The organism is Rhodococcus koreensis (assembly GCF_900105905.1).
Lineage (GTDB): Bacteria > Actinomycetota > Actinomycetes > Mycobacteriales > Mycobacteriaceae > Rhodococcus_F > Rhodococcus_F koreensis.
This window is the reverse complement of sequence record NZ_FNSV01000005.1, coordinates 7,383,718-7,440,653: the sequence shown is the minus strand read 5'-3', so window position 1 is coordinate 7,440,653 and position 56,936 is coordinate 7,383,718. Positions and strand designations below refer to the sequence as shown.

53 protein-coding genes (2 of these 53 only partly in view) are annotated in these 56,936 nt (G+C 67.6%); 26 read left to right on the top strand and 27 right to left on the bottom strand.

Features of this window, described 5'->3' with window-relative positions:
• The 3 genes from BLV94_RS38430 to BLV94_RS38420 form a co-directional block, all read right to left on the bottom strand.
• Positions 1-14 carry the 5' end (the start) of a tellurite resistance TerB family protein gene (locus BLV94_RS38430; RefSeq protein WP_072944086.1) on the bottom strand. Its footprint begins 442 nt before the window's first position, so 14 of the gene's 456 nt are visible here — the first part of the coding sequence; its start codon is at positions 12-14; its stop codon lies off the left edge, out of view.
• Positions 15-120: 106 nt separating this feature from the next.
• Positions 121-765, bottom strand: a complete 645-nt coding sequence (locus tag BLV94_RS38425; protein WP_244163867.1) for a DNA alkylation repair protein — start codon at positions 763-765, stop codon at positions 121-123.
• A gap of 107 nt (positions 766-872) precedes the next feature.
• A complete protein-coding gene (locus BLV94_RS38420) occupies positions 873-1,616 on the bottom strand; it encodes a DUF429 domain-containing protein (protein ID WP_072944082.1) in 744 nt (247 codons plus the stop codon).
• Between the two features lie 277 nt (positions 1,617-1,893).
• Between BLV94_RS38420 and BLV94_RS38415 the strand changes: the two genes are divergently transcribed.
• Positions 1,894-2,307, top strand: a complete 414-nt coding sequence (locus BLV94_RS38415; protein ID WP_072944081.1) for a VOC family protein — start codon at positions 1,894-1,896, stop codon at positions 2,305-2,307.
• On the opposite strand, the gene BLV94_RS38410 is transcribed toward BLV94_RS38415, so the two are convergent.
• From BLV94_RS38410 to BLV94_RS38390, 5 genes are read right to left on the bottom strand one after another with little or no spacing between them, the layout of a single operon-like run.
• Positions 2,304-3,461 (bottom strand): M20 family metallopeptidase, encoded by a 1,158-nt coding sequence (locus BLV94_RS38410; RefSeq protein ID WP_072944079.1) that lies wholly within the window; start codon positions 3,459-3,461, stop codon positions 2,304-2,306. The two genes, BLV94_RS38415 and BLV94_RS38410, sit on opposite strands and share 4 nt — an antisense overlap.
• The gene (locus BLV94_RS38405; RefSeq protein ID WP_072944078.1) at positions 3,458-4,129 is read right to left on the bottom strand and encodes a DUF1028 domain-containing protein; all 672 of its coding nucleotides are present in this window, start codon (positions 4,127-4,129) and stop codon (positions 3,458-3,460) included. The genes BLV94_RS38410 and BLV94_RS38405 overlap by 4 nt, the downstream gene beginning before the upstream one ends.
• Complete coding sequence (locus BLV94_RS38400) at positions 4,126-4,539, bottom strand: RidA family protein (RefSeq protein ID WP_072944076.1); 414 nt, start codon at positions 4,537-4,539, stop codon at positions 4,126-4,128. The genes BLV94_RS38405 and BLV94_RS38400 overlap by 4 nt, the downstream gene beginning before the upstream one ends.
• Positions 4,536-5,996 (bottom strand): 4-hydroxyphenylacetate 3-hydroxylase family protein, encoded by a 1,461-nt coding sequence (locus BLV94_RS38395; protein WP_072944075.1) that lies wholly within the window; start codon positions 5,994-5,996, stop codon positions 4,536-4,538. Before BLV94_RS38395 ends, BLV94_RS38400 begins: the two co-directional genes overlap by 4 nt.
• Positions 5,993-6,613, bottom strand: coding sequence for a flavin reductase family protein (locus BLV94_RS38390; protein ID WP_072944074.1), 621 nt, complete (start codon positions 6,611-6,613; stop codon positions 5,993-5,995). The genes BLV94_RS38395 and BLV94_RS38390 overlap by 4 nt, the downstream gene beginning before the upstream one ends.
• Before the next feature lie 192 nt (positions 6,614-6,805).
• Here BLV94_RS38390 and BLV94_RS38385 point away from each other — a divergent pair, with 192 nt between their 5' ends.
• Positions 6,806-7,714: a dienelactone hydrolase family protein gene (locus BLV94_RS38385; RefSeq protein ID WP_072944072.1), complete on the top strand. Its 909-nt coding sequence runs from the start codon at positions 6,806-6,808 to the stop codon at positions 7,712-7,714.
• Here BLV94_RS38385 and BLV94_RS38380 read toward each other — a convergent pair.
• Positions 7,672-8,349 carry a hypothetical protein gene (locus BLV94_RS38380; RefSeq protein ID WP_072944070.1) on the bottom strand — a complete coding sequence of 226 codons (678 nt, stop codon included), beginning with the start codon at positions 8,347-8,349 and terminating at the stop codon, positions 7,672-7,674. The two genes, BLV94_RS38385 and BLV94_RS38380, sit on opposite strands and share 43 nt — an antisense overlap.
• A gap of 119 nt (positions 8,350-8,468) precedes the next feature.
• Between BLV94_RS38380 and BLV94_RS38375 the strand changes: the two genes are divergently transcribed.
• On the top strand, positions 8,469-9,674 hold the full coding sequence (locus tag BLV94_RS38375; protein WP_072944068.1) for an enhanced intracellular survival protein Eis: 1,206 nt from the start codon (positions 8,469-8,471) through the stop codon (positions 9,672-9,674).
• On the opposite strand, the gene BLV94_RS38370 is transcribed toward BLV94_RS38375, so the two are convergent.
• The 3 genes from BLV94_RS38370 to BLV94_RS38360 form a co-directional block, all read right to left on the bottom strand.
• Positions 9,671-10,597 (bottom strand): LysR family transcriptional regulator, encoded by a 927-nt coding sequence (locus BLV94_RS38370; protein WP_072944066.1) that lies wholly within the window; start codon positions 10,595-10,597, stop codon positions 9,671-9,673. The two genes, BLV94_RS38375 and BLV94_RS38370, sit on opposite strands and share 4 nt — an antisense overlap.
• 86 nt (positions 10,598-10,683) lie before the next feature.
• Positions 10,684-12,225, bottom strand: coding sequence for an APC family permease (locus BLV94_RS38365; RefSeq protein ID WP_072944065.1), 1,542 nt, complete (start codon positions 12,223-12,225; stop codon positions 10,684-10,686).
• 200 nt (positions 12,226-12,425) lie between these two features.
• On the bottom strand, positions 12,426-13,043 hold the full coding sequence (locus tag BLV94_RS38360) for a TetR/AcrR family transcriptional regulator (protein ID WP_072944279.1): 618 nt from the start codon (positions 13,041-13,043) through the stop codon (positions 12,426-12,428).
• A gap of 209 nt (positions 13,044-13,252) precedes the next feature.
• On the opposite strand from BLV94_RS38360, the gene BLV94_RS38355 reads away from it, so the two are divergent.
• The 10 genes from BLV94_RS38355 to BLV94_RS38310 all read left to right on the top strand — a co-directional run bounded on the left by BLV94_RS38355 (position 13,253) and on the right by BLV94_RS38310 (position 29,117).
• Complete coding sequence (locus BLV94_RS38355) at positions 13,253-15,370, top strand: oxidoreductase (protein ID WP_072944277.1); 2,118 nt, start codon at positions 13,253-13,255, stop codon at positions 15,368-15,370.
• A gap of 11 nt (positions 15,371-15,381) precedes the next feature.
• The gene (locus BLV94_RS38350) at positions 15,382-15,747 is read left to right on the top strand and encodes a cupin domain-containing protein (protein ID WP_072944063.1); all 366 of its coding nucleotides are present in this window, start codon (positions 15,382-15,384) and stop codon (positions 15,745-15,747) included.
• 27 nt (positions 15,748-15,774) lie between these two features.
• Positions 15,775-17,268, top strand: coding sequence for an aldehyde dehydrogenase (locus tag BLV94_RS38345; RefSeq protein ID WP_174705519.1), 1,494 nt, complete (start codon positions 15,775-15,777; stop codon positions 17,266-17,268).
• Between the two features lie 179 nt (positions 17,269-17,447).
• Positions 17,448-17,936 (top strand): GNAT family N-acetyltransferase, encoded by a 489-nt coding sequence (locus BLV94_RS38340; RefSeq protein ID WP_072944059.1) that lies wholly within the window; start codon positions 17,448-17,450, stop codon positions 17,934-17,936.
• 31 nt (positions 17,937-17,967) lie between these two features.
• Positions 17,968-18,954 carry an isopenicillin N synthase family dioxygenase gene (locus BLV94_RS38335; RefSeq protein WP_072944057.1) on the top strand — a complete coding sequence of 329 codons (987 nt, stop codon included), beginning with the start codon at positions 17,968-17,970 and terminating at the stop codon, positions 18,952-18,954.
• Positions 18,955-19,145: 191 nt separating this feature from the next.
• Positions 19,146-20,528: a dicarboxylate/amino acid:cation symporter gene (locus BLV94_RS38330; protein ID WP_072944056.1), complete on the top strand. Its 1,383-nt coding sequence runs from the start codon at positions 19,146-19,148 to the stop codon at positions 20,526-20,528.
• A gap of 42 nt (positions 20,529-20,570) precedes the next feature.
• Entirely contained in the window at positions 20,571-20,966 is a 396-nt protein-coding gene (locus tag BLV94_RS38325; protein WP_072944054.1) for a nitroreductase/quinone reductase family protein, read from the top strand.
• A gap of 408 nt (positions 20,967-21,374) precedes the next feature.
• Positions 21,375-26,867 carry a glutamate synthase-related protein gene (locus BLV94_RS38320; protein WP_072944052.1) on the top strand — a complete coding sequence of 1,831 codons (5,493 nt, stop codon included), beginning with the start codon at positions 21,375-21,377 and terminating at the stop codon, positions 26,865-26,867.
• A complete protein-coding gene (locus BLV94_RS38315; RefSeq protein WP_072944050.1) occupies positions 26,864-28,633 on the top strand; it encodes a sulfite reductase subunit alpha in 1,770 nt (589 codons plus the stop codon). Before BLV94_RS38320 ends, BLV94_RS38315 begins: the two co-directional genes overlap by 4 nt.
• 34 nt (positions 28,634-28,667) lie before the next feature.
• Entirely contained in the window at positions 28,668-29,117 is a 450-nt protein-coding gene (locus tag BLV94_RS38310) for a flavodoxin domain-containing protein (protein WP_072944048.1), read from the top strand.
• Positions 29,118-29,122: 5 nt separating this feature from the next.
• Here BLV94_RS38310 and BLV94_RS38305 read toward each other — a convergent pair whose 3' ends face one another.
• From BLV94_RS38305 to BLV94_RS38265, 9 genes are all read right to left on the bottom strand, one after another.
• Positions 29,123-29,986, bottom strand: a complete 864-nt coding sequence (locus BLV94_RS38305; protein WP_072944047.1) for a PaaX family transcriptional regulator — start codon at positions 29,984-29,986, stop codon at positions 29,123-29,125.
• Entirely contained in the window at positions 29,970-31,205 is a 1,236-nt protein-coding gene (locus tag BLV94_RS38300) for a kynureninase (protein ID WP_072944045.1), read from the bottom strand. Before BLV94_RS38300 ends, BLV94_RS38305 begins: the two co-directional genes overlap by 17 nt.
• Entirely contained in the window at positions 31,202-32,056 is an 855-nt protein-coding gene (locus BLV94_RS38295; RefSeq protein WP_072944043.1) for a tryptophan 2,3-dioxygenase, read from the bottom strand. Before BLV94_RS38295 ends, BLV94_RS38300 begins: the two co-directional genes overlap by 4 nt.
• Before the next feature lie 106 nt (positions 32,057-32,162).
• On the bottom strand, positions 32,163-33,002 hold the full coding sequence (locus BLV94_RS38290; RefSeq protein ID WP_072944041.1) for an NmrA/HSCARG family protein: 840 nt from the start codon (positions 33,000-33,002) through the stop codon (positions 32,163-32,165).
• 55 nt (positions 33,003-33,057) lie between these two features.
• Positions 33,058-34,278, bottom strand: coding sequence for an MFS transporter (locus BLV94_RS38285; RefSeq protein ID WP_072944039.1), 1,221 nt, complete (start codon positions 34,276-34,278; stop codon positions 33,058-33,060).
• Positions 34,279-34,316: 38 nt separating this feature from the next.
• Positions 34,317-35,270 (bottom strand): NADP-dependent oxidoreductase, encoded by a 954-nt coding sequence (locus BLV94_RS38280; protein ID WP_072944037.1) that lies wholly within the window; start codon positions 35,268-35,270, stop codon positions 34,317-34,319.
• 53 nt (positions 35,271-35,323) lie between these two features.
• Complete coding sequence (locus tag BLV94_RS38275; RefSeq protein ID WP_072944035.1) at positions 35,324-35,734, bottom strand: cupin domain-containing protein; 411 nt, start codon at positions 35,732-35,734, stop codon at positions 35,324-35,326.
• A 65-nt stretch (positions 35,735-35,799) separates the two neighbouring features.
• On the bottom strand, positions 35,800-37,224 hold the full coding sequence (gene pdxR, locus BLV94_RS38270; RefSeq protein ID WP_072944275.1) for a MocR-like pyridoxine biosynthesis transcription factor PdxR: 1,425 nt from the start codon (positions 37,222-37,224) through the stop codon (positions 35,800-35,802).
• A 91-nt stretch (positions 37,225-37,315) separates the two neighbouring features.
• Positions 37,316-38,227, bottom strand: coding sequence for an AraC family transcriptional regulator (locus BLV94_RS38265; RefSeq protein WP_072944273.1), 912 nt, complete (start codon positions 38,225-38,227; stop codon positions 37,316-37,318).
• Between the two features lie 278 nt (positions 38,228-38,505).
• Here BLV94_RS38265 and BLV94_RS38260 point away from each other — a divergent pair, with 278 nt between their 5' ends.
• The 10 genes from BLV94_RS38260 to BLV94_RS38215 all read left to right on the top strand — a co-directional run bounded on the left by BLV94_RS38260 (position 38,506) and on the right by BLV94_RS38215 (position 48,291).
• Entirely contained in the window at positions 38,506-40,827 is a 2,322-nt protein-coding gene (locus tag BLV94_RS38260; RefSeq protein ID WP_072944033.1) for an ATP-binding protein, read from the top strand.
• Positions 40,828-41,121: 294 nt separating this feature from the next.
• Positions 41,122-42,138 carry a PDR/VanB family oxidoreductase gene (locus tag BLV94_RS38255; protein WP_095865893.1) on the top strand — a complete coding sequence of 339 codons (1,017 nt, stop codon included), beginning with the start codon at positions 41,122-41,124 and terminating at the stop codon, positions 42,136-42,138.
• A 24-nt stretch (positions 42,139-42,162) separates the two neighbouring features.
• On the top strand, positions 42,163-43,425 hold the full coding sequence (locus tag BLV94_RS38250) for a cytochrome P450 (RefSeq protein ID WP_072944031.1): 1,263 nt from the start codon (positions 42,163-42,165) through the stop codon (positions 43,423-43,425).
• 63 nt (positions 43,426-43,488) lie between these two features.
• The gene (locus BLV94_RS38245) at positions 43,489-44,310 is read left to right on the top strand and encodes a MoaF C-terminal domain-containing protein (RefSeq protein WP_072944029.1); all 822 of its coding nucleotides are present in this window, start codon (positions 43,489-43,491) and stop codon (positions 44,308-44,310) included.
• Positions 44,311-44,322: 12 nt separating this feature from the next.
• Entirely contained in the window at positions 44,323-44,733 is a 411-nt protein-coding gene (locus BLV94_RS38240) for a cupin domain-containing protein (protein ID WP_072944027.1), read from the top strand.
• Positions 44,734-44,780: 47 nt separating this feature from the next.
• Complete coding sequence (locus BLV94_RS38235) at positions 44,781-45,689, top strand: alpha/beta hydrolase (protein WP_072944025.1); 909 nt, start codon at positions 44,781-44,783, stop codon at positions 45,687-45,689.
• Between the two features lie 47 nt (positions 45,690-45,736).
• Positions 45,737-46,174, top strand: a complete 438-nt coding sequence (locus BLV94_RS38230; RefSeq protein WP_072944023.1) for a carboxymuconolactone decarboxylase family protein — start codon at positions 45,737-45,739, stop codon at positions 46,172-46,174.
• A 32-nt stretch (positions 46,175-46,206) separates the two neighbouring features.
• Positions 46,207-46,740: a DUF5134 domain-containing protein gene (locus BLV94_RS38225; protein WP_072944269.1), complete on the top strand. Its 534-nt coding sequence runs from the start codon at positions 46,207-46,209 to the stop codon at positions 46,738-46,740.
• Positions 46,741-46,807: 67 nt separating this feature from the next.
• Positions 46,808-48,007, top strand: a complete 1,200-nt coding sequence (locus tag BLV94_RS38220) for an NAD(P)-dependent malic enzyme (protein ID WP_072944021.1) — start codon at positions 46,808-46,810, stop codon at positions 48,005-48,007.
• Complete coding sequence (locus BLV94_RS38215; protein ID WP_072944020.1) at positions 47,998-48,291, top strand: WhiB family transcriptional regulator; 294 nt, start codon at positions 47,998-48,000, stop codon at positions 48,289-48,291. Before BLV94_RS38220 ends, BLV94_RS38215 begins: the two co-directional genes overlap by 10 nt.
• Positions 48,292-48,368: 77 nt before the next feature.
• Here the strand turns inward: BLV94_RS38215 and BLV94_RS38210 are convergent, their stop codons facing one another.
• Entirely contained in the window at positions 48,369-49,331 is a 963-nt protein-coding gene (locus BLV94_RS38210) for an LLM class F420-dependent oxidoreductase (RefSeq protein ID WP_072944018.1), read from the bottom strand.
• 95 nt (positions 49,332-49,426) lie between these two features.
• Here BLV94_RS38210 and BLV94_RS38205 point away from each other — a divergent pair, with 95 nt between their 5' ends.
• Positions 49,427-50,275, top strand: coding sequence for a helix-turn-helix transcriptional regulator (locus BLV94_RS38205; protein ID WP_072944016.1), 849 nt, complete (start codon positions 49,427-49,429; stop codon positions 50,273-50,275).
• Between the two features lie 135 nt (positions 50,276-50,410).
• Here the strand turns inward: BLV94_RS38205 and BLV94_RS38200 are convergent, their stop codons facing one another.
• Positions 50,411-51,553: an RNA-guided endonuclease InsQ/TnpB family protein gene (locus tag BLV94_RS38200; protein WP_072944015.1), complete on the bottom strand. Its 1,143-nt coding sequence runs from the start codon at positions 51,551-51,553 to the stop codon at positions 50,411-50,413.
• Between the two features lie 122 nt (positions 51,554-51,675).
• On the opposite strand from BLV94_RS38200, the gene BLV94_RS38195 reads away from it, so the two are divergent.
• Entirely contained in the window at positions 51,676-52,170 is a 495-nt protein-coding gene (locus tag BLV94_RS38195) for a dihydrofolate reductase family protein (protein WP_143051455.1), read from the top strand.
• An 8-nt stretch (positions 52,171-52,178) separates the two neighbouring features.
• Here the strand turns inward: BLV94_RS38195 and BLV94_RS38190 are convergent, their stop codons facing one another.
• From BLV94_RS38190 to BLV94_RS38180, 3 genes are all read right to left on the bottom strand, one after another.
• The gene (locus tag BLV94_RS38190; protein WP_072944011.1) at positions 52,179-52,706 is read right to left on the bottom strand and encodes a hypothetical protein; all 528 of its coding nucleotides are present in this window, start codon (positions 52,704-52,706) and stop codon (positions 52,179-52,181) included.
• Between the two features lie 18 nt (positions 52,707-52,724).
• Complete coding sequence (locus tag BLV94_RS38185; protein ID WP_072944010.1) at positions 52,725-53,813, bottom strand: DUF2207 family protein; 1,089 nt, start codon at positions 53,811-53,813, stop codon at positions 52,725-52,727.
• 191 nt (positions 53,814-54,004) lie between these two features.
• Complete coding sequence (locus BLV94_RS38180) at positions 54,005-54,877, bottom strand: LLM class F420-dependent oxidoreductase (RefSeq protein ID WP_072944008.1); 873 nt, start codon at positions 54,875-54,877, stop codon at positions 54,005-54,007.
• A 102-nt stretch (positions 54,878-54,979) separates the two neighbouring features.
• Between BLV94_RS38180 and BLV94_RS38175 the strand changes: the two genes are divergently transcribed.
• On the top strand, positions 54,980-56,083 hold the full coding sequence (locus tag BLV94_RS38175) for an alpha/beta hydrolase family protein (RefSeq protein ID WP_072944006.1): 1,104 nt from the start codon (positions 54,980-54,982) through the stop codon (positions 56,081-56,083).
• Here BLV94_RS38175 and BLV94_RS38170 read toward each other — a convergent pair.
• A protein-coding gene (locus BLV94_RS38170; RefSeq protein WP_072944004.1) for a GMC family oxidoreductase crosses the window boundary here: on the bottom strand, positions 56,064-56,936 show its 3' portion. It continues 750 nt past the right edge of the window; the window shows 873 of its 1,623 coding nt (coding positions 751-1,623); the start codon falls outside the window, past its right edge; the stop codon is at positions 56,064-56,066. The genes BLV94_RS38175 and BLV94_RS38170 overlap by 20 nt on opposite strands.

The following is a 56,936-nucleotide window of genomic DNA, read 5'->3' as shown; positions in this document are numbered from 1 at the left end:
TCCCAGAAAGCCATTGGACTCCTTCTTCGTGTGCCCACGCACGGTGCGTGTGGTGTCCAATTTGCCAGGTTTCGTGGGCGGACGTCGCCGCGGTCGGTCTACCAGCGCAGTCGCACGCGGCTAGCTCTGGGTCTGGCGGCGGACGATCTCGTTGATCCAGATCGGCGCGTACGGGGACGTGCAGTTGGGCGGGGTCGGGTAGTCCTTCAGGACTTCGAGGCGTTCGCCGATGCCGACCGCGCGGGCACGAAGCTCGGGGTGATGGATGCCGATGTTGGCGAGGCATTCGTTCATCGCCCACTGCAGGCGGTCCGGCGCATCCTTCATGTGCGCCTCGATCAGGTCGAGGAGTTCGGGCAGATCGAGGTCGCCGGAGTCCTTCGCCACGCGGTCGCTGGTCAGCGCCCACCCCGCGCTGGCGACGACAGGGTCGGCGTCGGCGAACCACGCGACGCGCAGTTCTTCGACGTGCGGGCTCTTCTTGACGACGTAGCTGACGAGCCAGCCGTGCACCTTGGGGACGCGTGCTTCGCGGAGCATGGCGTCCAACTCGGACGCGGAGTACGCCTTGGGGCGGCAGATCAGGATCGCAACGAGACGGGCCGCGGTGTCACCCGTCCCCCACAGCTCACCGGAGAGGTCGTGCTGGGTCTTCAGACTCTTCGCGACTGCGCGCAGCTTGGTGAGGTTGACACCGTGATCGTCGCCGTGGCGTTCGTTCACGGCGCGGATCTTCGGATCTTCCAGGGCCGCCAGTTCCGCCATCACGTCGCCGACACTGGCCTGCGGTACCGCACGAGTCGCCACAACGATCTCCTCTACTTCTCCGCCCGACATCGCGCCCAGCTTACGTCGACCGTCTTCCGTGACCTCTAAGGACGCAGCGACTGCAGGCCTGCAGTCGGCACGTGAATCCACCCCTCCCGCTCGGCGACGTCGCGGTCGCCACCTTCGGGTAGTGCCGTGCAGCCGAGGGCCGCGGCCCGCGCGATGACGGCGGCCAGCACGGCGTCGAGGGCGTCGTCCGATTCACGGCAGATCGTCTGGAATGCACCGAGTTCCATCCAATCCGCGGCAACGAGGAACGCGTCGACCAACTCTCCCAACGTCACCCGGTTCTGCACACTCTTGTACCCGCGTGACACCAGCCCCCAGGTGCGCAGCGCTGCCGCCGGATACGCCTCCACCACCCGCCCGTCGACGCGGCCGACGTCGACGCCCAGGTCGCCGAGTTCGGCGAGGATGCCGGCGCAACGCAAAGCGACGTGTGCGATGAGGTCCGCCGACACGCTGAGCGGCGCTATTCCCGTCGCGGCCTGCACCACGAGGTCGGTGCGCCGCTTGGTCAGCGGACGACGTCCCTCGCGGTTCGCGAGACCGACGGTCGCGGGAAGCCGGCCGGCGTGGTGTTCGGACACCATCCGGACGAACGCGTCGGGCCAGCCGAACGGTGCGTCGATACCGGCCCTGTCGCACGCCAGGACAGCCTCGGCGATGGCATCGTTCCCGACTCCCAGCCTGATCGACTCGACGCGGGCCACGCCGTCGGACCAGTCGACAACGGCCAGGGCCGTCTTCTTCGGCTCGGCCGCCAGGTCGACTCCCACGGTGCGCACCGGACCAGGTTAGACCGCGGCCCGGGAATCGGTGCTGACCTGGCATTACGGTTACATTCGCGTTACTGCTCGCGGCGGTTTCCGCTCCGACCTGCTGAATCTGCGGAAGTGATGCAACGCGAGGCCGGCCTGGTGGTGCCCGGGCCCGTCTACCTGCTCCTGGCGCATCGCGGTCCCGGCCGCTCGGGCAGGGTTTCGCCGTTGTCCACCGCGGGATCGCGGCGGCCCTTTAGGGTCGGAGGACACCCGCGTTCACCGGAGCAGAGAGTAGTCGCAGATGTCCAGTTTCCCGGGCCTCACCCACGTCGCGATCACCGTGTCCGACCTGGCGGCCAGCACCGCCTGGTACACAGCATTGTTCGGTTCGGCACCCGTCCTGGACGAGGACGAGGAATCGGGCACGTTCCACCACACGGTGTTCGCCCTCGACGGGGGCATGCTCTTCGGCCTGCACACCCATCCCGACAGCGGCGCCCCGGCGAGGTTCGACGAACGGCAGGTCGGGCTCGACCACATCGCATTCCAGTGTTCCCCCGACGCACTGCCCGGGTGGGTGGAGCGGCTCGACGCACTCGGAATCGAGCACGGGGGCATCAAGACGGCGCACTACGGGTCCGGAATCTCGTTCCGCGACCCCGACAACATTGCGCTGGAGTTCTTTGCGCCTCCGGCGCCCGTGAGTACTTCTTAACGTCGGGCGGTTAATAAGTACTCACGGGTGGCGGAGCCGCAGGCGGCGTCGTGCAGGGTCAGGGCCAGCGCGAGGGCGCCGTCGACGGCGGCCCGGTCGGCGGCGGGTGCGGCGCTGGCCGCAGCGAACTCGGCCTGATGGTTGACGGCGGGTGCCGAGTCGATGCCGATGTAGGGGTGGATCGCGGGAATCACCTGCGAGACGTTGCCCATGTCGGTGGAGGCCCGGTTCATCAGCGAGTCCGGGCCGGTGCGGAACACCCGGCCCAGTCCCTGCGCGTGCCGGATGTACGACGTGAGCAGCGCTTCGTCGGTGCGGAACTCCGAGTACGGTTCGCTTTCCGGGGCGATGGTCAGTTCGCAGCCGGTGGCGACGGCGCCGGCCTCGAAGCAGCGGGCGACCCGGGGTTCGATGCGGGCCAGCTCGTCCAGGGTCTCGGCGCGTACGTACCAGCGGCCTTCGGTGCGCTGGGGAATGGCGTTGGGCGCTTCTCCCCCGCGGGTCATCATCCCGTGGACGCGGGTGCTCGGCGGAAGCTGCTGCCGGAGCAGCCCGATGGCGACCTGCGCGACGGTGAACGCGTCGGCCGCGTTGACGCCGCGCTCCGGGTACGCGGCCGCGTGCGCGGCCTTACCGTCGTATCGGATGTGGCTGTGGGACACCGCGTACGGCTCGGCGCGGGCGACGTCGACGGGTCCGGGGTGGGCCATGACGGCGGCGTGGACGCCCTCGAACGCCCCGCGTTTCAGCATCTCGATCTTGCCGCCCCCGCCTTCCTCGGCGGGGGTGCCGAGCACCGACAGGGTGATGCCGAGGTCGTCGACGAGCGGCGCGAGGGCCAGCGCCGTCCCCACCGAGATGGCGGAGATGACGTTGTGCCCGCACGCGTGGCCGAGGCCGGGGAGCGCGTCGTATTCTGCGCAGACCGCGAGGTGCAGCGGCCCGGTGCCGACGTGCGCGCGGAACGCGGTGGGCAGCCCGACGTACTGCTGCTCCACCGCGAAGCCGGCGTCCGAGAGCACCCCGGCGACCCGGACGCACGAGCGTGCCTCCTCCCATGCGACCTCCGGGTGGGCGTGCAGGTCGTGTGACAGCGCCAAAATCCGGTCTTCGGCGCGCCTGGCCCCGTCGCGAATCGCGGTGTCGGCGTTCATAGGTCACCCGGCACGCCGTAGGACGGGGCGGCCGTGGGGTCGACGCCCCGCACCCGGTAGTCCCGCTTCTGCGGCTCCCACACCGTCCACAGCCGGCGCAGTTCGCCGACCGGGTCGTCGTGCCAGTCGACACGCAGATCGGTGACGGCCCACGGCACGTCCTCGACCACCTGCATTCCCGCGGAGTGCACGGGTCCGGCCTCGCCGCCCGCGGTGACCGCGGCGGTGAGACCGTCGAGCAACCGGCCCTCGAACGTCGGGGCCGTGCTCGACACGTAGCCGAACAGCAGCGACCGGATGACGCCTTCGTCGCGGAGCATGTTGCCTGCGACGGCGGCCCCGCCGCCCTGCGCGCTGCTGTGGATGCCCAGCGTCCGCGCGCCCGAGTGCACCGCGGTGCCGCCGTCCGCATCCACGACGACGATCTGCCGGTAGTCCGGGAACTTCTCTTGCGCGAGTACGGATTTCAGCGCGACTTCCGCGTTATCGCCAGACGCGAGCGCGTCCAGGCCGATCGGTCCCAGCTGCGGATTGGTGACGTTCTGGGAGGCGACGACGCCGACGCCGGACCGCACGTGCAGGCAGCGCGACGCCACGGCGGGGCTGGAGGAGCACACGACCATCCCGAACGCGCCCCCGGGATCACGGGCGACGAGTGAGAACGTCATGAGCTGATCACTGCCGTCGCGTCGATCTCGACGAGCCATTCGGGCCGGGCCAGGGCGTCGACGACGATGCCGGTGGACACCGGATGCACACCCTTAAGCCAGCGCCCGACCACCCGGTAGACGGTCTCCCGGTACCGGACGTCGACCAGGTAGATGGTGACCTTGACGACGTCCTCGAGGCAGCTGCCCGATTCCTTCAGCAGCATCGCGATGTTCGCCATCGCCTTCTCGGCCTGGGCCTCGACGTCGCCGATTCCGACGGACTCCCTCGTGTCGAGGTCCTGGCCGATCTGCCCGCGCAGGTACACGACGCCGCCGGCGACGACGGCCTGGGCGAGATCGTTGTCGAGGTTCTGTTCCGGGTATGTCTCGCGGGTGTTGAACGGGCGGATGCGGGTGTGGGTGGTCATGCGGCATCTCCGTCGACGTTGTCGGACAGTCCCGCCGCGGCCTTGACGAGGCCGAGCGGCCCGTCGAAGTCGAAGTTGCGGTACACGGCGGCGAGCTGCGCGAAGGGCGGCGACTGGGCGAAGAGCTGGAACGTCAGCCGGTGTCCGGCGTAGTCGCTGTTGAGCAGGTCGCGGGCGAACGCGAGGAGCTTGCGACGGTCGTCGGCCACCCAGTTGTCGTTGATGGAGTAGAACTTCTCCAGCCACGGCGCGACGTCCGGGTCGGCGAACGTGGCGGCGTCCGGGGTGATGCAGATCTGGCCGCCGCACAGTTCGCGGGCGATGTGCATCATCGCGGGCAGCTGGCTGAGCGCCATCACCCGGCCGGTGTAGAGCAGGGACTGGTTGGGCATGAGCAGGCCGCCGGGGCTGGGCTCGGCCAGCGAGATCGCGGCGGTGAGGTGGGCGTTGATCGTCTCCCGGTAGCAGGCGAGCTGGGCGAGCTTCTCCTGCACGGCCTGCTGCTTCTCGAGCCCGCTCTGCTTGACGTTCCACAGCGCCGATCCGATCATGAGGTCGGCGAGGTGCAGGGTGCGCTGCACGAACGGGAAGGCGCTGTAGCGGTGCAGGGTGGAGCGGATGAATGTCGCGGCCCGGGTGTGCCGGTAGAACAGCACATCTTCCCAGGGAATCTCGACGTCGTCGAACACGACGAGGGACTCGACCTCGTCGACCCGGTTGGCGAGCGGGTAGTCGGCGGCGGGTGCGCGGCCGGCGAACCCGTTGCGGGAGATGTACTTCAGCCCCGGCGCACCCATGTCGAGCACGAATCCGACGGCGTAGTCGGACAGTTCGCTGTTGCCCCAGTTCGCGATGGTCGGCTTGGTGAATGCCTGGTTGGAATACGCGGCGGCGGTCTCGTACTTGGCGCCGCGCACGACGATGCCGTTGTCGGTCTCCTTCACGACGTGCAGCAGCATGTCGGGGTCCTGATCCTGCGGGGCCTTGGACCGGTCGCCCTTGGGGTCGGTGTTCGCCGACACGTGGAACGGATCCTCTCGAATCGACCGCTCGAGATGGCGGCGGATGTTCTCCGAGAAGCGCGGGTCCACCTCGTTGAGGACGTCCTGCCCGTCGAACAGCGACCACATCTCGCCGATGGTCTCGTCGCCGACGCGGGTGACCACACCCCGGGTGTCGTCGAGCACCAGGTCGACGGCGGCGCGCTTGTCGAGCCAGTCCTGCTGGGTGCGGGGCAGCTTGTTGGCGACGGCGTTGCGTTCACCGGAGTCGGGGTCGACGTAGGTCATCGCGTCCTGCGTGGCCTCCGCGTGCGCGAGGTCGTAGATGCGGGCCCGGACGTCGACGATCGGCTTGAACATGGGATGGTCGGCGACGTCCTTGACGCGTTCCCCGTCGACCCAGACCTCACGACCGTCCCTGATGGACTCCCTGTATTCGTCACCGGTGCGGATCATTTCGTGCTCCTGGTCCTGGGCGCGGGGTGTGCGTCCGGGTAGTCGGGAAAGGTGGAAGGTTCGAATGCTGCGGGCTTGCTGTAGGTGCGGGACGCATAGACGAGCGGTTCCCCGGAGTGCGACTCCACGGCGGCGACACGCCCGATGTAGACGCGGTGGGTGCCGGCGTCGATGACCTCGTGGACGGCGCAGTCGAACGACGCGATCGCGTCGTGCACGCGGGGTGAACCGGATGCGGCCACGGTCCAGTGCCCGCAGGTGAAGTCCCACCGCTGCTTACCGGGCCACGGACGGCCCGCGAACGTGTCGGCGACGTGATCGTGCTGGGTGGCAAGCACATTGACGCAGAAGACGCCGTTCTCGGAGATCGCGTCGTTGACGGGGCTCCGTCCGTGGAGGCAGACCAGCACCAGCGCCGGGTCTGCCGACACGGAGCACATCGCGCTCACGGTCTGCGCGGCGCGCCCGCCGGGACCGTCGGTCGCGACGACGGTGACCCCGGTCGCGACGGCGCCCATGGCCGTGACGAAGTTCGCGGTCGAGTTGTCCGGCACCGGTGGGGCCACCGATGTTCGGGCCGTCGTTTCGACGGCTGAGTGAGGGTCGGCGATCGGCATGACGGGCTCCTTTCTGTGTGCGGTGAGCGAGGAGTTCGTGCCGTGGAACCAATCTTGAAGTCCACGGCGAAATCTGTACAACACAGATAAGTGGAGCACTGCATAATGAAAATCGATGCAGCGCGAACGGGTGACCCGCGGCGCCCGGACCAGCGATAATTCCTACATCAGCCGATGCGGACGGGGACGATCATGACGCCACTGCAGCGCTACATAGCCGAAGAGATCGCGATCGACCACGCCGACGGGCTGTTGACGCGCCGGGAGGCGCTGCGCAGGCTCGGACTCATCGGCCTCGGCGTGGCGGCGGCGACCTCCCTGCTCGCCGCGTGCTCGAGCGGCAGCGACGAGCAGTCGTCGACGTCGGCGCCGGTGACACCCGGTGGAGCGACACCCCCGCCACCCGGAACGGCCGACGCCGTGGGCACCGAGGCCGTGACGTTCGCAGGCCCGGACGGACGGGTCCTGCAGGGCGCCTGGGCCGAAGCGGCCACGCCTCGCGGAACGGTGCTCGTGATCCACGAGAACAAGGGCCTCACCGACCACATCCGTTCGGTGGCGGGCCGATTCGCCGGTGCCGGCTACTCGGCGCTCGCCGTCGACCTGCTGTCGGAGGAGGGCGGGACCGCGACGTTCACCGACCAGGCCCAGGCCACCGCCGCGCTGGCCACTGTGCCGCCGGAACGCTTCGTCGCCGACATGAAGTCCGGGGTCGACGAACTCGGCCGCCGGGTACCGGACAAGAAGGCGGCGGCGGTCGGGTTCTGTTTCGGCGGTGGGATGGTGTGGCAACTCCTCGCATCCGGCGAACCGCGACTGGCCGCGGCCGTCCCCTTCTACGGTCCCCTACCCGAGGGCGCGGACTTCTCCGGGTCGAAGGCCGCGGTCCTCGCCATCTACGCGGAGCTGGACGCGAGGGTGAACGCCTCCCGCGACGCCGCCGCCGCGGCACTCGCGAAGGCGGGGCTGCCGCACGAGATCGTCACCGTTCCGGGCGCCGATCACGCGTTCTTCAACGACACCGGGCCCCGGTACAACGCGACCGCGGCGGCGGAGGCCTACGAGCGCGTCCTCGCCTGGTTCGGCGAATACCTGGGGTGAGGCGGGCGCATCAGCAGCGCCGCCACGAGGAAGCAGACGGCGCCCACGAACGTGCCCAGGTCCGCGACCGTCGCGTTCTTCAACACGTCCGTGCCCGGGACGATGTACGCGCCGACCGCGGACACCCCGAACGCCACCGACCCGATCATGTTCAGCCAGGTGCTGCGCCAGTTGCGGGCGTGCGGATCCCACAGCTTGTCGGTTTCGGTGGTGGCCACCACCGCCAGACCGCTGGCGACCAGGAACGCCGTCGACCCGAAGAGGTCGGGCCGCCACCCCCACACCCGGTCCTGTTCGACGGTGAGCCCCTGGATCAGAGCGACCGCGGTACTCACGTTGAACAGGAGCGTGCCGACGAACTGGATCAGTGCGGCCCACCAGTCGTAGCGTTCCACCCGGTGCGATTCCGCCCCGGGTACCGGTCGGCCGCTGAGCGACAACTGGATGAATCCGGCGGCGGTGAAGAACAACGATCCGACGAAGTAGGTGATGTTGTCGAGTTCCGGGCCGACCGCGTCGCCGTACACCCGCGTGGCCGCGAGTCCGAACAGGACGGAGCCGATGACGAATCCCCAGGACTCCCGGCGCAGGCGCAGCACCCGGCGCGGCGAAGACGAGGTGCGGTCCTTCGACATCGTGACGTCCCCCTCACCCGTCGGCCCGGGTTCTCAGACTCTCCGAAGACCCGGGCCCGGTCAAGGCCGGGCGCGGAAATTCGGCTGCGAGTCCACGCGGGGTGTGCCAGTGTCGAACCATGACGAGCATCGGCGGAATCACGATCAGAACTGCGACCGAGCAGGACTGGCCGAAGATCGTCGTGCTCAACGAGATCTGCTTCGTGACACCGCAGACGGAGGAATTCACCGCCCACTGGAGGCAGCTCGTCAGCGGCGAACCACCGGTGATCGCGCTGGACGGGGACGAGGTCGTCGGCGCGACGATGGACATTCCCATGACCGTCACCGTTCCCGGCGGCGGCAGCGTCGCGGCGGCGGGCGTCACCGCGGTCACGGTCGCGCCCACCCATCGTCGGCGCGGCGTTCTCCGCGCGCTGTACACCGAACACCACGCACGGATCCGGGCGTCGGGCGTGCCGCTGTCGATTCTCACCGCCAGCGAGGGCGGCATCTACGGGCGGTTCGGGTACGGACCCGCGACCGTCGAGTCGACGGTGAGCATCGACCGCCGGTTCGCCGTCCCGCACCCGAAGGCGCCGGACCCCGGCGGTGTGCGGATGGTCCATCCCGCGGAGGCCCGGCCTGCATTCACGGACGTCTACCACCGCTGGCAGCAGGTGACGCCCGGTGCGCAGGTGCGGCCGGAGATCGTGTGGAACCGGATCTTCGCCGACCGCGAGAGCGAGCGCGGTGGCGGCACAGCCTTGTTCGGGCTGGTCCACGACGACGGCTACGTGCTGTACCGCCGCGCCTCCGGCGACAACGGATCATTCGCCCGGGTGGAGGAGATCCGCACGGTCACCGGCGACGCCCACGCTGCGCTGTGGCGGGCGATGCTCGGCCTCGACCTCGTACGCCGCATCGAAGCAAACCTCACCCCCGAGGATCCGCTGCCCTATCTGCTCACCGACGGCCGGCTCGTGCGCACCTCCTCGCGTCACGACGAGTTGTGGGTGCGGATCATGGACGTCCCCGCCGCGCTGGAGGCCCGCACGTTCCGCGGCGACCTCGACGTCGTGGTCCAGGTCGACGACGGGTTCCTGGACGCCGGTGGCACATTCGCCCTCACCGTCCGGGACAGCAAGGCCGTGTGTACACGGACCGACGCCGCACCGCAGGTGGTCCTCGACCTCGACGTGCTCGGCAGCCTGTACCTCGGGGCGCACCGGGCGCGGACATTGGCGGCCGCGAACCGGCTGTGGGCCGCCGATGCCGACGTCCTCGACCGGTTCGAGCACGCGTTCGGCTCCGACCGCGACGCCCAGATGGGCTGGGGGTTCTAGCCCGCCGTCCGTGCCTGTTTCGCGAACACGGCCCGCGCCCGCTCGGCGACGGCCCGGGCCCTCGCCGTACTCCGGACCCCTTTGAGCCGGGCGAGGACGACGGGGAGTCCGGGAACGTCGTCGGCGATCGGCAGTGTCGCGACCCTCCCGCCGTCGTACGTCCGGCCCTCGGCGGGCCGCTGGTTCAGGATCGAGAAGCCGTGGCCGCGGGCGACGAGCCCACGCACCGTTTCGTAGCTCGCCGACCGGTAGCGGACCATCGGGGTGACCCCCGACCCCGACAGCATGGCGAGGAAGTAGTCGCGGCTGCTCGGCAGGTCCAGCAGCACCATCGGTTCGCCCTCGAGGTCGGCGAGCGCGATCGCGTCGTGGCCGGCCAGCCGGTGGTCCGGCGGCAGCACGACGTGCGGCCTGGCGACGCCCAGCGTCTCCGTCTCCATGTCTTCGCCCAGCGCGAGGTCGTAGGTGAGGGCCAGTTCCGCGGTGCCGTTCCGCAACGCCGCCCGCACCGCCTCCGCCTGGGTCTCGACGACCTCCACCTCCAGGTCGGGGTGCTGATCGCGCAGGTCCGAGATGAGCGTCGGGAGGATGAACGGGGTGAGGGTGACGAAACAGGCCAGGCGCACCGTTCCCCGGACGTTGTCCTCGTGGCCGCGCGCCGCGTCGAGGACCTCCCCGAGATGGGCGAGGACGCTGCGGGTGTCGCGGAGCATCTCCTCCCCCGCCGCCGTGAGAACGAGTCCGCGGGACCGTTGCCGGATGAACAGCTGGGTGCCGATCTGGTGCTCGAGTTGGGAGATCGCCGACGAGACCGCCGACTGCGCGACCATCAGTTCGTCGGCGGCCTTCGTCATGCTGGAGAAGTTCGCGGCCTCGACGAAATACCTGAGCTGGGTGAACGTCACGTCAGGTCGTCGTTGCATGCGCTCTCCTCGGGATCTGAGGCCACCAGGATCGCAGGTCTCCGACCGGGGAGCCACCCACGGCACCCGCTGTGGCCGCGACGCCGTCAGCGGACGTCGGCCTTCACGAGGCCGGGGTCCGGCTCCGACCCGGGGCCGTCCTCTCGCGCGGTGCGCGGGCCGGTCGCGGACCGCACCGACGCGCCCCGCACGTAGCCGACCGCGCCGAGGAGCGCGAGCACGGCCAGCGTCCCGAGGGTGAACAGTTCGAACGTCCCCTGGCTCACGCCCCAGATCTCCGCGAAGTCGTAGTCCAGGCCGAACACCGATTCCAGCGTGCCGGGGAACACCGCCACCCAGGAACCGAGCAGCACCCAGGCGAAGCAGAGGGAGCCGAGGACGCGGAAGCCGACGTTCCCGGTAGGCACCCGGAAGGGCCGCGCGACGTCCGGGAACCGCGTGCGCAGCCGGACCGCGGACGGGATGACGATCAGGTAGCTGAGCAGGAACGTCGAGATCGAGATCGTCAGCACCACCGCGAAGATGGAACCGCCGGACCCGGTGATCTGCATCGCCGCGATCATGAAGACGGTGGCGACGACTCCGGACAGGAAGTTGACGCGCACCGGCGTTCCGAGGCGGGGATGGAATCGGCCGAAGAACCCGCCGAAGAAGGCGCCGTCGGCCGCGGCCATCGCCTGCATGCGGTCGCTGATGATCATCCACGCCGCACCCTGGGTCATCAGGATCACGGCGAAGATCACCCCGGTCACGGTCAGCATGGCGGGTGCGGCGGGTCCGTACACGCTGTACACGGTCGCGACCGCCTCGAGGAGGCCGCCGACACCGGTGATGTCGTCCGCGGGCACCACCAGGAGAATCGCGAAGATCGGCAGCAGGTAGGACGCGGCGGCGATGCCGCAGGCGCGGGCGATCGAGATCGGGACGTCGCGGGCGGGGTTCTTCATCTCACCGGCGGCACTGTTCCCGGATTCGAAACCGAGGTAGGAGAACAGCAGCAGCGGCGTCACCCCGAGGAGCCCGGTGAGGGTGGGGCTGAAGTCGCCCGCCGAGATGCCGGCGAAACCGTTCTTCGCGGCATAGATCCCGGTGGTGACGAGGAAGAACAACAGGAAGACGATCTTCAGGAACGCGCCGACCGTCGGAATCCATTTGCCACGTGCCAGGCTCACCACGGCCGCGAGCACCGTCAGCCAGATGAAGACGAGCTTGAACAGGTAGTCCGTCACCGACCCCTCCTCGAACGCGGTGACGTAGTGGTTCCAGGTCTCGGCGGCGATGAACGCCATCGACCCTCCGACCCACACCGGCTGCGTCACCCACGTCAGCAGCGACGCGAGGGCCGCGAGCGGCCGGCCGAACGCCCGCCGGACCCACACGTAGACGCCGCCCTCACCCGTGAACGTGCTGCCGATCTCGGCGAAGATCAGACCGTACGGCAGCAGGAAGAACACCGCGAGAACCAGTGCCCAGGTGAAGGTCTCCGCGCCGAACGTGGAGACCTGACCGAGAACCTCGACCGACACCACCGCCGCGACGATGAGGAAGACGATGTCGAAACGGCCGAGGGACTTCTTCAGGTGTCGTGTCTGTTCGTCCGCCAGGGCGGTCGGGGTGTTGTCGCTCATCGGTGCACCTCGTTGCTGGAGTCGATAGGAAAGTGCTTGCGCGCTAGCGCGTTTCGGCCGGCGCGGCGTCGGCCTTCGGCGGCAACATCGCAGTGATGCCGGTCACTACTCTCGTCCGCGCCCGGCAAATCTGTACAACACAAAGATCCGGGGTAGTGCATCAGTTCTGCAGATGCCAAGACTCGGGTGAATCCCTGCGGCTAGTCCGCGGTGAACTCGGCGATCGAGCACGACAGCACGGTGTCGAGGTAGCGGAGGACGCTGTTCCGCGCGGTCCACGGCTCGATGCGCCGGTTCCGCGCGATGATGTGCAGGCCGTAGGCGTCCTCGAGGCTCACCGCGGTGCGGGCGATCTCCTCGGTGGGCATCGACGGCGTGAACACGCCCTGGGACCGGCCGATCTCGAGCACCGTGCTGTACAGCGACACCTCCAGGTCGAACAGCGTCGACAGCAGCGCGGAGTGCGTCGCGTTGCGGCTCGCGTGGAGATGCAGTTCGTAGAGGACCGTGCACAGCGGATCGTCGGCGGCATCGGGGATGCCCAGCCGCACCGTGGTGCGCAGCCGCTCGACCGGATCGGCGAGATCCTGCACGGCGTCGTGCCTGCGCCGGTAGAACCGGTCGACCGCGTGCTCGTGCACCTCGACGAGCAGATCCTCGAGTGACGGGTAGTAGTAGCTGACCAGACCCGCCGACAGGCCCGCCTCCTCCGCGACGTCCTTGATGCGCAGCCCGGTCATGCCCCGCTTGGTGATCGCGGTGGTGGCCGCCGAGACCATCTCACTGCGCCGGACTCCCTGCCTCTTCGGACGTGCCATGACCACCATTATTGATGAACTTCATCAATAAACAAGTCGCGATCGGGGCGGTATTTCTCCCACCGAGCCTGGACTTTCACTACTCGATCGGCAATTATTTGAGACAGATCGCAAAGAATCGCCGTCTCGGCGACAGTGGAACGGCCGGCCAGCCGAGTGCGCAGGCCACCACAGCGAGCCCACTCTCCGTCTCCAGTCAGGAACCCACCGTGCGTGATCCGCGATACGACATCCTGTTCGAACCGGTCAAGATCGGACCGGTCACCGCCCGCAACCGGTTCTTCCAGGTCCCCCACTGCAACGGCATGGGCTACCGCGACCCCTCCGGCGAGGCCTACATGCGGCGAGTCAAGGCCGAGGGCGGCTGGGCGGTCGTCTGCACCGAGCAGGTCGAGATCCACCCCACCTCGGACATCGGCCCGTTCATCGAACTGCGCCTCTGGGACGATCAGGACCTGCCCGCCCTCACCAGGATCTCCGAGAAGATCCACGAAGGCGGTTCTCTCGCCGGCATCGAACTCGCCCACAACGGCCTGAACAGCCCCAATCTGATCAGCCGCGAAACCCCGCTCGGCCCGCAGAATCTGCCCGTCGTCTCCTGGAACTACGACCCCGTCCAGGCCAGGGAGATGACCAAGTCGGACATCGCCGACCTCCGGCACTGGCACAAGGAGGCGGTGCGCCGGTCGTTGAAGGCCGAATACGACATCGTCTACGTGTATGCCGGGCACGCGATCGGCGGCCTGCACCACTTCCTGTCCCGTCGCTACAACAACCGGACGGACGAGTACGGCGGCAGCCTCACCAACCGCGTGCGCCTGCTCCGCGAGATCCTCGAGGATTCCCGCGAGGTCGCCGACGGCAAGGCCGCGGTCGCGTGCCGCATCTCCGTCGACGAACTCCTCGGCGACGAGGGCATCACGCGCAGCGAGATCGAGGACGTGATCGGCCTGCTCGGCGAGACCCCGGACCTGTGGGACTTCGTGCTCGGCAGCTGGGAGGACGACTCCGTCACCTCGCGGTTCGGACCCGAGGCGGAGCAGGAACCGTACGTTCGGGGACTGAAGCAACTCACCACCAAACCCGTCGTCGGTGTCGGCCGTTTCACCTCGCCCGACACGATGCTGCACCAGGTCAAGAGCGGCATCCTCGACTTCATCGGGGCGGCCCGACCGTCGATCGCCGACCCGTACCTTCCCCGCAAGATCGAGGAGGGCAACCTCGAGGACATCCGCGAATGCATCGGCTGCAACATCTGCGTGTCCGGTGACTTCACGATGTCTCCGATCCGCTGCACCCAGAACCCGACGATGGGCGAGGAGTTCCGTCGCGGCTGGCACCCGGAGCGGATCAAGGTCCGGTCGAGCGAGTCGAACGTGCTCGTGGTCGGTGCGGGTCCCGCCGGCCTCGAGGCCGCGCGTGCCCTCGGGCAACGCGGTTACACCGTGAGCCTCGCCGAGGCCGGCAGGCAACTCGGTGGCCGGGTGACCCGGGAGTCGAAGCTGCCCGGACTGTCCGCCTGGATCCGGGTGGTGGACTACCGGCAGCAGCAACTCCGCACGTTGTCCAACGTCGACGTGTTCATGGAGAGCGAGATGACCGCCGACGACGTCATCGACAACGACTTCCACCACGTGGTCGTCGCCACCGGTTCGAGTTGGCGCCGCGACGGCGTCGGCCGGTGGCACACCCACGCCGTTCCCGTCGACGACCACGCCGACGTCCTCACACCGGACGACGTGATGGCGGGGCTGCGACCGGCGGGCAACAAGGTGGTGCTCTTCGACGACGACCACTACTACCTCGGGGCGGTCGTCGCCGAACTCCTGGCGAAGGAGGGATTCGACGTCACCCTGATCACTCCGGCCGCGCACGTGTCGCAGTGGACGACGAACACCATGGAAGTGGTCCGGATACGCAAGCGAATCATCAAGGCCGGGGTCCACGTTCAGGTGAACCGCGCTGTCACCGCGATCACCCCCGAAGGTGTCCGCACGGTGTGCGCGTTCACCGGCGACGAACAGTTCTTCGACGCGGACGGCGTCGTCCTGGTCACCGCCCGGCTTCCGCACGACGGACTGTTCCACGACCTGCAGTCGCGCGAATCCGAGTGGGCCGCCGCCGACCTGCGCAGCGTCCGCGGCATCGGCGACGCCTGGGCGCCGTCCACCATCGCAGCGGCCGTCTGGTCCGGGCACCGGTACGCCGAGGAACTCGACGAACCGCCCGCGCCGGGCCCCGTCGCCTTCCGCCGGGAAGTCACCGGCCTGTCGATCGAACCCGTCAGCACACTGACGATCCCCCCGTTCGCCAACGCACAGAATTGAGGAACACCGCCATGACCGCAGTACACCCGATCCCCACCGACGCCGAGAACGTCGCGGCGATGACCCCCAGCGCCTACGTCACCGCGGAGACGCTCCGGGCGGGCGATCCGCAAGAACACGAAATGGTCCACCTGAGCAGCGGCGACGAGAAGTTCACCGTCGGCTCGTGGCGCGCCGAGCCCTACCGCGAGTTCATCGAGTCCTACCCGGGCGACGAATACACCCGGGTCCTGGAGGGCTCCGTGACCTTGACGGCGGACGACGGGGTCGCCCACACCTTCGGCCCCGGCGACGCGTTCACCCTGACCAAGGGGTGGCGCGGGGAATACCGCGTCGACGAACCGCTGCTCAAGCAGTTCGCCATCTACGTTCCCTGACCATCACTTTCGAGCACGAGGATGACGATGCCTGATCCGACCACACTCGACGACTGGACAGCACTCGCCGCGGCAATCACGCCGCGCCGCGAACTGTTCGTCGACGGCGCGTTCCGTCCCGCGAAATCGGACGAGACGTTCGATTCGATCAACCCGGCGACCGGTGAACTGCTCGCCCGGGTGTCCGCCGCGGACGCCCCCGACGTCGACGCGGCGGTCCGGTCCGCGAGGGAGGCGTTCGACTCGGGCATCTGGTCGCGCAGCCCGGCGTCCCACCGCAAACGGGTCCTGCTCAGGCTCGCCGAGCTGATCCTCGAGCACCGCCACGAGCTCGCCCTGCTCGACTCCCTCGACATGGGCAAGCTCGTGGTGGAGGCGCTGACCGTCGACGTCCCCTCGGCCGCCGCACTTTTCACGTTCTACGCCGAGGCTCTCGACAAGATCGGCGGGGAGATCGCGCCCACCGATCCGGGAAGTCTCGCGCTCGTCTCCCGCGAACCGCTCGGTGTCGTCGCCGCCGTGGTGCCGTGGAACTTTCCGCTCGATCTGGCGGTGTGGAAGCTGGCGCCGGCCCTCGCAGCGGGCAACAGCGTCGTCCTCAAACCCGCCGAGCAGGCCCCGCTGTCGGTGCTGCGACTGGCCGAACTCGCGACCGAGGCGGGGCTGCCCGACGGCGTCCTGAGCGTCGTCCCGGGGCTCGGCGCCACCGCCGGGGCGGCGCTGGGCCTGCATCCCGACGTCGACGTCGTCGCCTTCACCGGCTCGACCGCCACCGGGAAACGGTTCCTCCGGTACGCGGCGGACTCGAACCTCAAGCAGGTGTGGCTCGAATGCGGAGGCAAGAGCCCCAACCTGGTGTTCGCGGACGCCGACCTCGACGAGGCGGTGGAGAACGCCGTGTTCGGCGCGTTCTACAACCAGGGGGCGGTGTGCTCGGCCAACTCCCGCTTGCTGGTCGAGGAGTCGGTGGCCGAACAGGTGACCGAGGCCCTCGTCCGCCGGGCGTCGTCGATCCGCGCCGGCAATCCGCTCGATCCCGCTTCCACACTGGGCGCGATCGTCGACGAGAACCACGCTCGCACCGTCGCGGGGTTCATCGACCGCGCCCGGTCCGACGGCCGGGTGTTGCTGGGCGGCAACAGGACCACCGTCGACGGCCGCGGATCCTTCGTCGAACCGACGATCTTCGCGGACGTCGCACCCACCGCCGAGGTGGTGACCCAGGAAGTTTTCGGACCCGTCCTCACCGTCCAGACGTTCACCGACGAGGCCGACGCGGTCCGCATGGGCAACGACAGCATCTACGGTCTGGCCGCCTCGGTGTGGACCGAGAATCTGAACCGGGCGCACCGCGTCTCCGCGGCACTGCGGGCGGGAACCGTCTCCGTCAACACCGTCGACGCCATCAGCGCGCAGACCCCGTTCGGCGGGTTCAAACAGTCCGGGTTCGGCCGCGACCTCTCCCTGCACGCGATGGACAAGTACACCGGACTGAAGACGACGTGGATCCGGCTGCGGTGACGCGCGGGCGAATGTACCCGTCGGCGCACCCGAGGCGCCCGGAGGTACATTCGCCCCGAAACGTGGCACCCCACACCGGCCCGTCGAGCCGCTAAGCTGGCGCCATGTTCGCCCTCGTCCCTCCGGAACCAGATCCGCGATTGCGTTGTGCCACAGCACTTCATGGCAACACCTCCACGATGGAGGCGATCACGGTACGCCGGCTCGCCGCGGCCGACTGGGAGGCGGTGCTCCGGATCTACTCCGAGGGGATCGCGACGCGACGGGCCACGTTCGAGACGGTGACCCCGACCAGGTCGGAGCTGGACACACGCTGGCTCGACGGGCACCGGTGGGTGGCCGAGGTGTCGGGGACGGTGGCCGGGTGGGCCGCCCTCTCCCCCATATCCTCGCGGCGGTGCTTCCGCGGGGTCGCCGAGAATTCCGTGTACACCGCCAGGGAGTTCCGCGGGGCCGGCGTCGGGACTACGCTGATGCGGCGGCTCATCGACGAGGCCGACTTCTCGGGCACCTGGACGCTCCAGGCCTCGGTGCTGGCCGTGAACAGCGGGTCCATCGCACTGCACCACGCGGTCGGCTACCGGACGGTCGGGGTGCGGGAGCGACTCGCGCAGATCGACGGCACCTGGCACGACAGCGTCCTGCTCGAGCGCCGCCGGGACACCTGACACCGCGACCGCCCGGCGATACCGTGGAGGAATGCTCCCCGTCATCGACCTCGCCGAACTGGACATCCCGGCCGGGCGGGAACGGCTGCGGGAGATCACCCATCACGTCGGGTTCTTCTACCTCGACGGGCACGGCGTGGACCGGGCACTCCTCGACCGGGTGTTCACCGTCGCGCGGGAGTTCTTCGCCCTGACCGACGACGCCAAGCAGTCGATCGCGATGCTGAACAGTCCCCATTTCCGCGGCTACAACCGGGTGGGCGGCGAACTGACCAACGGTGAGACCGACTGGCGGGAACAGATCGACATCGGGCCCGAACGGCAGCCGATCCCCGGTGCCGCCGGCTACCTGCGGCTGCAGGGTCCCAATCAGTGGCCCGCGGATCTCCCCGACCTGGAGAAGACGATCGAGGCCCTCGACGCCGCGCTCGCCGACGTCGGGATGCGGCTGCTGCGGCACTGGGCCGCGTCACTCGACGCCGATCCGGCAATCTTCGACGACGCCTTCGCGCACGCCCCCGCCACACTGATCAAGGTCGTCCGCTATCCGGAACGCCCGAGCGCCGACCACACCGGCGAGCAGGGTGTCGGCGCCCACAAGGATTCGGGTGTGCTGACCATGCTGCTCCTCGAACCCGGGTCGTCGGGACTGCAGGTGGAGACCGAGGACGGCGACTGGATCGACGCGCCCGCGCGGGCGGGTTCGTTCGTCGTCAACATCGGCGAACTGCTCGAGGTCGCGACCGGTGGCTACCTCCGGGCCACCCGGCACCGGGTGCTCACCCCCGCCGGTGCGCCCGAGCGATTGTCGGTCCCGTACTTCCTCAATCCCGCTCTCGACGCCACGGTCCCGACCATCACCCTGCCACCGCACCTGGCCGAACGAGCCCGCGGAATCGAGGACGACCCGTCGAACCCGCTCTACAACACGTACGGCGAGAACGCGTGGAAGAGCCGCACCCGCGCCCACCCCGACGTCTACGCACGCTGGTATCCGGGCGAGGCGGAACCGGAGTAAAACGCCCGCCGCCACCAGGAGTATTGTTCCCGCAGTGTTGTTCCTGACCTCTCGGCGCTACGTCGACCTCCGCCTGCAGGCGAGCGCGATCTGTCCGCGCTCGCGCTGACGCACCTCTCCACTCAGGACTCTCTCCCGCCGTATCCGCCCCACCGGGCGACGTTCCACGGCCCCACGCGAAAGGCACACCCATGCCCAGTTCCGCGCTGTCCACGCGCGCCGAGACCACCTCTCGACGCCGTCTCCCCCAGTGGGCCACCTCGTTCGGCCCCCAGATCGTCACCGGTCTCGTTGTCGGCGTCATCCTCGGACTCGTCGCCCGCGCCATGCCCGTCGCCGCCGACGGCAACGAGAACTGGCTCGTCGGAACCGTCCACACCATCGGCTCCAGTTACGTGAAACTGCTTACCGTCGCGGTGATCCCGCTGGTGTTCACGGCCATCGTCAGCTCGATCGCCAACCTGCGTGAGGTGGCCAACGCCGCCCGCCTCGCCGTCCAGACACTGCTGTGGTTCGCGATCACCGCGTTCATCGCCGTGATCATCGGGATCGTCGTCGGGTCGATCACCCAGCCCGGAGCCCGCACCGGCGTCAGCGCCGCCACCGAAAAGGCGCCCGGCACCACCGGTTCGTGGTGGGCGTTCATCACCGGACTGGTCCCCAGCAACTTCCTCGGACTGAACGCGAAGACCACCGTCGCCGAGGGCGCGGCCAGCACGTCGCTGAGCTTCAACGTGCTGCAACTGCTCGTCGTCGCGGCCGCGATCGGCATCGCCGCCCTGAAGGTCGGAGCGAAAGCCGAACCGTTCCTGCAGTTCAACGCATCGCTCCTCGCCATCGTGCAGAAGGTGCTGTGGTGGATCATCCGTCTCGCACCGATCGGGACCGCGGCACTGATCGCGAACGCCGTCGCCACGTACGGCTGGGACGCCATCGGCTCGCTCGGCTGGTTCACCGCCGCCGTGTACGTCGGCCTGGCCATCGTGTTCTTCGTCGTCTACCCCGTCCTGATCCGCGCGCACGGACTGTCGGTGCGCGCCTTCTACTCCGGCGTGTGGCCCGCAACACAACTCGGCTTCGTGTCGCGGTCGTCGATCGGCACCCTGCCCCTCACCGAGCGGGTCACCGAACGCAATCTCGGCGTCCCCCGCGAGTACGCGTCGTTCGCCGTGCCGCTCGGGTCGACCACCAAGATGGACGGCTGCGCCGCGATCTATCCCGCGATCGCAGCGATCTTCGTCGCCGAGTTCTACGGTGTGCCTTTGTCGTTCACCGACTACCTCCTGATCATCGTCGTGTCGGTCATCGGTTCCGCCGCCACCGCGGGCACCACCGGAGCCACGGTCATGCTGACGCTCACGCTGTCGACGCTGGGGCTCCCCCTCGCCGGTGTCGGCCTGCTGCTCGCGGTCGAGCCGATCGTCGACATGGGCCGCACCGCGGTGAACGTCACCGGCCAGGCGCTCGTCCCCACCATCGTCGCCAAGCGGGAGGGCATCCTCGACGAAGCCCGCTACAACGCCGAGCGCACCGGCGACCCGTTCCAGGACGACGACACGGTCGTCGCGGCGTAGCGAACGCTCGACGAGAGCCTTCCCCCGTGGAAGGCTCTCGTCATGGCCGACCTCAGCGCGATCAAACGACGAATCGTCATGCAATTCCAGCGGCACGTCGCCAACCCGCTCACCGCGCGGCTGTCGAGCCAGACCCTCCTCGAGACCACCGGCCGGGTGAGCGGGCAGCCCCGCGTCACGCCCATCGGCGGCCGGCGCACGGGCACCGAGTTCTGGCTGGTGTCCGAGTTCGGGGAGAAGTCGAACTACATCCGCAACATCCGTGCGAACAATGCCGTTCGCCTGCGGTTCCACGGCCGGTGGCACACGGGCACGGCGACACTGCTGCCCGACGACGACACGAGGGCGCGGCTGGCCCAGCTGCCCCGGATGAACAGCACCGCCGTCCGCGCGGTCGGTACCGACCTCCTGACGGTCCGGATCGATCTCACCGACTGAGATCCGACCCCGCACACGCCCACCGAATTGCCATCCGCGGACGCAATTGCGCCCGCGGATGGCCACTCGCTGTGCATCTACGGACCAGTCAGTCCGAACGGCCGTTCGGGTACGCACGTTTTGCGGCCTGGCCAGGTGTGATGTTCGCAACTACGCGTTCGGCCTCCACGCCGGGCGCGGATTTGCTACCGCTCGTTCGCGGTCGAATCGAGCAGCTTGCAGATCGGACTTAGCCTCCGCTAATCTGCGGTTTCGCGTGGACATGCCAAAGTCCGCATTTCAGACAACGACGTCTGCCTCACCGGCGCATCGGTACGGGGCCGGTTCTCTGCCGTGATCCTCTCGCCGACGCCACCCGTGCGCCCAGCACGGACCCCTATTCGGCGAGTATCGCGAGGAGACAGTCGGTTGAACACGAGTGCCACCGAGTCCGGCCTGTACGACAGGACGCTCGACAAGAGCAGCTGCGGCGTGGGCTTCATTACCCGCAAGGACGGCATTCAGACCCACGACGTCCTCCTCCGGGGCCACGAGGCCCTGTGTGCCGTTCCTCACCGCGGTGGCATGTCGGCGGAGGGTGTCGGCGACGGCGCCGGCGTGTGCGTCGACCTGTCGGTGCCATACTTCCGGGCCCTGACCGGTGACGGCGACCTCGAGGCGGGCCGCTTCGGGGTCGGCAACTTCTTCCTCCCCACCGACGTCGCGTTCCACGGCGACGCGGAGGCCGTCATCGAGCGGGCTCTCGCCGAGCAGGGGTTCCGGGTGCTGCTCGAGCGCGACGTGCCCGTCGACGCCACCGTGCTCCGGCCCGCCGCGATCCGGCACCAGCTGCCGATCCGGCAGTGGGTGTTCACCGCGCCCGACGCGTGCGCCGACGAGACCGAGTTCGACCGCCGCATCCACGACGCCCTCCTCGCGATCGAGGCCGTCGCGTACACCCAGCCGGATCTGGCCGGGCTGTACCCGCTGTCGCTCAGCGCGCGCACCCAGGTGCTCAAGGGCCGCCTCAACTCGAACGAGGTGATGCCCTACTTCCAGGACCTCGTCGACCCGGCGCACGCCATCCACACGCTGTACTTCCACACCCGGTTCTCCACCAACACCGACCCGCATCCGACGATGGCGCAGCCGTTCCGTCTGATGGCGCACAACGGTGAGCTCAACACCGACAAGAAGAACCGCCTGTCCGAGACGGCGCTGGCCCGCGCCCGCAACCGGGAAATCGTCCGTCCGCACGGTCAGTCCGACAGTTGTCGCCTCGACCAGACGCTGCAGAGCCGCGTCGTGGAGGACGGTCTCGACCTGGTGACCGCGGTCGTGTCGATGATGCCGCCGGCGTGGGAGAACGATTCCACGCTGTCACCCGAGGTGCGGGCGATGCTCGAGTACTTCTCGCTGTACGAGGAGAAGAACGACGGCCCGGCCGCGCTGATCTTCGGCGACGGCACCGTCGTCGGCGCCCGGCTCGACCGGCTCGGACTGCGTCCGCTGCGTTCGGTGGAGACGGACGAGTACCTGTGCGTCACGTCGGAGGCCGGGCAGATCGACTTCGACCCCGCCACCGTGCTGCACCGTGGACGCATCGAGGCCGGCGGCATGCTGTACTTCGACCACCGCGTGGGCCGCTCGTACTCCACCGACGAGGCGCTCGAACTGCTCGCCGCCCGCAACGACTACCCGACGCTCGTCGCAGAAGCGCGCCGGACCATCGAGGCGCTGCCCGAGGTCGAGGCCGAGCCGGGTCCGTTGCGCTACAACGGCGACCTCGAGCGCACCCAGCGCTACGTCGCGTACTCGCACAACCAGGAAAGCTTCAAGTTCATGATGGACCCGATGCTCGCGTCGGGTCAGGAGAAGATCTCCGCGATGGGCTACGGCAACGCCATCAACGCGCTCTCCGATCAGGAGGGTGGTGTCGCCAAGTACTTCTCGCAGCGTTTCGCGCAGGTGACCAACCCGTCGCTGGACAGCATCCGTGAGGCCGACGGCATGACGCTGCGCGTCGCGCTGGGCGCCAAGCCGAACAGTGGCGCGCAGTCGGCCCCGCAGATCGTGGTGCCCTCGCCGATCCTCACCCACATGGACATGCTGCGGATCCGCAAGCAGTCCGAGACGCCGGTGCAGCGATTCCCGATGCTGTACACCCCGGTGCACGGTGACCCGGCCGCCAACGCGGCGGCGCTCGAGGCCGCGGTCGACGGGCTCTGCGACGAGGTGGAGGCGTTCGCCCGCGAGCAGGGCGGCATCGCGATCCTCACCGACCGTCACGTGGCCACCGACCGCGCCGCGCTGCCGATGATCGTGGCGATCTCCGCGGTCAACCAGCGGCTGATCGAGGAGGGCCTGCGCCTGCGCGTGTCCGTCGTCGCCGAGAGCGGTCAGATCTCGTCCTCGCACCACGTCGCCGCCGCCCTCGGTTTCGGCGCCGCCGCGATCTACCCCCTCGCCGTCCGTCTGCGCGCCGAGGAGAAGTTCGCCGACGACGCCGACCAGGCGTTCAAGCGGTTCGCGAAGGCCGCCGAGAAGTCGCTGATGAAGACGATGGGCCGGGTCGGCCTGTGCACCGCCGAGAGTTACATCGGCGGCGAGTTCTTCGAACCGAACTACCTCGACACGGACGATCGGGTGCTGCGCCGCTACTTCGCGAACGTGAAGACGCCGGTCGGCGGTGTCGGGTTCGCCGTCATCGCGCAGGCCGTCGCGGACTGGCACCAGCGCGCGCTGTCGGTCACCGGGGAGAAGGACGTCCCGCTGCTCGGCCTGTTCAAGGAGCGCGCGGAGGGCGCAGGCCACTCGTACGGCACGGCGGCCGTGCGCGGCTTCGTCGACCTCACCGAGGAACCCATCGCATTCGACACGGCGGGCACGCAGGACCACACGGAATCGCTGCGACTGCTGCCGCTGAACCGGCTCGAGGACGCATTCGGTCTCGACGACGACGCCTACCGCAACGCCGGATTCCAGAAGCTGACGCACGAGGCGATCGACCGCTTCGAGATCACCCCCGGCTACCGTGCGTTCGCGCGGACGATGGCCGACGAGCGGACCCGTCGTCCCGCAGCGCTGCGCGACGTCCTGGATCTGCCCGCCGACGTCACGTTCCTCACCACGGCGGCCGAGTTCCGCAAGCAGATGGGCCGCTTCTCCCGCAAGGGCAACAACAGCTTCGCGGTGCGCGGACTCGCCTCCGAGGCCATCGGCGAGGACGAGTTCCGGCTCCGGCTCACCGGACCGCACGCGGGCGAGGCCGAAGTGCTGGTCGCGCTCGGCGAATCGCTGGTGATGCGGTTCGGCGACGACCTCCGCGAGCACCGCGTCGACGGCGACGCCCTCGTGGTGCGCACGTCCGGTGAGGCGCTGCGATGTCTGTCGCTGCTGCGCACCGCTCCGGCGAGCCTGCCGATCGACCGGGTGCAGAAGGCCAGCGAGATCACCCCGTTCCTCACGTCCGGCGCCATGAGCCACGGCGCGCTGAACTCCAACGCGCACGAGGCCGTCGCGCACGGCACCAACATGGTCGGCGGCATGTCGAACAGCGGTGAGGGCGGCGAGCACATCTCCCGTTACGGCACCATCCGAGGTTCCCGGATCAAGCAGTTCGCGTCCGGCCGCTTCGGTGTGTGGGCCGGCTACCTCGCCGACCCGATGCTCGAGGAACTCGAGATCAAGATCGCGCAGGGCGCCAAGCCCGGCGAGGGCGGGCAGCTGCCCGCACCCAAGGTCACGGTCGAGATCGCCGCCGCGCGCGGCGGCACCCCCGGCGTCGAACTCGTCTCTCCCCCACCGCATCACGACACGTACTCGATCGAGGACCTCGCGCAGCTGATCCACGACTGCAAGGCGGCGCGGGTCCGCGTCATCGTCAAGCTCGTGTCCTCGGAGGGCATCGGCACCATCGCGGTGGGTGTCGCGAAGGCGGGAGCCGACGTCATCAACGTGGCCGGCAACACCGGCGGCACCGGTGCCGCCGCGGTGACGAGCCTCAAGTACGCCGGACGTTCGGCGGAGATCGGGGTCGCCGAGGTCCATCAGGCGTTGTGCGCCAACGGTTTGCGGCAGAAGGTGCTGCTCCGCTGTTCCGGCGCGCACCAGACCGCGAGCGACGTGGTGAAGTCGGCGCTGCTCGGCGCCGACAGCTTCGAATTCGGCACCACCGCCCTGATGATGCTCAAGTGCGTCATGGCCAAGAACTGCAACATCAAGTGCCCCGCCGGCCTGACCACCAATCCCGAGCTGTTCGACGGTGACCCGCGGGCGATGGCGCAGTACCTGCTCAACATCGCGCACGAGACCCGTGAGGTGCTGGCCGAGCTGGGTATGTCCTCGTTGCGCGAGGCCCGGGGACGCTCGGATCTGCTGCAGCTCCTGGACCACCCGTCCAGCGTCGGCCAGCTCGACCTGCGCGCGATGCTCGCCGTGGTCGACGAGGTCACCATCGGCGATCCGGTGTACCTGGAGAAGGACTACACGCTCGACGACGGCTGGCTCGTGCAGCTGCGTGCCGCGCTGATCGAGCAGGGCGAGGCCACCGTCGAGCTCGGCGACGGCGTGCACCTGAGCAACCGCAACAAGAGCGTCGGCGCCCAGCTGGCGGTCGACATCGAGCGGATGCTCAATCACGAGCTCACCGAGGTCGCGCTGCCCGCCGTGCTCCGCGACGAGCGCGGCCGCGGCTACCTGCGCGACGGCAGCGTCCGGATCGCGACGTCCGGGTCCGCGGGCCTGTCGTACGGCGCGTTCTGCAACGACGGCATGGCCCTGGTCCACACCGGCACCGCCAACGACGGTGTCGGTAAGGGCGCCAACGGCGGCAGCATCGTCGTGCGCTCCCCCGGTGGCGGTTCGGACCGCCACGGCGGCAACGTGCTGATCGGCAACTTCGCGCTGTTCGGCGCCACCGGTGGCCGCACGTTCGTCGAGGGCCAGGCGGGTGACCGCTTCGCCGTGCGCAATTCGGGTGCCACCGCGGTCGTCGAGGGTGTCGGCGACTTCGCCTGCGAGTACATGACCAACGGTGCCGTGCTCAACCTCGGCGGCTTCGGCAAGGGCCTCGGCAACGGCATGAGCGGCGGCTTCGTCTACCAGTACGATCCCGAGAACGAGCTGCCCGGCAAGGCCAGCGCCGACTCGATCCTGCTCGGTTCGATCACCGGCGACGACGAGCACGCCGCGCTGCACCGTCAGGCCGTGCACGTGCTGCTCGGGTGGCACCTCGAGGCCACCGGCTCCGCCAAGGCGGCGTGGCTGCTGGCGAACTGGGAGACCGAGCAGCACCACTTCGTGTACGGCATGCCGCGCGCGCTGCTGCAGTACCAGGACAGCGACGAGATCTTGAAGGCCAAGCCCCGCAAGGATCTGGCCGACGAACTGGCCGCCGCGCTGGTCGGGCACCAGGTGCGCAAGTTCAAGTTGGACTACCGGGACGGTCACGCCGTGCTGGACGGTGCCGTGCCCGGCTACGGCGAGGCCGACACCGAGGCGATGTTCGCACTGCTGAACAACTACACCGTGCTGAACGCGGCGCAGGAGATGGCGCTGTCCAAGCTGCCCGGTGTCACGGATCCGTCCGACCCGGCCGTCGACAAGGCCGTCCGCAACCTGCTGCTCACCGAGGACTTCTTCCTCATGCAGCGGTTGCAGCGGTACGCACGGGAAGCGTTGAAGGACTACAGCGACGAGGATCTGGCCGTGATGGTGGCGGCCAAGCGGCTCGCCGACTACAAGGATGCGCTGCGCCGCCGCAACGTCCGGTCCATCGACGCCCCCGGCACGTACGGCTGGATCCTGCACCAGGATGCGAAGAACGTCGACAAGATCGGCCGGCTGCCCGGTTTCGAGGAGTTGTTCGCGCAGCACGCCCTCCCCGATCTGATCCCCACGAGAGACGTGGTGCCCTCATGAAATTGCCCTACATCCCCCAGGACGCCCCGTTCAGCGAGGACCAGCGCGTCTGGCTCACCGGCTTCCTCGCCGGAATGAGTTCGCGTCTGGTCGCCGGCGGCTCCGACGCGCCCGCCGCGGCGGCCGGTGGGCAGCTGCCCGCCATGCACGTGCTGTACGGCAGCCAGACCGGGAACGCCGAGGGTGTCGCGGAAGACGCTGCCGCCGCGGCACGTTCGCACGGCTTCGCGCCGGTGGTGAGCGCCCTCGACGACGTCGACACGGACGCCCTCGCCGCGATGCAGCGCGTCCTCGTCGTCACCTCCACCTACGGTGAGGGCGAGATGCCCGACAACGCCGAACTGTTCTGGCAGGCGCTGGCCGCCGAGACCGCACCGCGGCTCGAGACCACCGACTTCGCGGTCCTCGCGCTCGGCGACACCGGGTACGACGGATACTGCCAGGCGGGCAAGATGATCGACACCAGGCTCGAGCAGCTCGGGGCCCACCGTGTGACGCCGCGCGTCGACTGCGACGTCGACTACGAGGACGCCGCCGCCGCGTGGGTCGCCGACACGCTGCCGCTGTTCGCGGCCGTCGAGGGCATTCGCGGCGAGTCCGCCGTCGCCGACGTCGCCGAGCCGGTGACGAAACCGGCCCGCACACGGTCGCAGTGGAACCGCAAGAACCCCTACAATTCCACGCTGTCCGTGAACCGGCGGCTGTCGAGCGACACGTCCGCGAAGGAGATCCGCCACTACGAGTTCGCGCTCGCCGACAGCGGTCTCGACTACGAGGCCGGTGACGCGCTCGGTGTGATGCCGATCAACGATCCCGCCCTCGTCGACGCCCTCGTCGCACGGCTGGGCATCCCGGCCGATGCCGCCGTCACCGGCAAGGAGCGGCCGTTCAGCGACCTGCTGCTGCACGGGTACGAGATCTCCACGCCGAGCCACGAATTCATCGACGAGATCGAGAAGCGGGCGGGCGACGAGGAGCTGAGTCACGTGCTGCGGCACGGCGACAAGGAAGCCCTCGACGCGTGGTTGTGGGGCAAGGACGTGCTCGACCTGCTGCTCCTCGAACCGTCGGTGACGCTGACGGCGGACGAGTTCGTCGGACTGCTGAAGCCGTTGCAGCACCGGGCGTACTCGATCTCCTCCAGCCCGCTGGCCAACCCGGGCAGCGTGCACCTGACCGTCGCCAGCGTCCGCTACAGCTCGGCCGGACGCGACCGCGGCGGCGTGTGCTCTACCTTCCTCGCCGATCGGATCGCCGAGGGCGGCAACGGCGGGATCTTCGTGTCGAAGAACAAGTCGTTCCGGGTCCCCGCGGACGACGACGCACCGATGATCATGGTCGGCCCGGGCACCGGCATTGCGCCGTTCCGCGCGTTCCTGCAGGAGCGGCAGGCGCGGGGCGCGTCGGGACGCAACTGGCTGTTCTTCGGCGACCAGCACCGCGCGTCGGACTACATCTACGAGGAGGAGATCGGCGCGATGAGCGACAGCGGTCTGCTCACCCGCCTCGACCTCGCCTTCTCCCGCGACCAGGCGGAGAAGATCTACGTGCAGAACCGGATGATCGAGAACGGCGCCGAGTTGTTCGCCTGGCTCGAGGACGGCGGCCACTTCTACGTGTGCGGCGACGCCACCCGCATGGCGAAGGACGTCGACCGGGCACTGCACGACGTGATCGCCACCCATGGCACCCTTTCCACCGAGCAGGCCGCCGACTACGTGACCAAGCTCAAGAAGGAAAAGCGCTACCTGCGCGACGTGTACTGACCACGTCGGCAGCAACTCACGAGGAGCAAGAACAATGGCAGTGGTGATTCTGTACGGCAGCGAGGGCGGAACCTCCGAACTGGTGGCCGACAACATCGCCGACGTGCTCGGCGACTACGGCGACACGTCCCTGTACGACATGATGGAATTCGATGCGGGCGATCTCGACCCCGAGAACTTCCACGTCATCGTGTGCTCCACGTACGGTGAGGGCGAGCTGCCCACCGGCGCGGAACCCTTCTTCGAAGGGCTCGAGGAGGACGAACCCGACCTCACCGGCATGCAGTTCGCGCTGTTCGGTCTCGGCGACAAGGTGTACGAGGAGACGTACAACCGCGGCGGCGAGATCATGGCCGAGAAGCTGATCTCCCTCGGCGCGGTCCAGGTCGGCGAACACGGCAGGCACGACGGCTCCAGCTCCGTCCGCCCGAAGGATCAGGCCGAGGAGTGGGCCAAGAACATCGGCGAGGAATTCCTGGGCTGACACCCTCAGACCGGGAGTCGCGACTGCACGCTCCGCACCCAGTCGCGGCTCCCGGCGAGGTAGCGGTCCCGCGCCGACACGAACAGGTGAACGCTGTCGGCGCCGGGCCAGTCCGCGGGCAGCATTGCGCCCGGCAGGCCCGGGTCGATGTACGGGATGATGCGCCATTCGTCGAGCAGCGGCACGAAGCGGACGAACGCGTCGCGCGGCGACACCTCCTCCGGCGCTGAGAGCGCGACCCGGTGGTGGTCCAGGAAATCGCGGTGCCGCGCGGCGATGCCACCCAGATCCCACCACCGGGCCGCCGCGTCCCCCATCGAATCGGGGGCGAACACCGACGTGGACACGAACGTGGTCACGTACTCGGACAGGCCCAGCGCGTCGACGATGTCCCCGACCTCGGTTGCGAGGTGTTCGGGGGCGATCCACAGCCCCGGCGACACGGTTCCGCACCCGATCCAGCCGAGCCGTCTGCGCAACTGGTGCCGCGCCGCCCGTTGCGATTCGGGGATGGTGAACGAGATCAGCCGCCACGGATCGGTGTCCGCCATCTGACGGAAACCGAAGATCCGCGGATCGCCGCGGGTGAACATCGACTCGGCCTGCTCGGTCACCTCGTACCCGCTGCGGCCGTCGCGGGCGCGCGGTCGGAGCACCCCCTTCTTCTTCAGCCGGGCCACCGCGATCCGCGTCGACTCGGGCGGGATACCGACCGCCTGCATCACTTCCACGAAATCGGCGATCGCCACCCACCCGCCGACGTCGCGCACGTACGCACCGAGCACGGTTCGGATCAGCGACGTGGCGCTGCCGGGTCGCGAATCGAAGTCGTCGAGGATCGCGCTCGCCGGTTCAGTCGGCGAGTTCATCACGGATCGCGAGTATCCCGGTGCACACCTCGCCGAAGCTCGTGCTCAGTGGGCTCAGGCCGAGACGCAACCCCTGCGGGGCACGGAAATCGGGGATGACGCCCTTCGTCCACAGTCGCTGAACGACGGCCTCGAACCGCGGGTGGTCGATGATGACGTGACCACCCCGCTCGGCGGAATCCTCCGGCGATCCGATCTCCACGCCCAGCGGAATCAGCACCTCGCGCACGAGGTCGAGTGCGTACTCGGTCAGGGCGATCGACTTGGCCCGCACGGCGTCCATCCCGACGTCGTCGAGAAGCGCGAGGGTGTCCTGGAGTGCGATCATGCCGAGGACCGACGGCGTTCCGCTGATCACGCGCCGGATGCCCGGCGCCGGCTCGTAGCCCTGCGCCATCGCGAACGGGTCGTCGCGCCCCATCCAGCCCCAGATCGGCTGCACGAAGTCCTGCTGATGGTCGGCCCGGACGTACGCGAACGCCGGTGAGCCGGGTCCGCCGTTCAAGTACTTGTACGTGCACCCGACCGCCAGGTCGACCTCCCACGCGTCGAGTTCGAGGGGAACCGACCCGACGGAGTGACACAGGTCGAGCAGCAGGAGCCCGCCCGCTTCGTGCACCACCCGGGCGGCCCCGGCCGCATCCACCAGGTAACCCGAGCGGTACGCGACGTGGCTGAGAACGACGAGCGCGGTGTGTTCGGACACCACCGACTGCAGGTCGTCGACGGTGACGCCGCCCCGGGTATCCGATTCGATCCACCGGAGCGTGAGCCCGAGTTCCCCGGCGACGGATTCGAGCACGTACCGGTCCGTCGGAAAGTTGTCGCGGTCCACGACGATCTCGGTGCGACCTGGCCGCAACGCGAGCCCACCCCGCGCGAGTTTGTACAGCAGGACCGTCGTCGAGTCGCCGATGGTGGTCTGACCGGCGGCCGCGCCCAGCGACACCCGCGCGAGGGTGTCACCGATCGTGATCGGCAGGTCGTACCACTCCTCGTCCCACCCGCGGATCAGCCGGCCGCCCCACGACTGCGTGACGAACGCGGTGATGCGCTCGGCGCTCGCCTTGGTGGGCCTGCCGAGCGAGTTCCCGTCGAAGTAGGCGGGCACCGAGGGATCGTCGGCTCCGATGAACAGGTCGCGGTACGCGCGCAGCGGGTCCGCGGCGTCGAGTTCCCCGGCCCGGGCCGCCAGCACATCCGTCGACGTGGTCATCATCGCCCGATCTCGGTGCGCACGGCCAGCAGTTCCGGGAAGAACGTCAGTTCGAGGGCCTTCTGCAGGAACCCGACACCGCTGGATCCTCCCGTTCCGGACTTCATCCCGATGGTCCGCAGCACCGTGCGCATGTGGCGGAAGCGCCACAGCTGAAAGTTCTCCTCGAGGTCGACGAACTCCTCGAACGCCTCGTAGACGGCCCAGTGCTCCTCGGAGTTCTCGTACACGAACTTGATCAGCGGCATCAGGTCGTCGTTCAGGCTGTAGGCGGCGGTCACGTCGCGGTGCAGCGCGGACGCCGGCACGTCGTACCCGAGCCGCGACAGGCACTGCCAGAACGCGTCGTACAGACTCGGCTCACGGAGCAGCCGGTCGAGCAGTTCGTGGGCGGCGGGATCGGCCTCGAACACCTTCAGCATTCCGGCGTTCTTGTTGCCGAGCACGAACTCGACGGCGCGGTACTGATAGGACTGGAACCCGGACGAATTGCCGAGGAACTGCCGGAACTCGGAGTACTCGGTGGGCGTCAGCGTGGCCAGCACCGACCACTGCTCGGTCAGCGTCTTCTGGATGTGCTTGACGCGCGCCACGCACTTGAGCGCCCTGCCGATGTCGTCCGCATCGAACGCGTCCCGGGCCGCGAGGGTTTCGTGCAGGACGAGCTTCAGCCAGAGTTCGGTGGTCTGGTGCTGGATGATGAACAGCAGTTCGTCGTGATGCTCGGGCCTGCTCACCGGTTTCTGCGCGCTCAGCAGGGTGTCGAGGTCCAGGTACGAGCCGTAACTCATCCGCTCGCTGAAATCGGTGACGATCTCTTTCTCGATGGCTCTGGTGTTGGCCTGCACGCCCATGGCCGTCCTCACTGCTGGTGTTCGAGTACCGGGCTCCGACCTCCATATTACATAATCGTGGCGACCGCCACAGTCGTCGAATACGCGCCGATGCTCGCCGCGGACCTCAGGCCAACCCGGCCGCCCAATCTGCGAAGCTCTGCCAGCCCACCTCGGGGTAGAGCCGGCGCAGTTCGCTGATGTTCGCGTCGTACCCCGTGTCGGTGAGGAAGCGGAACATCGCGCGCATGTCCGGCGATGCGATGGCGTCCGCGTCGGACGAATGCGCATGTACCTGTGTGCCCAGCACCTCACCGAGCACCTCGGCCATTCGACGTGGCGTGGGATCATCCGAAGCCAGGTCGACTCTCGTCCCGGCAAATCGGTCCGGATCGTCGAACACGAGGGCGACGAACCGACCGAGGTCTCGGCGCGACAACTGCTGCAGCGGGGTATCGACGGGCAGAGGCAGGTCGAGCCGGCCGTGGCGGATGCCGTCGAGGCCGCCGAGCAGGTTGTCGTAGAAGTAGGTCGGCCCGACGATCGTGTACGAGACCGATGATTCTCGCAGCAACGCCTCGGTCACGGCCTTCGTCTCGAAATGTGGCACCCCGGTGCTCTTGTCCGCGTCGGCCACCGAAGAGAACACCACGTGGGGAACACCGGAATCACCGAACGCGTCGACGAGCGCGGCGCCCTGAGCGATCTCCGCCTCCGGGCCGTCTTCGAAAGGCGTTGTCATGGCGAACACGCCCGCACACCCGTCGACCGCAGACGCGATCGCCGCCCGGTCGGTGATGTCGGCCACGGCGATGTCGACGCCTCGCAGGCGCAACGCCTCTGAGCGAGAGGAGCTTCGACGGACGAGCGCTCGGACCTCACGCCCTCGCTCGAGCAGCGCGTCGACGACAGCGCCTCCTTGACCACCCGTCGCTCCGACGACTGCGTACGGCTCACTCATGGGCACAACCTCTCCTTCTCGACCGCGCCAGCGTACTCGCAGGCCCTGCCCGCCCCTCGGACTACTCGACCATGTGGGACACCGCGACCGTGGAGTTCGCGGCAGCGGTGCGCTGGGGTTGAGCGACGAGGATCAGCACCAGGGACAGGACCAGTCCTGCGACGCTGACCGCGATGAGCGTGCCGTACCCTCCGGCGCTTTCGACGAGGCGTCCACCCATCAACGGGCCGAGTGCGAATCCGCCGCCGATCGCGAGGTTGGCCAGGTTCACCAGCTGCCCGGACCGATCCAACCCGGAGAGGGTGGCCATGAGGTAAGGCAGGATGAAGGTCCAGGTGAACTTGAAGAGCAACGCGGCCAGAGTGAATCGGAGAACCCCGGGTATTCCCGCCAGCAGAGCGACCGACAGGGTCATCGCGAGGTAGCCCACGAGGAGATTGATTCGGGTGCTCGGGCGTGCACCCAGAACGGTGGCCCCGACCGATCCTGCGATGCCGAGCACGGTGGCGATCGACAGGATCACGCTCGAGGTTTCGTTGTCGATCATCGACGCGCCCGCGATGCCACCGAGGAACGTCCAGATGCCGCTGAGGCTGACGTAGAAGGCAAGCAGCGCAATCAGGCCCAGGGTCGCACGGAGAGCGTAGTTGGGTGTGGGGACCGAGTCTTCGGCGCCGGCGCGGCCCGCGAAAATGTTGCGTTGCGGCAGGAAGCGGACGAGTGGGAGGACGACCATCATGAGAACGGCGAGAACCCAATATGCGATGCCGATCCCGAACGTGTCGAAGAACTTCGGGAGTACGGCCAGTCCGATCGCACCGAAGCAGAGTTGCCCCATCAGCCACAGGCCGTAGACACGGTTGCGGTCCCTGGTCTGGGCTGCGAGTGACATGCACAGGACCATCAGCGATCCGCCCGCAAGGGAGGTCAGGAATCGAACCGCAACAAGAGTCCCATAGTCGCCGATGTAGGCCGAGCCGATATTGCCGATGATGAAGATCGTCCCGAAGATCGTGGACATCGTGCGGAGGTTGTACTTCTTCATCCACCACAGCGCGGGAATCGACGCGATACTCATCGCACCGAGCTCCGCAGCGAACAGATCACCCGTCTGCGACGGACTCAGTGCGAGCTGCAGTTGCAGTTGGCTTGCCGCGGCGGGCGCCATGAGAAGGAGCATGGCGACAACGGCCGAAAACAGGACGATGACGGCTACGCGTCCTGTGGAGTTGGGGTCGGTGCTGTCGAATGGGACGCGTCGACCGTCGAGGTACTGGGGCATCGAATGTTCCTTCGTGAAAGGGGGAAGGCGGATAGCCGTCAATGTCCTTCTGCCCGTGATCCGGTGCACCCCAGATCATCTGCCGCTATCCGGATGACCGGCTTGCCCGCACCGTGCTGGGAATCGAAGGCAGCGACAGCTTCGGAGAGAGGCCGCACGCTTGTTGCAGGTGGCCGCAGACGACCGTCACGGACCCGGCGCTCGAGGCGGACCAGGCACTCACGATCGGATTCGACGACGAAGAATATCGCCCGTCCCTGCTCGGGCATCACCCGAGGGGGCTCCGCGATGGTGACGAGGACACCACCGGGACGCACCAGTTTCGCTGAACGGTCGAGTGTTTCGCCGCCGATGACATCGAGTACCACGTCGACCTCGTCGAGATCTTCGAGCCGGTGCCGATCAAGATCCACGAAAGCGTGGGCGCCGAGACCGAGAACCGTGTCACCGTGCCGAGCACGACCGGTGCCGATGACCCGGGCGCCCGCCTCGAGCGCCAGTTGCACTGCCATCGAACCGACCGCGCCGGCCGCACCATGGATCAGTACGGTCTGACCCGCGGCGAGTCGCCCGTGATCGAACAGCGCCTGCCACGCGGTGAGCCCGGAGATCGGCAGGGCGGCGGCCACGGTGTGATCGACTCCGCTAGACAGCGGCGCCAGGTTTCGGGCCTCGACCGCGACGTACTCCGCGAGCGTACCGTTACGGGTCCAGTCGGCGACCCCGAACACGCGCTGACCGATTGTCAGACCGGTCGTGCCATAACCCAATTCAGCGACGACTCCGGAGACTTCGTGTCCGGGAATGGATGGTGCCCGGTCGCGCCCCGCACGGTCGGACCAGGTGCCGGGCCAGTCGAGCTCACCGGGTGTGAAGCTCGCGGCGTGAACGCGGACGATGACGTCGTTCTCTGCCGCATGAGGGTACGGAACTTCCGCCACCGACAGTCCACTGACACCGGATTTGTGGTCGGACGCGATGACCGCTTGCATGAAAACCTCACTTCGTTTCGTTTCGATTGCGCGACGTGTCGTCGCGGCGGTGCTCAGCCCTGGTGCTGACGTGCGCTGGGGTGGCGCAGATGATCGCGGGCAATGATCTCTTCCGGTTCGAGCATGGTGATCATGTCCACGTCGGGAGCGCAGATGCACACGGCGACGAACCGGCTCCAGGCCTGTGGATCGGGATTGGAGACCTGGTAGTGCACGACGTCACCGCCGGGTTCCCAGAATGCCTCGCCCGCAGCAATCAGCCTGGGTTCTTCGCCTTCCAACTCGAAGAAGATGCTGCCCTCCAGTACGTAACCGAACACCGGTCCGGAGTGGCGATGCGGCGAGAGTCCAGGATCGGCCGGTGGGAGTTCGACCAGTTGTGTCATCGCGTGCGAACCCTCGGGAATCGCGGGCGGGGTGGCGCAGAGCAGATCGGTGACCTTGACGTTTCCGGCATTCAGCATGCTCTGAGGCTAGTACGGTAGCGAGCCGCCGCATGGGCCACTTGCACACCGAATTCGGGGTCCACTCACGGGAGTTGCCGAACCAATGCCTCCACGGCGGCAGGCCATGCGCTCTGCGCCGGCGCGGCGAAGCCGACGACCAGACCGTCGCGGTCGACGTCGACTTCGGGATGGCGGTAGAGCGCGAGGCCCTCGACAGCGAGATTCCGCCACGCCGGTTCTCGCGCAGCGGCGCTCTCGTTGCCGCCGGCCAGGTGCAGCAGCACGTGCAGGCCCGCAGGCAGACCGGTCACGCGATTGGCAGGCGACGACCGGCCGACCGCTCCGACGAGTTGCTCCCGCCGGCGGCGGTACTGCGCGCGCATCGCGCGAATGTGCTTGTCGTAGGACCCGGTTCGGATGAACTCGGCCATCGCCAGCTGGTCCACGAAGCCGCAAGTGGCCTCGGTCTCGCCCTTCTGGCGTGCCACCGTCTCGACGAGCCGGTCGGGAAGGACCAGCCAGCCGAGCCGAAGGCCCGGGGCAAGGGACTTGCTCGCGGTGCCCATGTACACCACCCGTTCCGGGTCGACACCCTGAAGCGCGCCGACGGGGCTGCGGTCATAGCGGAATTCCCCGTCGTAGTCGTCCTCGATGATCACACCGCCGGTTCTGCGTGCCCAGTCGACGACGGCCGCGCGCCGGTCGGAGCGCAGCGGTACGCCGGTCGGGAACTGGTGTGACGGGGTGAGCAGCACGCCGCCCACCTCCTGCATGCCGTCGAGCGCGGCGACGTCGGCGCCACCGGCGTCGACGGCCAGCGGCGGACAGTGCAACCCTGCCGTGCGCAGTGCTTCGCGGTGCGTCGGCAACCCGTAGGACTCGACCGCCAGGGAGGCAACCCCGGCACCGGCCAGCGCGCGGGCCAACAGCGTCAGCCCCTCGGCGGCACCGCAGCAGACGATGATGTTGTCGGGCCCGCAGACGACGCCGCGGGCCCGCGCGAGGTACTCGGTAAGCGCCAGGCGCAGTTCGGGGCGGCCGTACGGGTCCGCGTAACCGAACGCCTCGGACGGGACCGTGTGGAGCGCCTGCTTGACGGCGCGGCTCCACTGCCCGCGCGGGAACGACGACAGGTCGGGCTGGCCCGGTCGCAGATCGTGGTCCGGGCGGCGCGCCGGCAGCCTCCGCACGCGAAACCCTTCGGCCCGCACGGCCCCCGCGGAACGGCGGGACACCGTCGTGCCGGAGCCGTGTTGTGACGTCAGCCAACCTTCCTCTACGAGTTCCGAGTACGCCCGCGCTACCGTGTTCCGCGCGATGCCCAGGTCCGCGGCGAACGCGCGACTCGACGGCAGCCGAGTGCCCGGGGGAAGCCGGCCCGAACGGATGGCGTCACGCAGAGCGTCCATCACGCTGCCGCGGACCCGGCCGGCGGGCCGCTCGAGGTGCAGATCCAACCCGGCCCTCGGGGCCGGTGGTGAATCGGTGTCCGTGGTGTCGGCGGACACCCCTTCGTCGGCGCTCAGCACATCCTCCAGTTGGCGGGAAGACCTGACCAGGAGCTTACGCCGGTGCGGGCATCGCGCCGCGGATGAAGGGTCAATGCAACAACGACGAGGGTGGCACACCGTAGCGCTGCCGAAACGCGGCGGCGAACCGGCCGTAATGAGTGAACCCCCATTTCAGCGCAACGTCGGTCACCGAACGGGCCGAGCCCGAGGCGAGTTCGGCCCGGACGCCGGCAAGGCGGATCTCGGTCAGGCATTCGCGGGGAGTCTTGCCGAGGTAGATGCGAAAGCCCTCCTGCAGACGCCGTACGCTGACCCCGGCTACGTCGGCCATGTCCGCTGCGGTCCACAGCCGGTCGGGCTCGGCGTTGATGGCATCGATCACGCGAGTGACGATCCGTGGTCGGACAGCGTGGCGATCGTCGGTCTCGTCCGGGACGGCAGCGAGCAGGAATCCATCGGTGAGCGATGCCGCCAGTCCTTGTGCCACATGCGGATTGGCCAGCAGCGCGTCATCGACGGGCTGATCGACAATGCTGCTCAGCAGTCGAAACCAGCTGGCAGCAGCGGGCCTGCTCAAATCGATCTGATCGGGGATCACCGCGTCGGCTCGGCCTGTCACGCGCCACAACTCGCGTTGGACGAAGTCCCGATCGATCTTGACGCCGAGAATCGTGCAGGCACCGGGCCACCGCGTGATATCGGCCGGCGTGTCAGCGGGGTTGACCGTGGCGAAGCCCGGGGCGGACACGACGAGCCGCCCCCTGATCCGGGTCTCGAGTTCGCCGTGAAGCGGGATGTTGATGCCGACGGCGCCGGGATGCTCACTGTGAACGGCAACATCAGCGCCCCAATTGATTCGGACAATGTGCAGCGGGCCGAGGTGCAGGGCCGACACCCCGGGCGACGCGGCAGGGCCGGAAGCGACCAGGGGCATGAGCTCATGCGGAAAATAGGCGTCGGATACGGCATGGGACGCCGCATCCCAATCGGGGTGCCGTATGCCACCCCCGGGGTGCTCGCCGCCTGACTGGGTGCCGGAAAAGCTCTCGCGCAATGTAATCGACCTCGGGTTAACGGATCGCCACGCGACGTGTCCGTGCCTATCTTCTATCACACTCGGTGCAGAACCAGAAGGGAGCGCGGACAGGACAGTGCGACGCGGACCCCGGCTCGGCGGGGTACGGGCGACGCCGTCTTCGAACAAAGTTTCGGCATTCCGACGTCGCTCCGCCCGGGGTTGCGATAGTCTGACTGCGTCTGTCGCAATGTGGAGGTGTCGTGTCGAAGGCGAGAACTCGCAGCGGCAACGTTCCGTCTACCGCGACCAGCTTCGTCGGTCGGCGTCAGCAGCGCAAGGAGATCCGCGACCGCCTGGCGAGCGGACGGCTGGTGAGCTTGATCGGGCCGGGCGGAGTCGGCAAGACCCGATTGGCGTTGCAAGTCGCCGACGAGATGAACCACCTTGTCGAAGACGGGGTGTATTTCGTCGAATTGGCGTCCGTCTCGGACGGAGGCGACGTTCCGGCTGCAGTCATTCACACACTGGGAATTGTCGATCAGTCGAATCGTGACGCCACAGCGAAGCTGATCGAATATCTTCGCGATCGCGAGATACTGCTCATCCTCGACAATTGCGAACACGTACTCCCCGGGTCCGTCGCATTGGTCAGCGAAATTCTGCGATATGCGCCGTCGACGCGAATTCTTGTCACTACCCGCACGTCGCTGATGGTGACCGAAGAATTCCTTTATCCAGTGCCTCCACTCACCATTCCCGATGACGCGGCGCCGGTCAGCGTTGAATCCTTGCCGCAATTCGAGTCGATCCGACTACTCCAAGAACGTGCAGAGGCCGCCTCCCCCGGCTTCGTCCTCGACGAGCACAATGCTGCCGCAGCGGCGCGTTTGTGTATTCAGCTGGAGGGAATTCCGCTCGCAATCGAGCTCGCGGTCGCCCGAATGCGCATTCTTTCGCTCGACCAGATCCTGGAACGACTGCCGGACCGATTCGGGTTGCTCACAATGGGAAGTCGATCGGCCGCACCGCGCCAACAGACCCTCCGATCGCTCGTCGATTGGAGTTTTGCACTCTGCACGGAACCGGAACGTCATCTGTGGGCACGCCTCTCCGTTTTCGCAGGCAGTTTCGACCTGACGTCGGCCGAAGGCGTGTGCGGCGACGGAAACGCCGAGGGCGGCCACCCGAAGACAACCACGCTCGATCTCCTGAGTTCCCTGGTGAATCAGTCCGTCCTCGGCGTCGAGGACCAAGAATCGACGATGCGCTTCCGGATGCTGGAAACCATCCGGGCGTACGGCGCAGAGATACTCGCGCTGACGGGAGACTCCGAGAGATTCCGCAGCCGCCACCGTCAGTACTTTCTCGACGTGGTCACAGACCTGGAACGTTCCTGGTGCGGGCCCGGCCAAGCCGCCTCGGCCAAATGGATGCGCGTCGAGCGGGAAAATCTCCGAGCCGCGCTGGACACCGCCGCCCCGGGCGACAACTATCAACTCGAGTTGATCGCCGGACTTCGATACCGCTGGTACGCCGACGGATACATTGCCGAGGGTCGCAGGTGGGCGGACGAAGCGCTCGACGCACCCGACGATGACCGGGCGCCCACGCCGGCCCGGGCAAAAGCGCTCTGGGTCGCCGCCAGGGTGTGCCTTCTCCAAGGCGACCACGAGGCGGCCGCACTGCGCCTCGACGAGTGCGAAGCAGCGGCGACGCAGCTTCACCTTGCTGATGCGGCGGCCCACTGCCTCGGCCTACGGGGACTCGCCGCACAGCTTCGCGGCGACCTTGCCGAGGCAGAGAGCTATCTCGAGGTCGCGCTGCGAGAGTTGGCCGACGTCGGCGAGACCGCCGAATGGCTGATGGCGTCGTTCGAGTACGCCGTCGTACTTTCCCTCGACGGTCGCAGCGCGGAGGCATCGGCCGTCAGCACGTCGGCGCTGGCCGTATGCCGGCAGCGCGGTGAACGATGGGCGCGCTCGTACCTGAAGTGGAGCCAAGGCCTCGACCACTGGCTGCAAGGCGACTTCACCGCGGCACATGCGACCGCGCTCGACGCGCTTCGTGATCACCGCGTCTTCGATCCGTCCCTGGGCACCGCCCTGATGACCGAGCTTCTGGCCTGGATAGCGGGATCAACCGGTCAGTTCGAGCACGCGGCACAACTGATCGGGGCCTCTCGAAGCCTGTGGCGACGCACCGGTACGGAATTGGTGGCATTCGGGCCGAAACTCACGGGCTATAACTCCGCCTGCCGCGGTCTGCTCGAGCAGGCCATGGCACCCCGGGCGCTGTCGACAGCTCTACAGGCCGGCTCAAAGCGGTCCCCGACGGGAATCATCGCCTATGCATTGGCGGAACAGGTCGTCGATTCGATTCCCGAGGATGAACCACCCGCGCTCACCAGTCGGCAGCAAGAGATCGCAGCCTTGATAGCGAAAGGGCTGACCAGCCCACAGATCGCGGCGGCTCTGGTGATCTCCGTGCGCACCGTGGAGAGCCACATCGAGAACATCATGACGCGCCTCGGGTTCGTCTCACGCAGCCAGATCGCCTCGTGGTACATCGGACAGTCCCGCTGACCGGACCACGAACTCGCAGGTCAGAACCGCTTCGCCGCGTTTGCTACTGAACGCACCCGGTACGCACATCCGCAACTTCCGTACCCCCTACCGTGATCTGCCCCATGTGCGTGATCGCACGGTGCGGCAGATTACGACGGGCCACACGTTGTGACCTATCCCATGCGAATAGCCCGACAGTGCGGCCGATCACAACGGGTCAATCGACCACGCGCGAGTCCAACGCGTCGCCGACGTGGCTCGGTGCAACACAGTCCACGCCGGGGCATCCGGCCGAAATTCGAAGGAGTCCCCATGGCATCGCAGTTCGAGGCCCGACACTCCGGCCAGCAGCCTCGGCGAGCGGACACCGAGAATCAGGCACGCGAGGACCTCGCGATGGAAATCAAGGCCAAGACGCCGATCACCGACACCGTCACGCAACTGACCCTCGTCCGCGCCGACGGTCGAGACCTCCCCGACTGGACGCCGGGTTCACACATCGACGTCGTACTCGGACCGGACATGGTCCGGCAGTACTCCCTGTGCGGGGAACCCAGCGACCGTCGTTCGTGGCAGGTGAGCGTCCTGTACCAACCCGACGGCCGAGGCGGCTCCACACGCCTCCATCACGAGTTGCGCGAAGGCGAAAGCATCACCGTCCGTGGGCCACGCAACAACTTTCGCCTCGTCGACGCACCCCGGTATCTGTTCATTGCCGGAGGAATCGGAATCACCCCGTTCCTCCCCATGATCACGTCGGTCGATCGAGCGGGAGCCGAATGGTCCTTGATCTATGGAGGCCGCAGTCGACGCAACATGGCGTTCGCAGACGACCTGACACAGGCTCACCACGACCGCGTGACCTTGGTTCCGGCAGACATCCACGGGCGCATCGATCTCGCTCGCATCCTCGCGGGTGTCACTCCCGATACCGCGGTATACGTGTGCGGACCGGAGAGTCTGCTGTGTGCTGTGGAGGCGATGGGCGCCGAGCTCGACAATATCGGCGACATTCACCTGGAGCGATTCACTCCGAAGACTCCAACGGACGCGCCCGTCCTCGATGAATTCGAAGTCGAATTCGTGCGGAGCGGTATCACCGTCTCGGTCGGATCGGATCAATCAATTCTCGACGTCGCACGGTCCGCCGGCATACCCGCACCATTCTCCTGCTCCGAGGGAACGTGCGGGACCTGCGAAACAAATATCGTGTCGGGCCTGGCCGATCATCGTGATTCAGTTCTCAGCCCTGCAGAGCAGGAAGAAAACAGCACCTTGATGATCTGCATCAGTAGGGCCGCGTGTCCAAAGATAAAACTCGACCTCTGACAGCCCACCGAAGAGAGGAAAACAATGACTGGATGCCCGGTCGCTCATACCGCCGCTGGATTCTCGTTCTTCGACCGCGAATATCAGGAGAATCCGGGAGCCTCGCTGGCGTGGGCTCGCGAGAGCCAACCGGTGTTCTACAACGACGACTCGGACTACTGGGTCGTCACGCGGCACGAAGACGTGAAATCGGTCTTCAGCCAATTCAATCAGTTCTCTGCGGCCATCACCCTGACGCCGGTCACCCCTCCCTCCGAGGAGGCGGGCGCGCAGCTCGGCAAGTACAACTTCGCGCCCTGCCCCGTCCTCGCGGATTCCGACCCGCCCATGCATCGGCAGTACCGCCGGCTGAACGCTCCGGCATTCATGCCAGACCGGATCGACCCTCTTACTCCCTACATTCGGGACACGACGAACGCCTACATCGATCAATTCGTCGATCGGGGTCATGCCGATCTTGTCGCCGATATGCTCTGGGACATACCCTGTTTGGTCGCTCTGCAGTTCTTGGGGATTCCCGAGGAGGACGTCGACACCGTACGCAAGCTGGCCACGTCCATGACCGAATTCGTGTGGGGACGGCCTACTCCCGAGGAGCAGATCCGTGCCGCCGACGGATTGGGCCAGTTCTGGGAGATGGGTGAGCGCGTCATCGGGAAGCTCAAGGAACTCGACGATCCACCGGGGTGGTTGGGCCACGCGATCACGATGCAGCGCGAGCACCCGGACGTCATCTCCGACACGTGGCTGCAGACGAACGTCATGGGCGGCGCGATGGCGGCCCACGAGACCACGACCAATGCCACCGCGAACGCGGTCGTCACTCTGTTGAGGAACCGCGACCAGTGGGATCGCCTGTGTGCGGACCCATCTCTGATCCCCGCGGCGGTCGAGGAGTGCCTGCGACTCAACCCGTCGGTGGCCGCCTGGCGCCGAGTCGCGAAGCAAGACGTGCAGGTCGGCGACGTGACGATTCCCGCGGGAGGAAAGATCCTCATGGTGATCGCGTCGGCGAACCAGGACGGCTCCGTGTTCGACGATCCCGAACGATTCGACATCGACCGAGACGCCAAAGCACACATCGCATTCGGCGCGGGAACGCACATGTGCCTGGGTAACCATCTCGCCCGACTGGAGATGGTCATCTATCTGGAGGAACTGACGCGACGCCTGCCCCACATGACTCTCGACCAACAGGAGTTCCACTACGTTCCGAACACCTCGTTTCGGGGCCCGGAGTCGCTGCACGTCAGTTGGGACGTCGAAAAGAACCCGATCCTCACCTGAGCGGCGCCTCGCGCGCCGAGCGCTCTCGAGCACTCCCGAACGCTACGAACGGAGAAAGCACGCATGACCACCAACTCCATCGACTTCTCTGATACCAGGACCTGGCCGCCACTGGACGGACTCGCGCCAGGATTCGACGGCAACAAAGCCGTCAGGTCGAGCAGTGTGGCCGGCCGCGACATCGTGTTCACCAACTCCCACGGCAGCCGGGTGTCGCATCGTTTCGGCACGGCCACCGTCGAATGGAGCTACGAGCCCGGGCCCGGCGACCCGCACCCAGTCATCTCCGGAACGGACGACTACGAGGCCTTCGACGTCGCAGAAGGGTTGGTGTACACACAATTCCATCATCGTGACGACGTGCCGAATACAGCAGTCAGCCTCGTCCTCGACTTCGACCACGGACGCAGCCTGGCCATCGTGAGCACGATCGGAGATCCGGCCGAAGGCCGGACCCGGGTGCAGCACAACTTCCTGCAGGGCCGCATCGAGGGACTGGAGACGCGCGGACCCGAGCCGGCACCCACGACCGCACTCCTGGGTCGGCGAGTGCTGTGGACCTACAGCGACGATCACAGCTACGAGCACGTCTACCTCGGACCGCACTCGTACACGTGGCACTGCCTGGCCGGGCCCGCGGCCGGCCTTGCGGACACCGACGAGTGCACGACCTATCAACTACGCCCCGGAATCTACGTCTTTGCCTCGCGGGAAAAGGTGACCCCCTGCGCGTCGGTCACCATTGCCGATCACCGCGACATCACGTCTCTGCGATCGTACGGAGCCCTCTTCGGACTGGACGAGACAGGTGAACTGCCGACGCACTTCACCTTCGGCGCAGTAGGCGAGCTACTCAGTCACACCGTACGAAACACTCACTCCTGAAAGGACACGCCCATGTTGGCAAAAGGAAACGTCAAGGTCACCGACCTGCTCTGCGCCACCCCGCCCGCGATTCCCGAGGGTTCGCACGCGATGACACAACTGGTCGAACTCCCACCGGCCGATCCTGGACTCTCGCCGCATCGCCACTCCGGACCGGTGTTCGGTTACGTACTGGAGGGCAGCATCTTCTTCGAGTTGGAAGGCGAAGAACCCAGGCTGATTGCTGCGGGCGAGGCATTCTGGGAACCCGGCGGTGACGTCGTGCACTACCAGGTCTCCAATCCCGATCCACAGGCCTGGAGCCGGTTCGTCGCCGTGTGCATCTGCGCTCCCGACGTGGACATGATCACCATGCTCGAACCGGAAGAGATCATTGCCCGCGATCATCTGCGCCACCCCAGCGCACGTCAGCACCAGGGCTGACCACCGCCGCGACCCCACGTCGCGCACTCGAAACGAAATGAGGATTCATGTCAATACTGTCGCGACGGGCGGTGGCCGACATCATCGCCCGCCGGTTCGCCGCCAAGATCAACTCTGCGATCCACCCCGCCGGCGAACCCCGGTTCCCTGAAATCACCATTCGCACAACTGACGTCAGCATCGAGACGCGCCACGGCCCGGTCGCTGCGACCATCTATCCCCCGCAGTCGCCGACAGGCAACCCCGGGGTTTATGTGAATGCTCACGGCGGCGGCTTCGTGGTGGGACACCGCGAACAGGACGACGCCTGGTGCCGCTTCCTTGCCGCCCACGCCAATGTCTATGTGCTCAACACGGATTACGCGTTGGCGCCACACAAGCGGTTTCCCACGCCCGCCGAACAGTTCTACGACGTAGTTCAGTGGGCATCAGCAGCGGAACGTGACTGGGACGGCACGCGGTTGTGCGTCGGCGGCCAGAGCGCAGGAGGCAATCTGTCAGCAGCCGTGTCGCGGATGTCGCTGGAAAACGACGGCCCCGCCATCTCGTTGCAGATTCTGCACTACCCGCCGCTCGACATCGTGACGCCTCCCTCCCACAAGCCGTCACCGCTGGGCTCGAAAGCCGTCCTGCAGCCCTGGTTGTGTGAGGTGTTCGACACCGCCTACACGCCCGATCGCGCGCAGCGTAGCCACCGGTTCGTCTCGCCGGCATGGGGAGACAACGCCAACGGCATCGCAGGTATCGCACCGGCATTGGTCATAACCGCAGAGTTCGACCGACTGCGCGATGAAGCCAAGCGATACGCGGACAAGCTCGAGGCGGTCGGCGCGCTCGCCGAATACGTCGAGGTGCGCGGTGTCGACCACGGTTACGACATCATGACCGACGAGACCGAGATAACACGGCGGATGTACGAGGTGATCGTCGCTCACGTCAACCGGGCGATCGACTGAAACATTCTGTCCCACAACCGTTCGACAACCTACCCAAAAGGAACATCATGAGCAGCGTAAATATCGGCAAGCAGCACCCGACCGTCTACAAGGGCCTGGTGAAGCTCGACGCGGAAGTGAAGTCCGCTCTGGACCTGGCGGGCGTGGATCCGCTCCTGGTGGAGTTGGTGAAGATCCGCGTCTCCCAGCTGAACGGCTGCGCCTTCTGCCTTCGCATGCACACCCGCGACTCTCTGGCCAAGGGAGAGAAGGCAGATCGGCTCGCGGTTGTCGCGGCGTGGTGGGAGGCGCAGTACTTCAGCGACCAGGAGCGTGCCGCGTTCGCCCTCGCCGAACAGGTCACCGGTCTCGCCGTTCCGGAACGGCGCACCTGGGACGACGGCTCCCTCACAGAGGACCAGGTGTCCGCGATCACCTGGCTCGCGATCGTGATGAACGCCTGGAACCGGGTTGCCATCACCAGCCACTACCCAGTGGCGCCGTAGAGCGTGCATTCTGCCGGTCGCTGAGTGTGACGATGTTCGATATCCCAGTCGCGGACGCGGCGATGTTCGTCGGAGCGGTCGGGGCCCTCGTCCCGATGTGGCGGGCGCACGGAACGGACTGCCGGGTACGGATCGGGCACGGTGCAATGGCGGTGTCCATGGTCGCGATGATGATCCCCGGGGTGCCGACGGGGATTCACCTGCTCGGGGGTGCCGTCCTCATCGCACTCGCCGTGTTCGTCACCGGCGAGACCATGCACCGCCGGACCGCGATTCCCTGCGCGGTCGATCTCACGGCGATGGGGGTCCTGCTGCTCCTGGCCCCGACGTCCGCTCCCGCCCCGGCGGCGTCGGCGCCGGGGCCGGGGCAGGCACCCTCCGGCCACCATCACGGTGGCGCAGGAATCTCGACGGACTGGCTTCCCCTCGTCGTGCTCGTGTGCTGGGCGCTGCTGACCCTGCACCTCTTCCGCTCCACCCCGCGCCGCGAGCGCCGTTCCGGCGTCAAGACCGCGGCGGCGGGTTCCGCACTGATGATCCTGGGCATGGCTCCGATGGCCGTCTGACACCACAGAGGGGTCCCGAGCAGAGTCCTCGCCCACTTCGCAAAGTCGTTCAGAGAAAAGAGTTTCCGTGCCCCTCGTGTCCGAACCCACCACACCTCCGACGGTCGAACTGACCGACGAGGAGATTTTCGCCGGCCATCTCGGCGGCAAGCTCTCCGTCGAGCTGACCGCCCCGCTGGACAGCCAGCGCGACCTGTCCATCGCCTACACCCCGGGGGTGGCGCAGGTCTCCCGCGCCATCGCCGCCGACGAGCCCCTCGCCGACCGCTACACCTGGACCAGCCGCCTCGTGGTCGTCGTCTCCGACGGCTCCGCGGTGCTCGGTCTCGGGGACATCGGCCCGCGTGCCTCCCTTCCGGTGATGGAGGGCAAGTCGGCCCTGTTCAAGAACTTCGCGGGCCTGAACTCCATCCCGCTGGTCCTGGACACCCAGGACCCGGACGAGATCGTCGAGACCCTGATCCGGCTGCGCCCGAGCTTCGGTGCCGTCAACCTCGAGGACATCTCCGCGCCCCGCTGCTTCGAGATCGAACAGCGCGTCATCGAGGCCCTGGACTGCCCGGTCATGCACGACGACCAGCACGGCACCGCCATCGTCGTCCTCGCTGCGCTGAAGGGTGCGGTCAAGGTCCAGGACCGCGACCTGCGCGGGTTGCGCGTGGTCATCTCCGGTGCCGGCGCCGCCGGTGTGGCGTGCGCGAACATCCTGCTCGCCGCCGGGATCGCGGACGTGACGGTCCTCGACTCGAAGGGCATCGTCTCCGTGGATCGTCAGGATTTGAACGCGGTGAAGGTGGATCTGGCCGCGCGCACCAACCCGGCCGCCCGCCGCGGCGGCGTCGCCCAGGCCCTCGACGGCGCGGACGTGTTCCTCGGCGTGTCCGCGGGCACCGTCCCGGAGGAGCTGATCGCGACCATGGCGGAGAACTCCATCGTGTTCGCACTGTCGAACCCGGACCCGGAGATCCACCCCGACGTCGCCCGCAGGCATGCGGCGATCATCGCCACCGGGCGCTCGGATTTCCCGAACCAGATCAACAATGTGCTCGCCTTCCCCGGTGTGTTCCGGGGTGCCCTCGACGCCGGCGCCCGGCGCATCACCGAGGGCATGAAGCTCGCCGCCGCCGAGGCGATCCTCTCGGTCGTCGGTGACGAGTTGGCTGTGGACAAGATCGTTCCCAGCCCGCTCGATCCTCGCGTCGCCCCCGCTGTCGCGGAGGCAGTCGCCGCCGCTGCGCGGGCGGACCGCGTCACCGCATGGCACTGACGACGGTCCCGGAATTTCACGATCGACCGACAGTGGATCCGACCCGCTGGCGCGAATCAGCCAGCTGCACTTCGGTGGGCGACTATTTCTTCTTCGCTCCGGAGAGCGAAACAGACCACGCCCGCTATCTCCGAGAGGACATCGCCCGCGGCATCTGCGGAGGCTGCGTCGCCCGCAACCACTGCCGCCGGTACTCGCTCGAGACCGCACAGCCGTACGGAGTGTGGGGAGGCTTGACCGAATGGGAACGCAAAGAGATTCTCGAGCGATGCAGCGCATCGTGACGAGGGAGACCGGACCAGGTGACGCGCGTGAACGCCACATCGGCAGGCGCGTCACCCGCCGGCGCGCGGGCTCAGACTCAGATTCCCGCCGCCGAGACGAGCTCCCGAATCTCGAGAGCTTTGTCCAGCATCTGACGTGTGTTCCGCCACCAGTCCTGCAGGTGCAGGTCGAGGATCAACTCGTCTGCGCCCGCACTTGCCACGGAGGCGATGTCGTCGAGAATCTGCGCGGTTGTGCCCGAAAAGCCGATCCGATCGTCGTCGAGCGGAGTCTCGGAGAACGCGACGTTCCCCACCACGATCATTTCCATCTCGGACGGGTCCCGCCCTGCCGTGGCCGCGGACTGGCGGATCAGGTCCCACGCCGCGCGAAGCTTCTGAGCACCGGCGGCGCCCGGGGTCGGGAAAAGCGGCATCCAACCGTCGGAACGTCGGGCAATCCGTTCCAGCACACGCGCATTGGGACCTCCGGCGGCGCTGACATCGACATCGCCGGCCAAGATGACCGGAATCGGCGAAGCCGGCTTCGGCAGGACGTAGGCGTTGTCGATGAGCGTGTGGGGCCCGCGATAGTTCACTGGATCCGGACCCCAGGCTGCGTCGAAGACGTCGAGGGTCTCGTCGAGCAGTCGGCCGCGCTCGGACTTGGCCATGCCGACCGCCTCGAACTCGTCTACCGCCCAGCCTGTTCCCAACCCCGCAACCACACGCCCGCCGCTGATCTGGTCGAGGGTCGCGAATCTCTTCGCGAGTTGGAGAGGCTGATGAAGGCCGGCAACAATCACACTGGTGCCCAGTCGGACTCGCTCGGTCACCACCGCTGCCGCAGCGAGGACGGTCAGCGGGTCAGCCGCTTGCCGATACGCGGACGGCCACGGCGCGCCCGGAGTGAAAGAATCGCGGGGCGCCACCGGAAACAACAGTCTCTCCCAGGCCCAGACACTGTCGAACCCGGCACGTTCGGCAGCGCCGGCAACTTCCGTGACGTCGTGACGCAAATCAGTACCGACCCGCTGGGGCAGTCGAAGTCCAAGTCTCATGAGTCCAGAATGAACTATCGTCGTCCTGGTACCAGGAGTGAATTTATCCTGGTATTCGCGCCACCCGGATCGTCGTCCTCCCAGGTTCGGCTTCCATGAGGAATGTGAACGCACGTCCTGAAGTCCGTGCCCGTCGCGGCGAGTTCGGCGCTTTCCTGAAGAGTCGCCGCGCCCGCATCACGCCGGAGCAGGTCGGGCTGCCCACCGGAGGGCGCCGCCGGACCCCGGGACTGCGACGCGAGGAGATCGCCCAATTCGCCGGCGTCGGAGTGACGTGGTACACGTGGCTCGAACAGGGTCGCGACATCAAGGCATCCGAGCACGTGCTTACGGCGATCTCGCGGACGCTACGGCTGAATCTGCACGAGCACGCCCACCTGTTGACGCTGGCCGGCGTGACAGAACCGCCGAGCGCGACGGAGTGCAATGCCGTTACGCCGTCGATGAAGACAATGATGGCCAAGCTCGACCCGTATCCGGTGATAGTGCGCAATGCGCGCTGCGACGTCCTTGCATATAACCGGGGCTACTGTTGGCTGATGGGCGACCTGGACGCTATTCCGTCCGGCGAGCGCAATCTTCTCGTCCAAAATCTGCTGAACCCTGAGTGGCGGGCGCGCACCGTCGGCTGGGCGGAGCACGTGCCCCGTATTGTGGCGGGCTTCCGCGCCGCGTGGGCGGAGCACCTCGGCGAGCCGGCGTGGGAATCCCTGGTGAAGCGACTGACTGCCGAGTCGCCCCTGTTCGAGCAGCTGTGGAATCGATGCGACGTGACCCGCGAACCCGTCACAACTCGGCGCTTCGAGCACCCCACTGCGGGGCCGCTGAAGTTCCACGTGACCCACCTGAACGCCGGCGTTCATTCGGAGATCACGATGTCCACCTTCACACCAGCCGACGAGATCACGGCATCGAGGCTGCCGACCGCGCCCGGCCCGCGATGATTTTGCGGTCGTGGCGGTGTCAGTATTCGTATGAGAACACTGGCGTTGACGTCCTCTCGGCCGTGAACGACCGAGATTCCCCCCGGGACTCGCGTCCCGAGGTTCCTGTTTCACCGACAGTCGCCACCCCGCACGTTATGTGCGAGGCGGTCTCACACCATCTCCGCAGGCTGCCACCGCCAGTCCGACGGCCAAAATGTTCCTCGCCGCATTCACATCCCGATCATGGACGACGCCACATCGGCACGTCCACTCCCGCACGTTCAGCGGCATCGTCGACGCGACCTCCCCGCACACCGAGCAGGTCTTCGACGACGGATGAAACCGGTCGATCGCCACCACCCGCCGCCCGTACCAGGCGGCCTTGTATTCGAGCATCGACCGGAACTCGGACCACCCCGCATCCGAGATCGCCCGCGACAACGACCGATTCTTCACCATGTTCCGCACACTCAGATCCTCGATGGCGATCACTTGGTTTTCGCGCACCAGCCGAGTGGAGAGTGTGTGCAGATAATCGCGGCGCCGATCGGCGATCCGACCATGAATCTTCGCGACCTTCAGTCGAGCCTTGGCCCGGTTCCGGGATCCCTTCTCCTTCTTGGCCAGCATCCGCTGCGCCTTCGCCAACCGTTCACGATCCGTGCGTTCGTGGCGCGGGTTGGTGATCTTCTCCCCCGTCGACAGCGTGTACAGGCTGGTGATCCCGGCGTCGAGCCCGACCACCCGATCGGCCGGCTCGAGTTCGCTGATGGTGTCCTCGACGAGGATCGAGATGTGGTACTGACCGCGAGCATTGCGCGAGACCGTCACCTGCGACGGCACCGCCCCCTCCGGTAGTGGCCTCGACCACCGAACGTCCAGGGGTTCGGTCTGCTTGGCCAACCGGAGTTGCCCGCCGCGGTAGGTGAAGCAGTTCGAGTAGTAGGTCGCCGAATCCTTCGACTGGCCCTTCTTCTTGAATTGCGGGTAGCGGGTCTGCGTGCGCCAGAACTTCTCGAACGCGCCCTGCAACTGCCGCAGCGATTCCTGCAACGGCCCCTTCGACGGCTCCGCCAACCACTCCGTCTCAGCGTCCCGCTTCCATCCGGTGAGCATCTTCGAGGTATCCGCGTAGGTCACCCGACGCTGCTCCTGCGACCACGCCCGCGAGCGCTCGGCCAACGCCCGGTTATAGACATACCGGGTGCACCCGAACGTCCGAGCAAGCTGTTCCGCCTGCACCGCAGTCGGATAGAAACGAAACTTGAACGCCCGCTTCACCACCCTCCCCGCCATGACCCAGACACTAACCCCACGGTCCGACAAATCCAGATCGGCTCACCCTGACCTCAAGGATCGGGTTTGCGCCGAAAGATTCACGGATCACCCAGAACATCACCCTCGACGGCTCGATCGAGATGCTCGGCGACTGGTTCGACCCATCGGACCAGGATCCGCAGTTGCTGGAGGCGACCAACCGGCAGTCCGAGCGCGCGGACGCCATGTTGCTGGGTCGGCAGACGTTCGAGGACTTCCGCAATTACTGGCCCCGACAAACCGACGACCAGACCGGGATCACCGATGAGCTGAACCAGATTCAGAAGTACGTCGTCTCCTCCACGATGTCCGACCCCGAATGGGGGAACTCGACCGTGCTCACGGGCGACTGGATCGCCCAGGTGAGGGCACTGAAGGGGAAGGAGGGCCGCGACATCGTCGTCACGGGCAGCATCACGCTGACCCATGCCCTGATCGAGTCCGGCCTGGTCGACGAGTACCGGCTGTTCGTGTACCCGGTAGTCCAGGGTCGGGGACGAAGGCTGTTCCCCGACGGCTACGAGACGCCGAGGCTGCAGTTAGTAGAGGCCCGCGGCTTCCAGAACGGCGTCTCTTTGCTGCACTACACCGTCTGAGGCCGCACCTACCGCTCCGCGTCAGCAGGAGCTGTGAGCGTGGTGGTGGTGGTGGTGGTCGTCGGTGTCGGTCTCTTCGTCCGCGTCGGCAGCTCTGGTGGTGGCGGCAGCAAAAAAGTGGTGGTCGGCTCCGACGAGCGTGTCACGGGGAGTACCTCGAACGTCGTCTGCACCACCATCGACGGGATCGGCACGCACCGCAGCCCGGCCACCTGGAAACCGCGACTGCCGCGGTTCGGCACCGTCGCGCGGAAGTCCGCGACGCCGCCGACCTGACGGGTCTCGCCCAGGACCCGATCTCCGAACTCCACCGACCACGGCCCGCCACACGTCGGAAGATTTGTCGCGTGGTACTGGATGCGGTCGCCCGGCTGCCCGCTCGGCGGAGTGACGAAGAGGACCGGTCCAGCGGGATCGAGCATGCGCGTCGCTTCCCGGTCGGGTTCGCTCGACGCGCCGCCGCCGGTATGGACTGCGAGCAGGACAGCAACGGACCCGACGAATGCCGTCGCCGCCAACCAGGGTGTCTGTCGCACCGGTCTCACCTCGCACCCTCAATTATGCGGCTTCGCCGCCCACTGCAGGCCGGTCTCGTCGTCGTACAGCGTGGGCGACGGGTACCAGTCGGGGTTTGGGGCGGCACGTCCGGTTACGCGGCGGTACTGCGCCGACCACCGGTCGGCGACACCGAAGGCGAAGGCGTAGGGGACGGCGGCGAGGAAGCACTCACGGACCGCGGCGGACCCGATCGTCTTCGACCGACCCGACAGCACGCGTTCGAACCCGGCGGCGGCCGCCGATACTTGCCGCCCCGTCGGCGTGTGCCGAAGGCCCGTTCCCGCCGCGAACACGCCGAGGGAGCCGGCGACGAACGCGACGAACGGAGCCCCAAGAAGCGTGGGACCGAGTGCGCCGAGGAATCCGAGCGCGGCGAGAACCGTGCACAGGCATGCCATTGCCCGCCCGATCCACGTCCTGATCGAGGGTACGAGCAGATCATCCTGCGCCGCCCACGACCGGCATGCGTCGGACATCGCGCGCATGCCCTCTCTTACCGCGTAGCCGGATGTCGGCGAGCCATCGGCGACGAATACCGCACCCGTCGAACGGATTCCGAGGGAATCGGCCAACACCCGGGAAATGGGGTCGATCTGCCTCCACCGTTGAGGGGTGCCGATCCCCTCGATCTGCCACAGACCGTCGTCGACCAACGTGAGCCGGACTGCCGACTGCTCGGCCAGGTGGAGCAGTGTCGCCGTCGGCGCGCTGTCGCCGATCCACTTCCGCACGACGTATTCGGTCTGCGCAGGCCCGAGACCGGGAACGGGTCCGTACCGCACCGGCGCCTCGGGAAGCTCCTCGCGGGCACTTCGCGACCACCGACGTCCCGCGCCCCACGCGACGACCGACATCCCCACGGCGACCCCGGCGAGCACGAACGAGTCGCCGACGATCGCGGCGAGTCCACGCGCATTCGACGTCGGCCCCCACACCAGGGGCAACAGCAGTCCTGTGCAGGCCGAGGCACCGAGGAGTACGGCACCGGCAACGCGCATCCTCGCCGCATCCGCAGCGCGACCCTGCGCCGCGCTGCGGCCCTCCCCGCCGGAATCGGGCTGGTTTTCATCGCCGTTGTCGTACATTCGCTGACCTCGCTGCCGGGGATATTCGCTGATATCGCAATCCTCGGCACACTCACCCCCGGCAACCAGATGACACAGGGACTACCAACCTCACCTCGAGGTGCACGAATCCTCACCCCATCGGGGACGACGCTCCCGCGCACGGTGTGTTGCGCCGACACCTCCGTCCGGTCGGTGGCGGCGAACGCGATTTACCAGTCCGCGATCACCGGGACGACGCGGTCGCCCAGGATCTCGAGGGGCGTGATCGACGCGACCTGCGGCACCCATCCGTGAACGTGGGTTATGCCGAGCTTCGACAGGTCCTCGAGCTGACCGAGCAAGGTGTCCACATTCTGTCCGTCCGCACCCGGGTCGAGCGGGAACATCACGGTCTTCTCGATGGCGTCGTAGTCGGTACCGAGCGCACTGCAATGTTCCCTCAGCACGTCCAGCTTGTGGGCGACCTCGGGTCCACCGAACAGATTGCAGGCCTGTGCGTACTGCGCGACCATCCGAAGCGTCTTCTTCTCGCCCCCGCCGCCGATGAGGATGGGCGGGTGTGGGCGCCGTAGCGGCTGCGGAACGTTCATGGTGCGGCCGAGCTGGTAGTGCTTTCCCTCGAACGGTCCGTCGTTGTCGCTCCACATCTGCAGGCAGATCTGCAGTGTCTCCTCGAGCCGTTCGAAGCGTTCGGCCGTCGGCGGGAAGTGGAGACCGAGGCCGACACTCTCGTCCTCGTTCCAGGCGGCGCCGATCCCGAGGTACGCGCGACCCTTCGACAGGACGTCGAGCGTGCTCACGGCCTTGGCAAGAAGGCCCGGCTCGCGATAGACGGTGGCCGTGACCCAGGCCAGCAAGTCCACCTTCTCGGTGACGGCAGCGAGGAATCCGAGGGTGGTGTACGCCTCGAGCATCTCGGTGTCGATCGGTCCTACCGGTTCGATCTGCCAGAGATGATCCATGACGCTGAGCTTGGAGAAACCCGCGTCCTCGGCGGTGACGGCAATGCGGCGCAGGTCGTCCGAGAGGTTCGACGGTCCGGCGGGAAAGGTGAAGTCGGCGATGTGCAGTCCAAGTTCCATAGCTCTCCACGCTAAACCTGTTGCCGCCTGCTACCCAGGGATCGTCAGTACCACCCACACGTGCCCTCGCCAGATGTCCTCACGGATACGTACGGTGACCCGGTGACCGAATCCGCTCGCCGACTCGACGTCGTCTTCGCACCCGGGACCGTCGCGCACAGGGGAACCGCCGCGGAACTCCTCGGCCGGGCGCTCGATGCGCGCGGCCTCACCGGCGAGGCGACGTTCGCCGCGGATTCCGCGGATCTGCAGCGCGCCGTGCGGACGGCGGCGGGCCGGGGCGAGTTCGTTGTCGTGCCCGGCGCCGGGGCATCCTTCACCGCACCGGCCTGCGGCGCGATCCGCGTCGATTTCGGGGATTGCGAGCCGGACCGCTCCGACGGCATCCGGGCCCACATCCGCGGGCGCGGACTCGACGGACTCCGATTCGCGGTCGACAGCTGGTACCACCACCGCTTCCACCCCGGGACGATCGTCCACTACGGCGACGACCCCGATCAGCGCGCCGAACTGCGGGTCCCGGACGGCACCGGACCCTTCCCCGTCGCCGTGCTGATCCACGGCGGATATTGGCGTCCCCGTTGGGAGTTCGACCTGATGGACGGTCTGGCGGTGGACCTGACGGCCCGCGGGTACGTGACGTGGAACGTCGAGTACCGGCGCCCCGCCGAGGACCGGTGGGCCGCGATGACGTCCGACGTCGCCGCCGCATTGCAAGCCGCCGGGACCGTCCCGGAGGTTGATGTGGGACGCGTGGTGGTCCTCGGCCACTCGGCCGGCGGGCAACTCGCCCTGCGCGCCGCCGCCGATGCCGCGGCCGAGGAGGCGGCGGTGTGTCCGGCGCTGGCGGTCAGCCTCGCCGGGGTGCTGAATCTGCGACTCGCCGACGAACGCCGACTCGGCGAGGGCGCGGTGGCGAACGCCGTCGGCGGCCACTGGGCCGAAGACCGGGCGGCGTACGAGCGGTCGTCACCGCTCCATCGGCTGCCGCTCGGCGTCCCGCAACTCGTCGCGTGCGGCCTGGGCGACGAACCGGATCTGCTGGAGATGAGCAGGGAATACCACGCGACCGCAGCGGGGACTCCCGACGACGTCACCCTGATCGAGGGCCCCGGCGATCACTTCGCCGTCATCGATCCCGCGAGCGAGATCTGGCGAAGGATCACCGGGGCGATCGATGCCCGGATCAGACCTCGGACAGCGTAGACACCGCCGACCGCAGCCCTGCCCCGGCACGGCCGCGCAGCAGGTCCGCGCAGCGCTCGGCCATCGTCATGACCGTGATGTTCGGGTTGACGTGCGGCAGTTTCGGCATCGCCGACGCATCGACCACCCGAAGACCCCGCACCCCCTTGACCCGCAGTTCCGGATCGAGCACCGCCATCGGATCGTCGACACCGCCCATCCGGGCCGTGCCCGCCGGGTGATACACCGTGTTGTGGGTCTTGTGGATGTAGTCGAGGATCTCGTCGTCGGTCACCGCATCCGGTCCCGGCGCCAGTTCACGGGCGATCCACCCGCGCAGCGCCTTCTGCTCGGCGATCGTGCGGGCCAGCTTCACCCCGGACAGCATCACCCGGTCGTCGTGACCGTCGCTGTCGGTGAAGTACCGGGGATCGACCTTCGCGCGGTCGCGGAAGTCGCGCGAGCGCAGCCGCACCGTGCCCCGGGAGCGGCCCTGAGTGACGTTCGGTGTCAGGCAGAAACCGTTGTCCGTGGTGGGGTAGCCCCAGCGGAGGGTGTTCATGTCGAACGGCACGCTGCCGTAGTGCATCATCAGGTCAGGATGGTTCAGCCCCTCCTCGGTGGTGGCGAACAGGCCGATCTCCCACCACTGCGTCGACTCGGTGACCATCGGCCGGGACGCCTCCCAGAACACCAGACCCTCCACGTGGTCGTCGAGGTTGGCCCCGACACCGGGCGAATCGACGCGGACGGGAATTCCGAACTCCGCGAGATGCTCTGCCGGACCGATACCCGAGAGCATCAGCAGTTTCGGGGTGTCGATGGCCCCGGCGGTGACGATCACCTCGCGGCGCGCCGACACCGTGTCGTACCC

What these genes read in the sequence shown, in the direction of transcription:
- BLV94_RS38235 (WP_072944025.1), top strand. Translation starts at nt 44,781, where the DNA reads ATGTCAATACTGTCGCGACGGGCGGTGGCCGACATCATCGCCCGCCGG.
- BLV94_RS38415 (WP_072944081.1), top strand. Translation starts at nt 1,894, where the DNA reads ATGTCCAGTTTCCCGGGCCTCACCCACGTCGCGATCACCGTGTCCGAC.
- BLV94_RS38205 (WP_072944016.1), top strand. Translation starts at nt 49,427, where the DNA reads ATGAGGAATGTGAACGCACGTCCTGAAGTCCGTGCCCGTCGCGGCGAG.
- BLV94_RS38245 (WP_072944029.1), top strand. Translation starts at nt 43,489, where the DNA reads ATGACCACCAACTCCATCGACTTCTCTGATACCAGGACCTGGCCGCCA.
- BLV94_RS38305 (WP_072944047.1), bottom strand. Translation starts at nt 29,986, where the DNA reads ATGAACTCGCCGACTGAACCGGCGAGCGCGATCCTCGACGACTTCGAT.
- BLV94_RS38250 (WP_072944031.1), top strand. Translation starts at nt 42,163, where the DNA reads ATGACTGGATGCCCGGTCGCTCATACCGCCGCTGGATTCTCGTTCTTC.
- BLV94_RS38425 (WP_244163867.1), bottom strand. Translation starts at nt 765, where the DNA reads ATGGCGGAACTGGCGGCCCTGGAAGATCCGAAGATCCGCGCCGTGAAC.
- BLV94_RS38375 (WP_072944068.1), top strand. Translation starts at nt 8,469, where the DNA reads ATGACGAGCATCGGCGGAATCACGATCAGAACTGCGACCGAGCAGGAC.
- BLV94_RS38275 (WP_072944035.1), bottom strand. Translation starts at nt 35,734, where the DNA reads ATGCTGAATGCCGGAAACGTCAAGGTCACCGATCTGCTCTGCGCCACC.
- BLV94_RS38325 (WP_072944054.1), top strand. Translation starts at nt 20,571, where the DNA reads ATGGCCGACCTCAGCGCGATCAAACGACGAATCGTCATGCAATTCCAG.
- BLV94_RS38215 (WP_072944020.1), top strand. Translation starts at nt 47,998, where the DNA reads ATGGCACTGACGACGGTCCCGGAATTTCACGATCGACCGACAGTGGAT.
- BLV94_RS38390 (WP_072944074.1), bottom strand. Translation starts at nt 6,613, where the DNA reads ATGCCGATCGCCGACCCTCACTCAGCCGTCGAAACGACGGCCCGAACA.
- BLV94_RS38225 (WP_072944269.1), top strand. Translation starts at nt 46,207, where the DNA reads ATGTTCGATATCCCAGTCGCGGACGCGGCGATGTTCGTCGGAGCGGTC.
- BLV94_RS38400 (WP_072944076.1), bottom strand. Translation starts at nt 4,539, where the DNA reads ATGACCACCCACACCCGCATCCGCCCGTTCAACACCCGCGAGACATAC.
- BLV94_RS38370 (WP_072944066.1), bottom strand. Translation starts at nt 10,597, where the DNA reads ATGCAACGACGACCTGACGTGACGTTCACCCAGCTCAGGTATTTCGTC.
- BLV94_RS38405 (WP_072944078.1), bottom strand. Translation starts at nt 4,129, where the DNA reads ATGACGTTCTCACTCGTCGCCCGTGATCCCGGGGGCGCGTTCGGGATG.
- BLV94_RS38365 (WP_072944065.1), bottom strand. Translation starts at nt 12,225, where the DNA reads ATGAGCGACAACACCCCGACCGCCCTGGCGGACGAACAGACACGACAC.
- BLV94_RS38180 (WP_072944008.1), bottom strand. Translation starts at nt 54,877, where the DNA reads ATGGAACTTGGACTGCACATCGCCGACTTCACCTTTCCCGCCGGACCG.
- BLV94_RS38395 (WP_072944075.1), bottom strand. Translation starts at nt 5,996, where the DNA reads ATGATCCGCACCGGTGACGAATACAGGGAGTCCATCAGGGACGGTCGT.
- BLV94_RS38410 (WP_072944079.1), bottom strand. Translation starts at nt 3,461, where the DNA reads ATGAACGCCGACACCGCGATTCGCGACGGGGCCAGGCGCGCCGAAGAC.
- BLV94_RS38340 (WP_072944059.1), top strand. Translation starts at nt 17,448, where the DNA reads ATGGAGGCGATCACGGTACGCCGGCTCGCCGCGGCCGACTGGGAGGCG.
- BLV94_RS38345 (WP_174705519.1), top strand. Translation starts at nt 15,775, where the DNA reads ATGCCTGATCCGACCACACTCGACGACTGGACAGCACTCGCCGCGGCA.
- BLV94_RS38295 (WP_072944043.1), bottom strand. Translation starts at nt 32,056, where the DNA reads ATGGGCGTGCAGGCCAACACCAGAGCCATCGAGAAAGAGATCGTCACC.
- BLV94_RS38195 (WP_143051455.1), top strand. Translation starts at nt 51,676, where the DNA reads ATGCTCGGCGACTGGTTCGACCCATCGGACCAGGATCCGCAGTTGCTG.
- BLV94_RS38240 (WP_072944027.1), top strand. Translation starts at nt 44,323, where the DNA reads ATGTTGGCAAAAGGAAACGTCAAGGTCACCGACCTGCTCTGCGCCACC.
- BLV94_RS38185 (WP_072944010.1), bottom strand. Translation starts at nt 53,813, where the DNA reads ATGTACGACAACGGCGATGAAAACCAGCCCGATTCCGGCGGGGAGGGC.
- BLV94_RS38315 (WP_072944050.1), top strand. Translation starts at nt 26,864, where the DNA reads ATGAAATTGCCCTACATCCCCCAGGACGCCCCGTTCAGCGAGGACCAG.
- BLV94_RS38310 (WP_072944048.1), top strand. Translation starts at nt 28,668, where the DNA reads ATGGCAGTGGTGATTCTGTACGGCAGCGAGGGCGGAACCTCCGAACTG.
- BLV94_RS38380 (WP_072944070.1), bottom strand. Translation starts at nt 8,349, where the DNA reads ATGTCGAAGGACCGCACCTCGTCTTCGCCGCGCCGGGTGCTGCGCCTG.
- BLV94_RS38300 (WP_072944045.1), bottom strand. Translation starts at nt 31,205, where the DNA reads ATGATGACCACGTCGACGGATGTGCTGGCGGCCCGGGCCGGGGAACTC.
- BLV94_RS38210 (WP_072944018.1), bottom strand. Translation starts at nt 49,331, where the DNA reads ATGAGACTTGGACTTCGACTGCCCCAGCGGGTCGGTACTGATTTGCGT.
- BLV94_RS38360 (WP_072944279.1), bottom strand. Translation starts at nt 13,043, where the DNA reads ATGGCACGTCCGAAGAGGCAGGGAGTCCGGCGCAGTGAGATGGTCTCG.
- BLV94_RS38230 (WP_072944023.1), top strand. Translation starts at nt 45,737, where the DNA reads ATGAGCAGCGTAAATATCGGCAAGCAGCACCCGACCGTCTACAAGGGC.
- BLV94_RS38280 (WP_072944037.1), bottom strand. Translation starts at nt 35,270, where the DNA reads ATGCAAGCGGTCATCGCGTCCGACCACAAATCCGGTGTCAGTGGACTG.
- BLV94_RS38350 (WP_072944063.1), top strand. Translation starts at nt 15,382, where the DNA reads ATGACCGCAGTACACCCGATCCCCACCGACGCCGAGAACGTCGCGGCG.
- BLV94_RS38200 (WP_072944015.1), bottom strand. Translation starts at nt 51,553, where the DNA reads ATGGCGGGGAGGGTGGTGAAGCGGGCGTTCAAGTTTCGTTTCTATCCG.
- BLV94_RS38255 (WP_095865893.1), top strand. Translation starts at nt 41,122, where the DNA reads ATGGCATCGCAGTTCGAGGCCCGACACTCCGGCCAGCAGCCTCGGCGA.
- BLV94_RS38335 (WP_072944057.1), top strand. Translation starts at nt 17,968, where the DNA reads ATGCTCCCCGTCATCGACCTCGCCGAACTGGACATCCCGGCCGGGCGG.
- BLV94_RS38385 (WP_072944072.1), top strand. Translation starts at nt 6,806, where the DNA reads ATGACGCCACTGCAGCGCTACATAGCCGAAGAGATCGCGATCGACCAC.
- BLV94_RS38330 (WP_072944056.1), top strand. Translation starts at nt 19,146, where the DNA reads ATGCCCAGTTCCGCGCTGTCCACGCGCGCCGAGACCACCTCTCGACGC.
- BLV94_RS38285 (WP_072944039.1), bottom strand. Translation starts at nt 34,278, where the DNA reads ATGCCCCAGTACCTCGACGGTCGACGCGTCCCATTCGACAGCACCGAC.